The following is a 57,671-nucleotide window of genomic DNA, read 5'->3' on the forward strand; positions in this document are numbered from 1 at the left end:
AAGTGATCTTCAACTTAACAAAGGGGACATTTCTACTGAACGTAAAGGGGACATTATCGCAGAACTTTTACATGATTGGATCGCATAATATATATTATGGAAAATAAGATGGAGGGTGTAAGCGTCAATTCCAACCCAACACGGCTCTCTAAATTGGTTTAGATCGCTTCATGCACCTCTTAAGATGCCCATACAGCCCGTCTTAGAGCTGCGACACCCTTGATGCTACCAAATTTCTATCATGCGCATCCTTTCTATTCGTATAAACAGGCCTTAACTGACAAACGTGTTTCAACATGTCTCATGGCGCTCTCCCATCTATCATGCGTATCTTTTGCTATTAACAATACTAAACGGAGACATGTACATGAGCACAAAACCACAGGCTGGGGAATTTTGTTGGAACGAGTTGATGACGTCTGATACCGGTAAGGCAAAAGAATTCTATGGCCAATTGTTTGGCTGGACGCACCAGGATATGCCGATGAAGAACATGACGTACACAATGTTTAATAGCGGTGAAAAGATGGTGGGCGGTCTATTGCAAATCCCCCCACAAGAACAAGGAAAGGTCCCTCCTCACTGGATGAGCTATATTTTGGTAGCCAGTTTGGATGAAAGCCTGAATAAAGCCGAAACATTGGGTGCTAAGGTAAAAATGCCGCCAACAACCGTTGAGGGCATGGGACGGTTTGCCGTGATCCAAGACCCAACAGACGCCCACATCGCCCTCTGGGAATCGGCGATTCCATAAGAAGCCGAAATTTATTAAAGGAACATCTTATATCTTTTTCAAACATTACTGAAAAAGATGAAATTCTCATTGAAATCATGACTTAATGAAGTTATAAGATTTACACTAAATGTTGCTCAACCTTTTGAAGGAGTTCCTATTCATGAAAACCAAGATTATATTTATGTTTGTGATATTATGTTCAATTTCTTTTGCAATGGATGCAAAAAAACCAGAAGAACGAACTCATGGTTTAGAAGTAAAAATTCCAAGCATGGTCTTGTTTTGTCACGACAGTGATACTGCTGAGTATAAGGCATGGGCACAAAATATGACGAAAGGAGAGGCTGTAAAACCGCATGACGTGGATTGGTATAACAAGAATATTTTAGCGCCACTCGTTGGGTTTACACAAAAAAAAGAATCAGGTGCTTTACTGACACTCGCCTTATTTTATCGAAAAGAAATCGGATTGGATAAATTGCCTGTTTTGGTTAGCTATTTTCTAAAGGAGCCAAGATTTGAGAACAACGTTTATGTACTATCGGCTGCTGGAATTGCTGATCTGGCATCAGGAAAGATCGATCCAGCGTTAACCTTCTATGATAGAGCGAAAAGGCATGGAGATATTTTCTCAACAGTTCAAGCCATCTACATTACAGCATTACTCAGTTCGCCTAAAAAGGAAATTCGTTACGTCGAAAAAGCTTGCGAAATCATCAGGGACTGGCAAGCTCTATATGCTGGAGAAACGGATACGAAAGTTATAGGAGCTGACCTTCTGGGTCATATGCAAAAGAAGGGTGGGTCAAAGTATGGATCCCTTTTTGACATATATGATGCTCTTTTTTCGACCATTAAGAAATGGGGATTTGAAAAGATCTTGTTAGCGAAACTTATTGCGGAATGTGAACGCATCAATAACATTCCAGCAAGACTTGCTTTTATTGGGTGCTTTGGAAATTATTTTATGGGCACCCCTTATGAAACCTTATTGAAAGAATCGAAGATTGTAGCAGCTAAGTAATCTTAAGACATCTCCCCTGAAATCTTAGTAAGGGGTGAATCTATTGAGAGGCGAGCGGAAAAAGATCCTGTGGCTTCAAGCCAAGGGCACGTTTCTTTTTAGTGGCTTCTTTCCTTCGTTCCTTCATCAATCCTTCTTGGGTGCCTTGAGGGGAATTTGGATCATATTGGTGAATGCACATTTTGTGATTGCAGTGGTCAATTTCATGCTGAAGAAGCCGCGCAAGGAAACCGTAAGCTTCCGCAGTTACGTCCCTTCCCTCTTCATCCTTGCCTTTGTACCGAATGGCCTTATAGCGCCAGATTTTCCCATAATGCTGCTTGGCTGAACAGCATCCTTCCCAATCAAGGACCTTACCCTTGCTCTCAATGCCTTCATAGGAGGGATTAATCAAAACAGTGAGGGGCAGAAGCTCTATGACATCGTCGCGCCACTTTAGGGCTTCTTCAGGTACAAGAAATACGGTGATTGGTTTAGCCACACCCACTTGAGTTGCCGCAAGGCCAGCGGCTCCCTCCTTTATAACTCTCTTCTTGAGGGCTGCAATAAAGTTCTTATCCTCTCGTGAAAGAGGAAACTTAACAGGATCCATGGGAGTCGTTAAGACACTATTTTGAGAAGGATCATCAATGTCAACAATATCGAGAGAGGCTGATTCATATTGAGGGTCCATTTTGTTTATCTCCATACTTGAGGCACAAGGCATGCACAATAATAACGTGCAAGTTATTACTTTAATTACTATATTTTTATGTATAATAAACCCCTCCCTTAATGAGATCTTAATAAAAAGATGTTTTAATTATTGAGTTACGCATACCACAATGAAAGGGATATTAAAATGAAGAATTTTAACACAATTAGAAATTTATCTATGGGGATTCTTGCGACCTTAGTATTGCAAGGGGCATCCTTCGCCGCTTCTATGCTTCCTAGCGACAATCCAGAGACAGCCCCAAAAGATGGTGAGAAAATGATGATGGGTTCTCATGAAGGTATGGGAATGGACATGATGAGCCCCGGAGACATGAAGGACCACCACAAAATGATGAAAGAGCATCATGAACAAATGATGAAAGATACCCCGGAGGACATGAAAGAACATCATAAAGTGATGATGGAACATCATGAGAAGATGATGAATATGTCACCTGAAGAAATGAAAGCTCAACATGAGAAAATGATGAATATGAGCCCTGAAGAGAGAATGGATCATCGCAAGATGATCATGGGTGAAAAAAGTGCCAGCGCAGCGCCAGCAGATACGAAAGCTTCTGTAGAGCCAAAACCAGCTGAAGAACCAACGGCAGTAGCAGAATCAATAAAGTAAGGATCATAAGGACTCGCCTGGCACCATAGCTAATAGATCAGGCGAGTTCCCCTCCCCTTTACGATATTTTAAGCATAACGCCTTATTCTAATTCTTATTAGGATAAGAGGTTGATATATTATGCTTTTCATAAGAGGGTTACTTTTAGTTCTAACAATTGCCTTTGCCGGCCATGCTGCTCCTCCAGCTCCTACCAAAACTGCATTAGCTCCAAGGCCACTGATTACTAAAGAAATAGGTGTTGATGACGAAGCTACAATCAGCCTGGTCAAGGAACTTGTTAAAAAGATGAAAGAAGATCCCACGAATGGTTCTTGGGATGATATGATTTCTGACACAGTGATGAAACAGCATACCTTAACCTTACATAAACCAAATAACCCCTACTTCTACAGCGATGACAAATATGTTATCACAGACATCATCGATTTAGTGCTTGATGATCCGGATGGAGTCTATGATGAAACCAAAACTTCCGGTACTTTGAAAATATATCGGGAATGTAATTATCCTGTTGAAATTGAAATGCTTTATGATCGTGAAAAAAGGGCGGAAAAGAAGTTTCAAAACCCAAAACTTAATTTTCAAAAGGGATATCTTGGTCAGGTTGTATACGGTCCCACAAACCGAGTGATGGTTGTTTTAAATATTAAGGGTGATGAACAATTAGCAAATACCTTGGAAGAACGGTTGGCATATTTCAGAAACAATATCCGTTTTGTTGATGCATATCCTGTAAAAGATGACCCATTAAAGCCTGACCCGGCTGATGCAAAGAAGGCGAAAGCAGGCGTTGGTTTGACAAACATACATTGTGAGTGCCCATCTTAAGTTTAGATGGAAAATGAATTTCCACAGCCACAAGAGGCCGTCGCATTAGGATTTTTAATGACGAATTGGGCGGATGTTAAATCTTGAGTGTAATCAATCACCGCATCCGACAATAGGCCGAGGGAGATTTCATCAATAATTACCTCAATACCGTCTTTCAAAAATAACTGGTCATCCATCGTTTGCGCATCATCCAAGGAAAAATGGTATTGAAAGCCAGAGCACCCTCCCCCGCTTACTGAAATACGCAATCGTAAAGGGCCTGAGGCTTCCTCTAGGGCTATAAGATGTGCAACCTGCTGAGCGGCACTTTCTGTAATAGTTATGTTTGGTGTAATCATAATTGATTTATAGCACGATTAAGGCATTTTGGGAAGGTTTCAGTCGTTGCTTCCCCCTTGTTATCTACTGTGGCAGTCGTATCAGAACCCGCAAGCCGCCATGGGGGGAATCTCCGAGGCGAATTTGACCGCCGTGATTTCGGATTACATCCCGCGCGATGCTCAAGCCAAGACCAACACCGCCCGTTTCCAGGTTCCGAGATACATCCAGACGGTAAAAGGGACGAAACACTTCATCCCGCTGAGACTCTGGTATCCCCGGACCATTATCATCTATCGTGATTTCAAGGAAGCGGCCACTTGCTTGCGCCCCGATCCACACATGATCAGCATAACGCTCTGAGTTCACCAATAAATTCATGAGGCATCGCTTTAACATCTGAGCCTTGACTTGTATCTTAAGTTCGACTGGGCAGTCGATTGTTATGTTAAGAGAGGTATTTCTAAACTGCGCTTTCAAATCATGAAATAAGTCACAAAGAATGATACTGATAGGCGATTCATCCCCTGCCCCTCTTGCAAAATCCAGATACCCTTCGAGCATCTTTTGCATTTGCTCGACATCCTCGGTCAAATTTACAACCTCAGGATCTCGAGGCATCATCGCAAGCTGAAGTTTCATTCTGGCCAGAGGCGTTCGTAAATCATGGGAAACGCCTGCGAGCATTTCGGTTCGTTCATTCAATTGTCGTCGGATTCGATCGCGCATAATATTAAAGGAAATACCTGCTTTACGGACTTCTGTTGCTCCTTCTGGACGATAATCCCCAACATCTTGCCCCTTACCAAAACGTTCTGCCGCATCTCCTAAGCGCCGTAGGGGGCGGATTTGGTTGCGCATAAAGAGGGAGGCAACAATAAACAGTAACAAAGCAGATGCGGTTGTCCAGATAAGCACTAGGGGCGTTGTTCGACTGAAGAGGCGCTTTCGGGGGGTTTCAAAATGTAAAACACCCTGACGAACTTCAACATCTAAGTAGATATTGTCTTGGCTCATGCGTAAGAAATAGGGTTGTTTAAGCTTGTCACGCAAGGCTTCTTCCATAAATCCGTAAAGCCATGTCGACTTATATATACCAGCTCGTGGCAACTTTTCCCCTTGCTTCAGCTTCAAATCAAGCATGAGGCTATGATGCGCCAACTCAGCGACACGAGAAAAGTCTTGCCCATCTTCAACCATTTCTACAACCATATGAATATCACCAGAAATGGTGTTCGACAGGAGTCTTAGAATTGTTTCCGTGTGCCGATCAAAGAAAATGTAGCCTAAGACAACCTGGACTAAAATAAGGGGCGTTACTAGAATAATAAGGGAACGCCCGAATAAACTTCGGGGCATAATAGACTTTATCAAACGAATTGGATTGCGCATTATGATCCCTTTTGTCCAATTTAGCCTATTTGTTCTCATGAAACCAACGGTTTTGTTGCCTAATAGAAAAAGGGGCAACGAATTGTTGCCCCTTCTAGATCCGTCATTTTAGCGGTCTATTAGTTTGCCCACGTTTTAATCACTGTAAGTCCGTTGTTTTCTTGAATTGAACCGCCCATCTTAATGATCGGAATGTTACTAAGTTTCACCATTTTTGGTCGGCCTTTGTGTTCGCCACCTGCCCTGTCTCCTTCATCTGTTGGCTCATCCTCAGGATCCGGAATGTTGGCTTTTCCCTGGTCACTTTTATCTTGATAATCTATGGGGGTGACAATTCCATTGAAATCGGCACTCACTTGTTTTGTCGTCGTGTCATTAACGTTCTGCGCAGCTTGCAACTGTTCCCTTGAATTTTGAAGATCTTCTGATTCCTGAGTCTGAGGCGTTACCAATTCAAGTTCGCCTGTTTGCATCGAGTCGGCTCTAATGCCCCCACGAGCTGAAAGAGCCATATCATCCTCTGTCCCTGCTCCGTCTTCAGATTCAATCTCTAAAAGATCGAGTCTATCTTTCACCCGAACCTGAGGAGTGTCGGTAGGAACTTTTTGTCCCTTTTCTTTTTCTGCTGAAGGGGGAGTAAGTTTATGATTTTCTTCAGATAATGTAACATTAGGTTTGCTGGTTTCCGTCTCCTGTTTTTGATTCTTGACTGTATTTCCAACACAAAGTGATGAGACGATTAAAGCGGCAATTGAAACACCTACCATATTCTTTAATATAGTGATCTGCATAGTGGACTCCTTATCTGGTTAATCTTGCTCTTTCCCATACCCTTCCGGGTTAACTTTAAGGTACATTTTCATAAGTTAATAAGAGGTTAACAAACAAGAAGCTTGAAATATAAAATTGGATGGATAGAATGGGGTCCATGGAAGCCATTAAATCTGCAAAATTCATCGTTATATGAACTTTTGTTTTTGACAAATGCCCATAAGTCATGGCAAATGGCTGTAAAGGTATTTATATTTGAAGGTATTAGACTTGAAGGAGATCAATCGTGATTAAGTTAGAATGGGGAACAAAACGGGCTTGTCAAAGCTGTACGGCTCGTTTTTATGATATGCGTCACAGCCCAATTGTTTGTCCAAAATGTGGAGAAACCTTTGAAATACAGACACCTGGTCGTCGGTCACGTAGTCGTAATGCCGTGGTCGATGATATCGTTGCAAAGCCAATAGAAGATGATATCCTCATCGAAGAATTGGATCTACCAGCCGACTTAGACGAAGATCTTGTCGAAGAGGATGATGATACTTTAATTGAAGACACATCAGACCTTGGAGAAGATTTAGACGATATGGCTGATGTCATCGACACAGTTGATGAGGGCGAAGAGCAATAATAATTTAAGAGAGTTATATTATGAGCCTTATGAGTAAAGCTTTCTGGATCTCTTTGTTATGTTTGTCTTTTTTGGGCATCATTGTATTGGGTGTTGTCGGAATTCCGGCCAAACCCGTAACGGTGATTAAGACAATTCCAAATGATCGACTGCCATAGTAGATCAGATGCTTGCACCTGAGGTTGATGCTTTTTTGGAAATGTTGGTGGCAGAAAGGGGATCTGCACCCAACACCATAGAAGCCTATCGACAGGATTTAAGTCATTTTGCTGCATTTATTAAAGAGACTTCATCCTTTGAAGTCTCTTTATCTCATGTAACAGCTGATCACATCAACAATTTCCTTATTCACCTTTCTAAAGAGGGGCGCGAAGCTTCAACGCTATCTCGTCGTTTGTCAGCTTTGCGTCAATTTTATCAGTTTTTGCTGTCTGAAGATTGGATTACCTCCAATCCCACAGCAACGATTGATGCTCCTCGCCCTCAAAGGTCCTTACCCAAAATATTGTCAGAGGAACATGTTGTTCGATTGCTGGAAACTGCCCGTCTCCAAATTGATCCAGAAGGGTATCGTCTATACGCCCTGCTAGAGACTCTTTATGCCAGTGGTTTGCGCGTCAGTGAACTCGTGACTCTCCCTTTCCTAGCATTTCACCCCAGTAAATCTTTTCTTCTGATTAAGGGAAAAGGGGGTAAGGAACGCCTGGTGCCACTAAGTGAGCCTGCTCTAGCGGCATTGAATACCTATTTGACCGTTTACCCCATATTTCTAAAGCGTGCAGGCCTCAAGGGTGAAAAATGGTTATTCCCCTCCCCTAGCAAAGAAGGATTTTTAACAAGACAACGATTCGGGCAGTTATTAAAAGCCCTTGCTCTGCAGGCCAACCTGGATCCGGATAGCATATCCCCCCATGTCATCCGTCATGCCTTTGCAACCCATCTTTTGACCCATGGGGCGGATCTCTTAGCGATTCAAAAATTATTAGGGCATGCTGACCTGTCAACCACCCAGATTTACACCCATGTGGTGACAAACCACCTAAAGGACTTGGTGAATCATCATCACCCATTGGCACAGTCAACGAAAAAAGGTACATTGCAAAAAACAAGGGAAAACTCATGACTGTATTTTTAGACTTTGAAAAGCCAATTGCAGAGCTTGAAGGCAAGATTGACGAATTGCGTCATCTAGATAGTGCTGGCAAGGTTAACATTGTGGCAGAGATTACCACTTTGCAAAAGAAAGCTGATAAGCTTTTGAACCAAACCTACAGTAATCTTTCACCTTGGCAAAAGGTAAAGGTTGCCCGCCATCCCGAACGCCCCCAGTTCTTCAATTATCAAGAAGCGTTGTTTGAGGAGTTTACGCCCCTTGCGGGAGATCGTTGTTTTGGTGAAGACCAAGCCATCGTTGGTGGTCTTGCCCGTTTTCGGGGCAAACCGGTGATGTTGATTGGGCAACAAAAGGGTCAAGATACAGAATCGCGTATTCGCCATAATTTCGGCATGGCAAGGCCTGAAGGATATCGCAAAGCGCGTCGACTTATGGAACTGGCTGACCAATTCCACCTCCCCCTGATCACTTTCATCGACACAAACGGTGCCTGGCCTGGAATTGATGCGGAAGAACGCGGCCAAGCAGAAGCGATTGCCCGCAGCATTGAGGCTTGCCTTAAGGTAGAGGTCCCTCTCATAAGCATAGTCATTGGTGAAGGTGGCTCTGGGGGGGCGATTGCCATTGGGGCTGCCAATACAGTCCTCATGATGGAACATGCGGTGTATTCTGTTATTTCCCCTGAAGGATGTGCCTCTATTCTTTGGCGCAGCGCCGATATGGCCTCTGACGCGGCTGAAGCCCAACGTATCACCGCCCAAGACCTTTATAAGCTAGGCATCATTGATCAAATCGTCCCCGAACCCATGGGCGGCGCACATCGCCATCCCGATGTGGCCATAAGATCCGTTGGGGAGGCCTTAGAGCATGCCCTCCTCACCTTATCTGCCCATGAGGGGCGCAAGCTTCTTCAAATGCGTCGAGACAAGTTCTTAGGGATGGGCAAGAAGGGTCTATAGAGTTCTTGAAAAAAAAGCCTTTGAGGATTTCTCCCTAAAGGCTTTTTTATTAACACTTAATATTTTATAGCTTTTTATATGCTAAAATACGTTGTTTTGGTGGATAGAATTTAACAAATTCAGGATTTTCGTCAAAATCGAATCCCACGGCCTTAAGATGAGGAATAAGAGGATCTGCCGGATCGTATAAGCCAATAACATATCCCGGAAGTGTTCCTTCCAAAGGTAACTTCACACCTCTTTCTTTTAGCTGTGCAAATACCTGTAGGCCAATTCGCAAAGCATCTCTTGTCCTTTCTTCACCAAGGGCCTTTGGCAATACGGGAACCATCATTCCAAGACCACAATTAGGAACTAGATCGTATTTCTCTTTTGAAAACTTCGCATCAACCGGAGCATCCTTTTTCAAGCTCAAAGCACCAAAGTGTACAAATTTTTCGACAATGGCTGAATGCTCTTTCAGATCATATCCATTTCCAATGCCAAGAGCTGGCATACGTCCCAAGCATAAAAATCCAGCAGCTTTTTCAGCGAAAAAAAGAATACCACTATAGGGGTTTGGATTGTCAGTTCCTTGTTGACGTGTAATCAAGTTCTCTGCCCAGCTATTCACACCTTCTGGTTTCTCTTCTGTATTTGTTGGGAGACCTTCTTTAAAAGTGCAACGAGATACCAGTGCTTCAATCACACTAGCATCACCCGCTGTTATGGAGCGATAGGTAAGGGCTCCACATGTGCCTGAAAGTCTCAGTTCCTCCTTCATTTTGATGGGATTAGGAGCCACAGCTGGAACAACATTATGCTCCTCCATTGCACTGACCTGTCCGCACAGCACGACTAATGCAAAAAGCATTTTCAAAGGTTTAATCATAATTATAATACTCCCAAATTAGATTTTCACATTAGAAACAATAGAGAAACTCATTTCTCTATAATCAGGTTTATATCCCTTTGCCTAATCCTATAGCAAGGGGAATATCGTAAATAATAGGGAGAGGTAAATTCTAACTTTATTGATATAGCAATCTCATGGTCTTATACTAGCCAAGACAACACACGAAAGGAACCCATGTACCTAACATCCCCCATCACAAGCCTTCAAGGCATTGGGACCAAACGAAAAGCTTTGTTTGAGCGTTTGCTCGGCACCCGAGTTATGGATGTGTTGATGCATCTGCCGTGCGACCTCATCAATCGCCGCTTTGTGTCTAGTGTGTTGGATGCTAAAGAAGGCGAGACAATCAGCGTCATTGGGGAGGTCATCAGCCATACGCCGCCAACCTTTCCCCGCAAAGTCTATGCCGTAACCTGTTTTGATGGAAAATACTTCTTTGACCTTGTTTATTTTCATGGGAAAGGCTCCTACCTTCAAACAAGTCTGCCGATTAATACGAAGCGCCTGATCAGCGGGAAACTTGAACGGTACCAAGACCGTTGGAAAATTACCCATCCGGATCATGTTGCCCCCGTTGAAGAACAGCAGATTTTAAATGGTCCTGAGCCTGTTTATCCCTTAACCACAGGCATTACCAACAAGTGTGTTAATCGCGTCATTAAATCCGCTCTTGTGCGGCTTCCAACTTTGCCCGAATGGTTGGATGAAACTCAAAGTAAACTCTGGCCCCGCTGGAATGAGGCTGTTCTTGAAGTTCATAATCCGAAAGAGGAGCAAGACCTCTCGGCGACCTCCCCTGCCCGCCTGCGCCTTGCTTATGATGAGCTTTTAGCCCATCAACTTTCGTTGAACCTCACCCGCCGCCGCCAATATGCAAAAATCGAAGGATCAGCGCTGAGAGGGGATGGGCACCTGACGACTCAGATTCGACAGTCTCTGCCCTTCACACTTACCCCCGGCCAGGAAAGTGCCATAGTGGATCTGTCCAAAGATATGGCCGCCCCCCAACAAATGCTGCGTCTTATTCAAGGGGATGTGGGCAGCGGCAAGACCATTGTGGCGATGCTGGCCATGGCCCAGGCTGTGGAAGCCGGTTTCCAGGCGGCCATCCTCGCGCCCACGGATATCCTTGCCCGCCAACATGCCGCAAAGTTGATGCCCCTGTGCGACGCATGTGGCATTCGCCTCGCCCTCCTCACCGGACGTGATCAGGGTAAGAAGCGGGAACAACTCCTAGAGGATTTAAAAGACCACAAAATTGATATTTTGGTTGGAACACACGCCATCATTCAAGAAGATGTTGCCTTTGCCAAGCTCGGCCTTGCTGTTGTTGATGAACAACACCGCTTCGGTGTCGACCAGCGGCTCGCCTTAACAGAAAAAGGAAAGAACCCAGATGTGCTCGCCATGACAGCGACACCCATTCCGCGCACCCTCATGCTGGCAAATTACGGTGATATGGATGTTTCCATCATTCGCGACAAACCTGCAGGGCGTCTGCCCATTGATACAAAAGTCATGCCCTTAAGTCGCATGACTGAAGTAGTTGAAGGGGTCGAGCGCGCCTTAAAGACGGGAACGAAGATCTATTGGGTTTGTCCCCTGATAGAAGAATCAGAAGCGTTAGATCTGGCTGCTGCCAAGGAGAGATATGACGAACTCACTCAACGATTTCCTGGAAAAGTGGGCCTGGTCCATGGAAGGCTCAAAGCCGATGAGAAAGATAGCGTCATGGCTCAGTTTATCAATGGTCCTCTTGATATTCTTATTGCCACCACTGTCATAGAAGTCGGTGTTGATGTGCCGGCGGCATCCATTATGGTCATTGAACACGCAGAGCGTTTTGGCCTTTCTCAACTTCATCAATTGCGGGGAAGAATTGGTCGAGGCAATCAGTCAGCCACCTGCGTCCTGCTTTATGGTCATGCTTTAACCGATGTGGGCCGAAAAAGACTCGAAATTATGCGCCAAACCAACGATGGCTTTTTAATCTCTGAGGAAGACCTCAAACTGAGAGGCAGTGGTGAATTGTTGGGTACCCGACAAAGTGGATTGCCGCGATTTCGGATAGCAGACTTCACTTCCAATCCCGACCTATACGGGGAACTGTTTGCGATGGCCAACAAGGATGCGCGCCGTATATGCCAAGATGATCCAACCCTTTCCACAACACGAGGGCAAGCCTTACAGCTTCTCCTATCCTTACATGGTCGTGCGGACGCAGCCAAATATAGCCGTTCAGGATAAGATAAGCTCATAGGTGGCTCCTTTCCATCATGGCCGCGACCGTACTATCCTTTTCTTTACTTCCCCGAGAGGACCCGAACTCAAAGGTATAAGCATCTTTCAAACATGCCCCAAATATCCCGGCAATTGTTGATATAATACCGACCGCTTCACCAGGCAATTTTTCTGAAAAATAGGCCAAGGAGCCCAAACATAAAATAAGACCACTAGCCGCTGCTAGGACCATGACATCCGCGCGCATGTTGGAACGCCCTGCATTCATCAGTGCCACATCCCGCAATCGGGCGTCTTGACGGTCCTTCATGGCAGCCAATTCTATTTCAGCTTCCGCTTGGATGATGGCCCTTTGAAAGTCACTGACCATCTCCGAATTGTTTTCAAGGCGATGTATGGCCTCAAGCGGATCCGTGGATCCGGTTACTTTTTCAGCTATATCAACAACTTTTAATGCAACCTCTTGGGCTTGCTCTCCTCCGAGCCAACGGGCAATGATGGGGGCAAAGCTTGCCAATCCAAGAGCCGCTGCAATTACAGGAAATGCCATTTTAATCTCCTTTCATTAATTGATAGAACACATGTTTGCCAATACAAACTTTAGGGGGTATTCCCTTTGACCACTTCGGGTACAGAGACATTGTGGTGGCATGATAATGGTCACTTCCCTTCGTCAGATCTGGCCATTCTTGCCGAAAAACCTTGTTTGCTACATCCCGACAAATGAAAAACACAGGATCAAGAATCTCCTTTTGCAAAAGAATCAACCTGTTTGGATCCTGTTCATTCCAACAAGAGAATTGCCAAGGTTTGTGACAAACTTCCTGAATTGTGTGACCGAACCAGCCTTTAAGCCTGACTCGATTCATCACCACGTTCCCAACGGCAATTAAGGATGCAAGCCCGGCCTTACCGTTAAATTCTCCTCGTGCCTCGCCGTAGATGGTGCGTGCGAGAAGATCTATGTCTTTATCGCTTTTCATCTCCCCCTCCCCTTACAGCTCAAACACCAGAACCCAAAACCCTTTATCAGATTCAAATTCTTTTGAGATATGGGCTTCCATACATGAATAGAGTCCTCGATTCATCTGAACCCAATCATGCACCCGATAAGATGTATGTTCTTGCCACTTTCCCTGATAACTTGGAAAAACCTTCGGGATAACCACTTTCCCCAAGACACTACCAAATGTGCCATGAAACGTTAACTGATCTCCCTCTTGGGCTATTTTTGAAATGCCTTCACCCAAAGCGGGGTTAGTTTCAAGCTCCCTAAGCCGTTGGTCTAGAAATGCAAAATTCCCATCCATTTCTGCAATCGTTAACGGATCTTTCTTTTCATGACGATAGACAATACCCATATCTTTCACCCCCTTCGTTTGTAAAACAATTGATTCCCCATTAGCCGGTAGGAATCATATGATGTTTTCATCAATTTTCCGGCTTCATTGATCCCCAGCTCCAGATTAATCTCTGACATTCCGGCCTCAATAGATTCCATAAACGTACGCGTTTGATCTTGGCTATATATATCTTCAAAACAAATGTCGTCATCTCCTTGTCTTTCCTTAGTGAATGCATGAACACCTCGATCGCGCCAGAAGGGAAGTGACGTTTGATGAATGATCGTTTCATCCTGTAACGACTCCAACGAACATACGAGCGGATAAAAGTCTTCATCTACTTGTGTAGCACCATAGGCCCACAAAGATTTTCTGCTGGAATCTCCCTGTATGAAGCGCCCTTGTGGTTGTGTAAGAAACTCTTTCTGATAGAGATAAGGTGTTGGTAAATGAAGAGTAAATTCTAATACTTTCCCCCCAACAAAAGGGGTCCTTCCTTCCCCAGATCCCTTTTGAAAATACCCATGCCCAGTTGATTCGATGCGCACGCTCGAAAATGTCGATTGGTTAGGATACAAAGAGCAAGGCGCATAATCATCTAGTTTTGCTTGGGCGGTCTCATTCACCACCCAAACAGGAATCACGCGAACTTGAATTTCAATAACGAACGGTAAATCTTCATCTGATAGCCAAACACCTTCATCCTTGACACCCCCAAGCTGACAGTACGGCGCTTCCTCGTTGAAAGTATCCGTTGGAACGGCTTTATATCCATCCGGATAGGGCTTCATTGCAACACTTCTCAAACCTCTGTCGAATCTCATAGTATGTCCCCCGATAAATTGACTTGCCGCGGCGCTGTCCACGAACCAATGGTTTGAAGGTGAATTACATGCTCTACTTCTTTATGCGTCTTCAAATTTAAGAGATTTAGAGAAATGGTGGTGGAGATCTCTTCCAATACCCCTTTCAAATGATGACGAACGGGATATTGTTGGCTTTGCAGGACGTGAATTTGGCGTTCTGAATCATTAACAATCAGAACTTCTTTCAAAACATCACCCCTATAGGAGGTTGGTAGTTCAATAAGACCAGCAGCGGGTCTTTGATGAGAATAGTCAGCATAAACAAGGCCTGTAGATGTTCGATAATGCCTCGGGTTCCCTGTATCTGCGTATATAGGTTCGACATAATAATCATATTCTGGCTCCGGAGGCACATCCGGCTCCCCACCAATTGATGCAACGATCCGAACCCATGAGTGTGATCGCATCCCATCTTGATGTAATTGATAGGCAATAACTTTTCCAAGAACTTCTCCCCCAGGCAAACGTGGGTCTGCGATTCGAACAGAGTGATCCATACTCAATGGATGACCGACATCATAAGGCATCATGAATTCAACCTCTAAACACCTTGCACTTGCAGCAAGATGCACCCTTGCAACCTCGAGGGCATGTTCAACAGCTTGTCTGCCTCTATGAGTTTGAAAGAAACTACTTTCTTCTCCCAAATTAAGCTCTTGCAATGATAAGTTTAGAGTACGCGTTAAGGGACGTATTGAACCGTCTAGTTGCGTTTTTTGAGCTAATGTAAAATAGACAACCTCTCGTCGTTTCTGACGATATTCCCATCCCAATACGAGCGTCCCTTTCATCCAAAATCGACGGGCTCGATTCAGCTTGGGTTTATGCTGGGATTCATCCCAAGTCATTAACTCTGGGGTGAACGTTGGATATAAGTTTAGCACTCCTGTTTTTGGGGGGGTGATATCTTTCAGCTGACTATGTAGAACATAAAACCCCGATTTGCCCAACTTTTGTCCCTCGACGGGCCATGTCGCACGTAGGGCATTGGGTGTTAGAGTGTTAATCATTCCTGCAGAAAATGCTGATGCTATCTTTTCCCCAACGGATGCTTCACCAGAACCATATTGAATCCATTCTGCAGTCAAGTTCACCGATACCCGAGATAATGGGGTTTCCGCTAAGGACACTATCAAACTATCTGCGAAAAACACACCCGTTAGATCAACAGACGAGTTGCCTTGAAACAAATCGGAAACGGAAAGTCTGCCTGTTAGGCGGTCCCAAGCAAATAAAGCACTACGAGCTTCAAGCCATTCTACTGGATTATTCTGTTCAGTTGAATTTAGGAACGCAGGGTCCCAAAAGGGGGACTCTTTTAGGCGCGTCCCCATTTGTTGCAGTTGCTCTTCTGCATCTAAAGGTTCTGCCGTCAATTCTAAACTTACCAAGTCGTTTGTAATTTTTACAGGTAGGCCAACGAGTCTACCGGAAAAGATTAGGTTGCCTCCATAAGAAATATAGACATGTCGTTGATTTTGGGGCGGCAACTTTACTTCCCCAACAGTGACCGTAGCAAGAGCGACCTCCCCCTCCCGATGATCAATTGTCAGTTCCAATATGTCTAAATCGCATCGACAATGGGTTATTGGATCAAACGGATCGTCTTTGCGACACCAGGTAAAATGGGTATTCATTAATGAACAATTCCTCCAAAATAATTAAATAATATGAATGAGATGGACAATATGTGGGCATTACTTCCTTTTTTCTCGACATTTTGACAAAACATCTGTAAAAACAACCTAAGATTCCGTTTCTAAACCAACTGTGAGTATCCATGACCGCTTTGCCAAACGCTTCTCTATCCCAAACTGAAGAAATTGTATTACAAGCGCCCATCCAAAAGATTTCAGGTAACCCCTTTTCTTGGTTTATGCGCAAAGGGTATCCTCAAGGCGCATTTTGGGCTGTTATGATTACTTTGGTCAGCGTGACCAATGATATTCTGATGCGACTTCTTGGAGCTGGTCTCGATATCATTCAAATCTCCTTTTTCCGTTTCTTCTTTGGCATGCTCGCTGTCGTTCCTCTCATGCTGTCCCATGGTACAACCTTATTCAAAACGTCCCGCCCCTGGATGCATTTCTGGCGAGCTATTTTAGGCGTTTGTGCTATTGGAGGTGCCTGTTATTCCGTCAACCTTATGCCCTTGTCAGACAACACAATTATAATGTCCTCTCAGCCTTTCTTCTTCCTCCCCATGGCGGTTCTGTTCTTGCATGAAAAGGTAGATCTATCCCGATGGATAGCGATTCTTATCGGATTTATAGGCCTTCTCATCATGTTTCAACCCGGTGCAGAAGCTTTACGTATCGTTGCTCTCGTTCCCATTGCAGCGGCTATATTCTTTGCCATGAGTGATGTCGTAGCCAAGAAAATGGTCACAACAGAGAACACGCACACGATGCTCTTTTACTTTGCGGTAGGTACAACGATCATTACCCTGATCCCTGCGATGCTCGTTTGGCAAACACCATCTTGGTATCAGCTTGGCATGCTCGCCTTGCTGGGTATTGGTGGAAACCTCATCCAGGTTTGTATGATCCGGGCTTTCTCAGCCACGGAAGCCTCCGCTTTAAGTCCTTTCCGATATGTCGAATTTATCTTTGCAGCGTTATTTGGATTTGTCTTTTTCCTCGAAATCCCAACGCTTGTTACACTTGCTGGCGCCTCCTTCATTATTGCTGGAACGGCCTACATCAGTTATTACGAAACACGCAAAGAAGCGAAGAAAAACAGCTAGAATCAGATTTCTTCCAATTCAAGACGCCACCCCGCTTTTAAACCCCATTCATTGGTGTTAAGTGAGAAGGTAACAACACGCATATCTAACCAAGGGCGGTAGCTGACATAAGTATCATCAGCCACATTGGAGGCAAACACAACGTTTCTGCCCATCACACTTTCGAGTCCCAATTCTTCTTGATTTGTGGCTATCAAGAACACCGATCCTTCAACCGGATCCCGCTCAAGAACTACTCCTGTCCCAAGTACCTTTTGCCATAACCGTTGAATACAACCGACCTTAAGCTCACTGCCTCTCCAGAATCCCTCCATAGCAAGAGAAGCTTTATCTTCACAGGAAATAATCGATCGGTATTTATGGGCTGGACCCTTTCCCGTATAGACTAAAGATCCATTAATCGTTCTTTTCAGGACACCTGATTCTATAGGCATCAAGCTCTGAATACATCCCCGGGCAGATAAGGGAGGAAATCCTCCCCTGTTTATGATCAGTTCTGATTCCATCATCTTTCCTCCTTACTGAGCCCATCGCGGTAAATCAACAATCCTCCCACGAGTGACGCGTCTAAAGTGAGCCGTCAACGCATCGATGGTCTCCTCCTCACCGACTGGTATATTTTCCTCTTCTGGATCCTTTGAATCATCCATGATTTACCCCCTCACAATCGCATCATAATAATGATAAATTACACGAAGCCGGGAGCCGCTTCCCCCTGCTCCTGCTGTTTGCGTAACACATGCCAGAAATCGAATCATTGCAGATTTATCTGCCTCCAATATGCCAGGCAGCCATAAAGTTTTTCCTTCCAGAACCCCCCGAAGCTTATTAGATAAAAGCACTGCCTCTTCCATACCCGGCCTTTCAGAATAAGCACTCACCTTAAATTTGATATGGGCAAGAATAGACTTTATCTTTTTATTCCCCTTAACGGGATAGGGTGATAAAATTTCCTCCAACTCAATTAAAATAAGCGGATAGCGTGCTTTAGGAGGAAGGGCCAAATGGACATGATCACTCACCCCCTCATTTAACAAATGTCCCCTCACAGCTGTAAGGACCTGAAAATCACTCATTTTCCTCTCCAATATCATACATAAAACATGTTATCCATTGACGTCGCTCGTCTATTAAGGGAGGGCTCAATAGACTTAAGGTCGTACCCTCCCATTTGACACGTGAAAACCGCCTCAAGCGAAACCTTAAGGTGACTTTATATTTACCTTGAGAAGGATTTAAGTTATTCCAACCCTCACCAATAGAATCACGTACAGAGCAAGGAAGGACTTGAGCCCATACAGCGTCCCCCTCTTCCCACTTTTCAGTGAATGAACCATCCTTCTCCTCAACAACCCGTCGCCTTAACAGCACAATACGACTCCGCAAAGAATTGAGGTGCGTCATGCCAACCTCATCACACGATACGTTTCCAATATTTCTCGCGCCAACGTGTTGCGTGGCATCGCGTCTGAATTTCGGTATTCATAAAAGTCTGCCACACTCAGGAGTATGGCTTGCCGTATCACCGGGGGAATGTCACTTGGTCGATCGCCATATCCAGCTTCATAGTCAATTTCAACGGCTTCTGGGATACTTGCAAAGACCAACCTTGGAACTTGATGATTCATTTCAAGGCGATGACGCCGTATAGATTGCCTATCCCCGGTGCTCATTAGCCGATTCACTGAAACAATGGCTCGCAATGGTGGATAGGGTAAGGAAACTGTGCACACATCTTCCTCCTGGGTTGATAAATGAGGTGGATAGGGTCTTTCCTTCTCCCAAACCAGGCGCCAAACTTGACTGAGAAGAGATCTCCCGAGGTACTCCTCCACAAATCCGACCGCTGCCTGAATAAGGGGCCTTAAATATTCATCCTCATGGGCATGGTCAAGGCGCAAATGCGCCTTGACTTCTGTTAACCCAACGGGAAGAATCTCTTGTGTCTTCAGTCGCGTCAGCATGGTTTTACGCCTTTGCGAATTGAACCAGTTTGAGAGCATCGAAGTTAATAACATCTCCGCCAACACGTTTTGTTGCATAAAATTCGACATAAGGCTTCGCACTGAAAGGATCCCGCAAGACGTGCAGTCCTGCCCGATCAACAATTTGATACGCTTCTCTGAAATTCCCGAAAGCAATCGCCACGGATGGCTTTTTGACATCAAGTGCAGGCATATCGTCCGCGATGACAACGGGACACCCCAACAATGTCGCAGGCGTTCCCTCAATCATGCTGGGCTGCCATAAATATTGTTTGTTATCCCCTTTCAACTTACGAATCGCTGCAAGGGCAGACCTAGCCATCATCCATGTGGCACCATTTAAATACTGAGCTTTTAATGAATGAAAGGCCTCGACCAAAACATCACCATCAGTCAGTGCATCATTGGCTTTTGATGAAACGGCTTCAAACTTTCCCCATTCTGGTTTCCCAACCTCAACCAGAGGATAAACAAGAAACCCCTTTGGTTTTCCATTTCCATCACCATTGATAAATGCTGAATTTTCACTCAAACTCATCTTTTCTGCTATTTTCTGGGCAAGCCATGATTCGATATCCACACTGGAGTCATCAAGAAGCTTCTGGCTTGCCCGTGGCTTGGCATAGATTTGATGAACGGGTATCCGAATCTTTTGGAGCTCTGGCGTCCCTGTCTCCGGCCGCTCAGCCGTTTCAGCGACCCAACCTACTTCAGCAGATCCCTTTTCTTGAAGGAGCTCCAAAGCATCTGTTGATATCCCCGTGACGCGAGATATAGACCTCATCGGAGAAGAAACCTGCATGCTTGAATGAATCTTGTCCAACATGCTGGGGGGAATCAGATAGCCTCCACTGGCGTCATTCAAACTGGTTAAAGACTTTTGTTCGAGCCCTTCCATGCCTTTGCGAACATAGGAAAAGAATTCTGCTTTCGCTCCAGTATCTTCATCTGCACCGAAGGCGAGATTGGGGCGTTGAGCAGCTGTTTCAAGACGCGTCAACCGATTTTGGGCCTGATCAATGGCAACATTTAGTTTTGTCACTTTTTCATCAACCAACGGATCGTTTATGCCCTTTGTTTCCAATAGGGCCAATCTCTCATCATTTGCTGCCTTAAATTCATAAAACGCTTGGTGAAGCCCATCAACAGCATCACGCACTATTTGTATTGTCATAAAATTTTCTCCCATCATTGTTTGTATCAACCTTATACAAAGTCCCTTATTTCATTCACCTTATGGGTGTTACTCGCCCCCCTCTCTTAAAAGCTTCCCCAATTGATCCAACCGATCCATCAGCGCTTCCACCTCAGGATCTTCCATCTTCACCCGTTCAACTTTGGCTTTTGGATTCGCAGCAAAGGTAACAAGGGATACTTCTTGCAAATTGACCTCTTCTAGGATCCGTACTTCTGATGTCCCTTGACCACCCTTCCCTCGTCTGGCACGAACGGTCACAAATCCAATGGACAATCCATCAACAACCCCATTTTTCATTAAACTATAAGCTTCGCGCCCTTGAGTAAGATCTAGGAGCAATTGACCCTTCACGTATAAGCCGTGAGTATCCTCACGAATTTCACACCAATACCCAATGGGATGGCGATAATCGTGTTGCCACAGCATCTTCGGCATCTTCCCATTTTTCTCCCATGCTTTGAGGGACAGGTCAAAGGCGCCAGTGGCGACCTCCTCTCCTTGAGAATCTGTTATACCAAATACAGAGGCATATCCGCTGAAACTGCCGTCGGCATCACAGTTTTTGACCGATAAAGAGCAATCAAGTATTTTTTTCATCATCGATTCCTGGTTTTAAGGGTGAAATATCCTGTCGCCATCTGGAATGGGTCCATACCCAACAGCCTGGCGCTTTTCGTTAATGGTGAGAAAGTTGGCCGACGCGATCTTGGACCAAACAGCTTCTCGGCGGGCGCTTAAGGCTGGAATTTCATCGGTGTTATAACTGAGGCTGAGCTTTTCATCAAAGGCAGGGGCCAACCAAAGGTTAAATTCAGCCACAAAGAACTCAAGAAGGGGAATAATTGTATCCTCCCACAAATGAAACCGCGCTTCCTTGTAGTTGGCAAAGGTCGCATCTCCTGCCACCCCCACAAGCATAGGAGGCACGCCGTAGGCCTGGGATATTTCTCGGGCTGTGAGCTTCTTCCCCTCAATAAAATCAAGATCCTTCGGGGACAGCCCCATCTCCTTCCACTCACAATCCCCTTCCAGAACCAAGATTTGACCCGCATTCTTGTGTCCTGCATAAACCTCTTTCAAATCTTGTCGAAGAGAATCACGCTGCTCATCACTCATCCCCCTGGAGTTGGGTGAGGGTCGAACAATCAAACCGCCACTGGGCCTACCCCCATTTTGAAGAAGAGCCAGATTGTGGCCGGCGACCGCATTGTGCTGATCAATGCTTCTGGCTGCTGCCTCAATGGGGCTCATGCCGTACCAATCATTTAAAGGGTGAAAGTTCTTTAAATGAAGAATTGACGAATGACCTGTAACCGGATCACAAGGCAGGATTTTGTGTTGTCCAGCGACACTGTACTCATAAGCAGAAGGAATGCCTCCTGATCCGGGAATAATTTTCATACGATCTGGGCGCAATGGATGAAGCTCAACAGGGCGACCCTCATGGTCATGAACCGCTTCAATATACGTATTACCGGAAAGAAGAAGAAAGCCCACCACGGATTCCATGAAGGCGGATCCAGCCTGGCGGGGGCTTGGGGCATTAAGGAGGGTCAGCAAGGGATGATGGGCGAGTTCCTCATCGTCCTTATACAATAACCAAGGAACGCTGCTAAGACCCCGCGCAATAAGATTGACACATCGGTAAACAATCACATTTTTCTGGTAACCCTCAGCCGCCAAGGAATCATACCGACGGGGCGTCCAAACAGGATTACCAACAGTCCCACAAGCGACAAGCGGACCGACACTGCTTGATTTTGTGGATTGTTTACGTCCTTTTGAAAAGAATGATTTTAAATAATCTGGCATTCGCTAGAAACCTTTCAAATATTTATGAAAGAATTTCTAACGATTGCCCTGATGAATTGTCAAATTTTGTGATTGCCCATTTGGCGCATCAATTCAATGCTCTTTTCATGGATGACCCAAGCTCAGATCTTCTTTGAGAACTACGCATACCAAGCACTGGCTTGCATTGCAAATCAGCTAAGGTAGGAGTTTCAGCCGCTGGAATATTTTCGGCTTGTTCCGGCGTCAAACCAGCAGCTTTAAACTTTTCTAAGAGCTTTTTCTGACTATCTTCTAATTTGTTAATCGATACCGACAAGTCTGTCTTTATCTGACCTATAGCTGTCTCACGTTTCGTTTTCCACTTTTGGAGAAAAACTTTGGTATTAGCATATTCTTTAACATCTTCACAAAACGCTTTAAGTTCAGCGTCTTGGCTTGCGTCACATGCTTTCAGCTTACTCAGATTTAATCCGCATGTTCTTTTGAGATCAATGATCCCAATTGTATCTTGGAAACGAGCATTGATTTTTCTTTTGTCTTCCACACTCCCCTTAAGGTCCAATTTTCCACTACATGTGAATTTTTCCATATCACCAAGGGGGTCTATATTTTTAAGCTTATCTTCGGTGAGCAACTCTTCTTTTTTCACAAAGCGCCATTCCAAGTCTTTCTGTGTTTCTAATACCCCTGCTAGCATTTGCTGTTTAAATTTGCCCTCAGGTAAATCTTTAAGCTCTAGAAGTTTGTACTTATTGCCTGCATATAGCTTAATGTCATTGCAAAAGCTTTCCCCTTGACCCTCTTGGCCCCGGTCATGTTCGATACATTCTTGTAGCTTTGCAAGATTTAAACCACAACTGCTTTTTGGATCAATAACGCCTTCTCTAATTTTAGTACCCAAATAGTGATTTCCTTTTGAATCTACAGCCGGGCATTGTATGAATAATTCCTTGTTAACGATAGATCTTGTTGGAATTTTGCCCAATTGTTGTGGGGTAATATTTGCCTTTAAAAGTTCATCCCGAAAGGGTTTGCGCGCTTCATCCAGTTTTTTTACATCACTTTTGATCTGTTCCAATTTCCTTGAGTCGATAGATTTAAGCTTCTGTATTGATTCATTTTTCTTCTTTATATTTTCCGTCTTTTCCGCGTAATTTTTAATCGCGTAACAAAACGCCCTTGCTTTTCTTTCGGCACTGACAGTTGTTTCTTCCTCAATCTTTAAGCATTCCTGATATTTCTCAAAATCAAGTCCACACTCGGTCGTGGGATCAAGAAGATCACCAACCTTAATAAGACAAGTAGCATCAGTTGAGAAGAGGGAAACCATAAAAAAACCGAAGAAAAACCGCTTCATGACAAACTCCATAATTGTCGAACAGAATACATGGGTTTTATCTTAAAGAAAGTTAGTTAAAATACGGTGAATGGAACTGATCTTAGCTCAACGCCCCCACCGCCTTTTTGATGCGCTGACAGGCGTCTTTGAGGAGAGATGTCTCGATTGCATAGGAAATTCGGAAATAAGGGGAGAGCCCAAAGGCATCGCCGCTGACGCTTGCAATCCCGACGCTATCGAGCAAATAAAGAGCAAACTCATTGTCCGTGCTGATGGTTTTGCCTTCGGGGGTTGATTTCCCAAGGACGCCAGCGCAGGAAATATAGAGATAAAAAGCGCCCTCCGGTTTGATACAGGACAAGCCTGGGGTTGCGTTAATGATCTCAAGGGCTATGTCTCGCCTGGCTTGGAAGGTGACCACCCAATCCTTCAAAAACTCTTGGGATGCGGTGAGCGCCGTGATCGCTGCACTTTGCGAGATGGTGCAGGCACTTGACGTGCTGTGGGATTGCAACATAGTGATCGCCTTAATCAAGGATTTCGGGCCTGCCCCATAGCCGATCCGCCACCCTGTCATGGCATGGGATTTGGACACCCCATTCACCGTTAGAATACGATCCTGCAGAGATGGCGCAACCATCGCTAATGTTGCAAAAGGGGTTTGATCATAGATCAAGTGCTCATAAATATCGTCACTAATAACATATACTTGGGGATGGCGCGCCAGCACTTCTGCCAGCCCTTTAAGCTCAGAAATTGTATATACCCGGCCCGTTGGATTACTAGGGGAATTCAGGATCAGCCACTTCGTCTTTCGCGTAATCGCAGCCTCGAGCGCTTTCGGGGTGAGTTTGAAATGATCCTCCTCCCCACAATGGACAATAGCACTCGTGCCTGAGCACAAATGAACCATGTCGGGGTAGGACACCCAATATGGTGCTGGAATAATGACCTCATCCCCCTCCTCTACGGTTGCCAAGAAGGCGTTAAAGATGATCTGCTTCGCGCCATTTCCGACCGTGATTTGATCTACGCCATAAGTTAGGTTATTCTCGCGGGCAAGCTTGTCCTGAATTGCCTTTCGTAATGGCAACAGCCCTTCCACCGCTGTGTACTTGGTCATTCCCTTTGCCATTGCTTCCCGGGCAGCTTGTTTAATATGCTCAGGCGTATCAAAATCCGGCTCCCCAGCACTCAACCCGATAATATCCTTTCCTTGGGCTTTCAGCTCAGCCGCCCTTGCGGTCATGGCAAGGGTGGGAGAAGGTTGAATGCGCGCAAGACGACCAGCCAAAAGACTCATGGTATATTTTCCTTAAATTGATTTGCGATCTCGTGGATTTATGGTCCCATCATACCCGAAATTCTGGAGAAGTGGCAGCAGGAAAATTGCTCTCACCATATGATTTTAACCATCAATTTTGCATATATCTCTATAGAGAGCCTCGAGATCTAGGCATTCTTTATCCGACAAAGCTTTAAATTCCTTTTCTCGAGCACCTTTCGACAATACACCTTTGTTCTGATGCAAAAATCGAATGAGTAAATCCATGGTCGAGTCAGGCATATCGAATAACTCGCTAATGGCCGCCTTTAAATGATCATACTGCTCAAGATAGTGAATTTCATCTGGCAAAGTCTTTTCAATGGTTTGTTGCACACATTCATAAAGAAATTCAGCCTGCCGGGTAGCGTCAAAATATTTATATAAATCAATTGTCTCATTGTTAACTTGAACGTTTCCCTCCCCTGTCGGCTGCCATTGAATCAAATCGAGTCGAGGACGTGAGTATGACTCTAAAACTTGTCTGTATTCATCAAGTCTTTCCAAAATGACAGCAGAGACAGGGAACACGATGCCTTTGGGACTAAATCCTAAGGTATCAAGAACATGATGGATTATATACCGATGAATGCGGCCGTTTCCATCTGCAAATGGGTGGATAAAGACAAACCCAAAAGCAAGGCAAGCTGCAAGCAAAATGGGGTCGAATCCTTGTTCTTTGGCGTAAGCGTATGTTTCTAACAAGCTTTCCATTAGGGAAGGTAAATCCTTCCAACGAGCCGAGATATGATCAGGAATTGGTGTACGGTTGAATCGGTCATGCTCTCCGACAAATCCCTCTTCTTGGCGCAACCCCAACTTGACGAATCGTTCATCTGCGATAACGATAGACTGGAGACGCAACAGCTCCTCAATGGTTAATTGGTATCTTCCCGCTTGGCTGATCGCGCGTCCCCAACGCTCAGTCCTGTCTTTTCCAGGACGTTCGCCTTCAATCGCAAAGGAGGCCCTTGAATCATTTAATAGCATAAAGGCAGAAGCCCGCGTTAAAAGGTCAGAATGGATGGCCCCCGCCTGCTTGCTTGCTAATCCAGCAAGATCAAGAGAAATAAGCTTTTCCAGTTTTTCTGTGCGTCGAATCAGGGGACAAAATCCACGTACCCCAGGCAAATTATTGTACACGCGCTGACGACGATAAGACACTGAGTTACTTGTTGCGTACTGTGATTTGGGATCTATAGCCTCTACAAAGTTTCCAGAGGTAGTATCTGGAACATCCAAAATATTTCCCGTCAACCATTCATAAAAGAACCATATTCGCCGACTGTAAATTCCTAAAGGTTCTGAACGAATCCAAATGGACAACTGTTGAGGGTTGATTTTAATAAAAAGTGAATTTAGAACACTCAAGTCCACGCCTTCATATTTCAAAGCAAAGGTTAGATAACCTGACAGAGAATGCGATGGCTGATGTCTTGGGGTAAAAGCGGCCCATTGATCTGTTTCATACCTCTGCTGCTTCTGACTTATAAAAGAAAGTTTTTCTGGGAGGGGAATTTGCAAATCATAGGCATCAATAAGAGCCGCGTAACCGGCTAGTGAAACAGCCTTTTCAGGCAATTCACGATCACGAAAGAAGTTATAAACTTTCAAGTCAGTCACGTGGAATTTTCCCTAATAATCCGTATATCTTATGTTAATATTTACATGAAAAACACTTACAAACTAGAGAAATTCATGAAAAACACTTACAAACTAGAGAAATTCATGAAAAACACTTACAAACTAGCGAAATTCATGAAAAACACTTACAATATACCAGAATATGAGAAAATTGACTATAATTATCCCCTTTTAATGAAAAATGCTTACACCCACGGAGATGAACTTGAAGAAGCCAAGAGGCAGAATAATGGGATATTTGCTATAGAAATCCTGTACTTTTCTTCAAGAAAAGCGTACATATAAAGGGATATAGGCCCTGGATATTGAGCAGATAATGAGTAAACAAAGCGTAAATGACATCTCTTTTGAACAAGCGTTGAGTGAACGTTACTTGGCGTATGCCTTGTCGACGATTACGTCGCGCTCTTTGCCAGACGTGCGGGATGGTCTAAAGCCTGTCCACCGCCGCCTCATTTATGCCATGCAACAGCTGCGCTTGAATCCCAACTCCAGCTTTAAAAAATCAGCCCGCGTCGTTGGTGATGTCATGGGTAAATTCCACCCCCACGGGGATCAGGCCATTTATGATGCGCTTGTGCGCCTTGCCCAAGACTTTTCCGTGCGCTATCCCCTCATTGACGGCCAAGGCAACTTTGGGAATATCGACGGCGATAATGCAGCCGCTATGAGGTATACGGAGGCACGCTTGACAGAAGTGGCCGCCCTTCTCATGGAAGGGATTGAAGAAAACGCCATTGATTTTCGCGCCACTTATGACGGTGAATCTGAGGAGCCGATCGTTTTTCCGGCTGCTTTCCCCAATCTTCTTGCCAATGGCTCCAACGGTATCGCGGTTGGTATGGCAACGTCCATTCCTCCCCATAATCTGGCTGAGCTCTGTCAAGGACTTGCCCTCCTCATTGAGAAACCCGATGTTTCTGTAGCCCAGCTTGTAGACCTGATTCCAGCCCCAGACTTCCCCACCGGCGGGGTCTTGGTTGAAGGAAAAGAGTCCATTCTGAAAAGCTACGAGACGGGTCGTGGTAGTTTCCGCCTTCGAGCCCGTTGGGAAACTGAGCAAGTCAAAGGCGGCACCTACCGCATTATCGTGACCGAAATTCCTTTCCAGGTGGGTAAATCGAAACTGATTGAAAAGATTGCCGAATTGTTGTCCGATAAGAAGCTTCCGCTTTTAGGAGACATTATCGATGAATCGACCGAAGATGTCCGCCTTGTGCTTGAGCCCAAAAGTCGGATGGTTGATGCTGAAGTTTTGATGGAGTCCCTGTTCCGCCATACGGACCTGGAGACCCGAATCTCTCTTAACATGAATGTCCTCGATGGGGGTAAAAACCCGAAGGTCATGAATTTGAAGGAAGTTTTGCAAGCATTTCTCAACCATCGGCAGGAAATCTTGACGCGACGCAGCCATCATCGCCTTAAACAAATTATCGATCGTCTCGAGGTCCTCGAAGGCTACTTGATAGCCTACCTCAACATCGATGAGGTCATCCGCATTATTCGGGAAGAAGATGAGCCCAAACCCATAATGATGGAACGCTTCAAGCTTACCGACACCCAAGCTGAGGCGATCCTGAACATGCGTTTGCGCAGCCTTCGCAAACTCCAAGAATTCGAAATTCGAAAAGAACATAAGGATTTGTCTGAAGAGCAAACAGAACTCAACGACCTACTCCAAAGCACAGCGAAGCAATGGAAGCGCATCAAAGCAGATCTGAAAGCTATTGAAAAGCAATTTGGTCAAAATACATCTTTGGGGGCGCGACGCACAACCTTGGCCGATGCGCCTCAAGTGGTGATGGTCCCGATTGAAGCCATCATTGAGCGTGAAGACGTCACCATCATATGTTCTGACAAGGGCTGGATTCGCACCGTCAAAGGACACCAGATCTCAGCCGATGATTTGAAATATAAAGACGGTGACGAAGGTCGCTATGTAATTCCCGCACAAACCACGGATAAGCTCGTAATCTTTGCCACCAATGGACGCTTTTACACCCTTATTGTGGATAAACTGCCCCGTGGTCGTGGTCATGGGGAACCGTTGCGTTTGATGATAGATCTGGATAACACAGAAGAAGTGGTTGATATGATGGTGATTCCATTTGAGCCCAAGCCAGATTCTAAAGACGCAACAACTCATTTCTTCCTGGCCAGTTCCGAAGGTCGCGGATTCCAAGTCTCTGCCAACGATATTTTATCTCAAACCCGTAATGGCCGTCAGGTGATGAACTTGAGCGGGGATGCGAAGGCAATTACTTGTCTTCCTATAACGCCCAGCCAATCTGGAAATCTGGTTGCAATCGTTGGTGAAAATCGTAAACTTGTCATCTTCCCCCTTTCTGAAGTGCCAACTCTGACCCGTGGCCGAGGCGTTACTTTACAAAAATACCGCCAAGGCACCGTCTCTGACTTAAAGATTTTCTCGGAAGATATAGGTCTGACGTGGCAACGCAATGGCAAAATGCTCAAAGAAACAGATTTGCGTCCCTGGCGTGCTCGCCGTGGCGCCATAGGCCGCCTCGCCCCCATCGGCTTTCCTCGGAACAACAAGTTCGAAGGGTAGAAGGGCACTCTTCACCTATTTTTAATATGTCCTTGGTATACTTTAATTCGTAAAAGAATGAGAGGAGCCAGGGCCTTATGAATTATCGTTTATTTCTTCTTCCCCTGATAACTTTGTTTCAGGCCCCCATCTACCAGGAAACACATGCATTTCCCATATCCACTGTATATGCGCAAGATAATCGCACAAAAGCTCTTCAAGAACAAAAAGCACGTCAAGACGCCAGCACGATTCAACGGATGGATGAAAGATCGAAAGGTCGGGTACTTCAGCAAATTGGGGGTACAATGGTCGATGTAACAAATGATATCAATGATGTTTTAACAAATGCACCTCTTATGATCCGCCAACAGCACGCAACATCAGCTGTGGCTATCTTAAATCGCCTCGTAACGGGTGTTGGTCTAGGAATTAGAGCCTATGGCCGACGGAAAGTCGCTTTGCAGGGTATCGTCAGTACCAATGAACAGATTTTGGAAGTCACGATACAATCATACGAGAAGCTTGAAGCCTTGAGTAAAGAATTAGAGAAACTCCTGGGGAATAAAACTTTGCAGCAAGCTGTGCAAGACGTAAAATCCCAAAATCTTACGACAACTCAAAAACTACAAATCCTCCTTTCCCCGAGTAACTACATCAACGCCCTGAATAATTTTATGGATGATAAGTATATTACGGATAATAAGGCTGTTCGCTGGGAAAAGATTCGCAATCTCAGCAAAGAGTTAAAAGAAGAACAAGCGAAATTTGATGACTATATGGCCCTTTTGCAGATTAAATTTCTTGAAAACATGATTATGTCATTGCACCTTGTGCAAAATAAAGATGCCTATATGAAAAAGCTATCTGAGTCCGTGACTGCGCTGAATGCCGCGATTAACCTTAACGATAAGAAAATTCAAGACTTAAATCTTCCAAACCAAGGAGGCGTTGTTAATAAGATAAAGAAGGTGATGGGTAAAGACGAAGAAACCAAGTACCTCAAGGAGAGACAAGCCCTTTATGCTGAACGACAAAATTACATCAATAAGAGAACCTCGATCTTCGAAGAAATGAAGGCCCTTCAATCCAATAAAACGGATGCAGGCACAATTCAGCAGGAACGAAATGAGTTAATAACGAAAATATCTCAAATAAAGGGTCGAAGACAAGCCACCACAAATTTGGATGATATACGCAATGAAATCAATAGCCTAAAGGCACAAATTCAAAATGTTCAAACAGATCTTGCCTCCCTAAAGGGTTCCGGGCCGATGATACAACAACCGTTGAGACCCTTACAAACTACGCGTTAAGAGCACGCCTCATTATCGTTTGGACTCATATCATGGAGAAACAAAAAAACCCGGGAAAATCCCGGGTTTTTTGCATAATAATGAATAATCAAATTAACGAGAGTAAAACTCGACAACCAGGTTTGGTTCCATGCTAACCGGATACGGAACATCCGCTAGCTTTGGCCCTCTGATAAACCGTCCCTTAAAATCCTTATGATCCGCTTCAATATATTCTGGAACATCCCGCTCATTGGATTGCATGGCCATAGCCACATTCACGTTGTCTTTCATACGACCGACAACGACGATCTCATCCCCATCCCGAAGTTGATAAGAAGGAATATTAACGCGCTTGCCATTAACCAACACATGACCATGGTTCACAAACTGACGAGCCGCAAACACAGTGGAAACGAATTTCATACGGTAAATAACCGCATCCAAACGGCGCTCGAGAAGTTCAATCAAATTCTCAGAAGTATCTCCACGACGACGAACAGCTTCTTCATACAAACGGCGGAACTGACGTTCATTAATATTCCCGTAGTACCCTTTGAGTTTCTGCTTTGCTCTCAACTGGATTCCATAATCCGAAGGTTTAGAACGTTGTTGGCCGTGTTGACCGGGTCCATAATTACGACGATTCACAGGGCTTTTAGGACGGCCCCACAGGTTTACCCCTAATCGACGATCAATTTTATGTTTTGCTGTCACGCGCTTTGTCATGAATATAGCCTATCTTTTCAAGATCAAATAATAATGTCTATCGTTTCAAATACGACGTTTTCACCCCATTTGTCAAACCGTTTATTGACAATAACACTCATTTTTCTCATTTTTTTTTAAATGGTTGCTCGATCCCCCCTCTAAAGGGATCATTCTCATGAGCATTTATAGCATGACTCTATCATAGAACAAAATCCTTTCACGCATTTTTAACGAAAATTAGTGTATATTCATGTATAGGCCTTTTCATTTATGGGAGTTATCGTGATCAACAAGAAGCCCGTTGTAATATTTATTACTGCCCTTTCCTTTGTGGTACTGCCTGCCATAAGCGAAAACCCCCCACCTATAAATGATTCACTTGAAAAAGCCCTAACTTTAACGGATGATACCTTTGTAGCCGCTCTTTCCAATACAACTAAGTCTTCTGAAGATACAATCGCGTTTTATGCAAAAATGGGGAACCAACCAGTCTGGTATTTCCAAGGGAACCTTACGAAATGTGGCCATATGGCCGTTGAGACCCTCCAAAACGCGTCACAAGAAGGCCTCAATCCCCATGATTATGAAGAGGCCACGAGCATAGCTGAAAACCCAAAAGATTGGATTCAGTCAGAGCTTCTCTTAACAAAGAATTTCCTTGAATATATAGATCACTTGCGTGTCGGTAGGGTTGATCCTATGCGCATCAGTCGCGATATCAAGTTTCATAGTCCCAAGACCCACCCCGTGGAACTTCTTCTTGATGCTGTTCAAGACAAAGAAAGTGGCTGCGAGAAGCTTCGTCAAATGGCACCAACCTTTCCCCAGTACCAAGAACTTCGCAAAACCCTTGCTAAGTACCGTGAAATGGCCATAAAGAAAGATACTTGGCCCCATATAGAGGAGACTAAACCCTTTAAATTAGGGGATAAAAACCCTGAAGTCCAGTCTCTGCGCCAACTATTGATCCTTCACGGTGACTTGGAGGAAGTTGACACCAACTCAACAATATTTGATGAGACATTGGACAAGGCCTTAAGACAATTCCAACGGCGCCATACTCTTGAAGCCGATGGGGTTGTTGGTGGTAAGACTAAGGAAGCCTTAAATACCTCTATAGAAGACCTTATACACAAAGTAATCCTGAATATGGAACGTTTAAGATGGCTTCCCGATGAGCTTGGTGAAAAAAATATTATTGTGAACGTGGCTGGTTACGAAGTACGTGCCTATGATAAAGATCAAGTGAAACTTGAGATTCCTGCCATTGTGGGACGCCCGAGCCGACGAACTCCTTTATTCTATGCTCAATTAAAGAATGTTGTTGTCAATCCGTCGTGGGGCGTTCCCTATAACATCCTGGTTCATGACAAATTACCAAAAATCATTAACGACCCGGACTATGTGCGTCGCTCAGGCTTTACGGTTACAGATGATAGTGGGTCTATCATTGACCCCGATCAAGCGGATTGGGAGAATGAAGGACGGCACTACCATCTTCGTCAAAGCCCAGGGCGTCATAATGCTTTAGGGCGCGTCAAGTTTAATATCGAGAACCCCTATACGATTTACCTGCATGGGACGCCAGACGAAAAGCTATTCAAAAAAACGGCACGCCCCTTTTCTTCAGGTTGTATCCGCCTCAAAGCGCCCATAGACCTTGCGGTCTGGGTTTTAAATGATGAAAGCAAGTGGTCCGCGGACGAGATTCAGAACTCCATTAATCAGGGAGGTACCAAAACCGTAAACCCCGCTGCTAATATTCCCGTATTCTTCACCTATCAAACGGTCTGGATAGGACAAGATGGTCTTATTCATATTAGTGATGATCCCTATAGACTCGATGCAAAAATGGAAAAGGTCCTGAAACCAGAATCTGAGTAAGATTGAATTATTGAGAATAAAAGGGCAATAAAGACATAGTGGGAGGGGGTCATCCCACCATCCCAACCAAACCTACTTTTATGGTAAATCCTGAGGTTTACATAATATAATATAGGATTTTTCCTTTCAATTTGAAGGGGTATCTATCATTTTTACGGTTTAGTATGTCAGAGCACATTAACAGTAACTAAGTGCTATATTAAAAGAGACAACTTTCTGATTGTTATTTTCATATTTAACACTTATATACTAACCATAGCCCAATGGGCATTTACCTATTACATTTTTTTTCGAGCCCATTAAGGATACGTAATAATTATGAATAAATATTTCATCCACTTATCAAGCCTCGTGCTTGCGCTTACTACTGTTATCAGCGTGAGCAATGCTGCAGAAAATATCAATCAAAGCATCGATGGAAGACCTTACGGTGACTATGGTGGGACAGAAGGGAATTGGACCTTTGAAAGAAAGTCTCTGGTTTTAATTGACGCTCGAGCACGTGTGATTATGATGAAGCGAAAAAACCCAAAAACATCAACCATTCCAGCCTTAATGGATTGGCATCAATCCTCAATACTATTTTTAGCACAGCAGCGTCAAGAAATTGCTCGAGTTACCGCCACCCCATCTTGGGAGAAATTTGGTCAAGTGAGGGATGATCTAGCTTTCTCAGTACCATCGACAACGAATGGATGGAGAGACTTTGCTATATTCCGCTGTCAGGAAATGCTTCGTCAAAACATCGCGCGCTTCATTTCACCTGATGATCTAGAGATTTCAACACCCGATGCGGATACATTTTGCAAGATTAACGTCTACAACTTAAGGGGACTTCTGAACGTGCAAGCTTCAGTACTTAAAACACTAGAAGAACAACTTTTAATGGACAAAGTCCAAAAGCTCTTTACGAGTTGTCCTACGACCGAAATAACCGAGAGACTTCAAGGCTTGATGGGAGAAGATAATGCCCTTAAGGTCGTGACATTCAGCTTTATGATGAAGACCGAAGAAGGTCCTGTATGCATAACCCAAATCATCACATGGGTAGAAAGGGATCCAGAGACTCAATCTGGGTTTAGCCCAACGGTTATTGATAAAATGGGGGAAACTTCTGCAATATATATCTTGCATACAGCCCCTAAACTCATTCCTTTACTAATGGCCAAGGCAGATAGAAGTGCAGCAGAAGCAATATTGACTGACCCCAAAGCCACGGAGCTCCTTACGCAGAAAATAGGCAACTATGTCTATTGGATGACTCACCCAATGAAATTTAATCGCGGAACGGCCTCCATCATGGAAATGTTTGCTAAAGGAATCTGCGTATCAGATGACCTTGTCTATACATATAATGGCAGAGCAGACATGGACGCCTATTTATTCTATGATCCTGCTGAGTTTGTAAACCATTTCAAGAAAAGAGCAGTCCTTAAAGCTAAAGAATAGACTTGATCTTTTGAGCCGCCATCAACGTATTTGATAAGAGATAAGCGATGGTCATGGGCCCCACGCCTCCGGGAACGGGGGTTATAAAGCCTGCAACTTGTGCGACCTCCTCAAAAGCAACGTCCCCTTGAATGGGGGCAGATTCGTCTGAAGTTGCCACACGGGTAATGCCAACATCGATCACAACACCTCCTGGTTTGACATGATCAGACGTAATCAACCCTGGCTTGCCAACAGCTGAAACCAATATATCCGCTCGTCGACATTCTTCCTTCAAATTCACAGTATGAGAATGGGCCTGCACCACGGTTGCGTTTTCATAACTCAACAATAGCGCTGTCGTGCGCCCCACCAATAAAGACCTTCCCACAACAACCACATGCTTACCATCTAAGTTGGGGACGACGGATTTTATGAGGTGAACACAGCCCAAGGGCGTGCATGGAACAAGATTTGGACGGCCCGAAAACAAAAGCCCAAGGTTGTGGGGGTGTAGTCCATCCACATCCTTATGAGGGGCAATGTGGGAAATCACGAGTGAAGTATCTATAGAATCTGGAAGGGGAAGCTGAATCAAGATCCCGTGGATACGAGGATCGGCGTTAAGATCCCTAATCTTGGCAAGAACTTGGTCTTGATTAGTCGAGGCTGGCATTAGGTGGGCTTGCAGGTCAATTCCCACTTGGGCACAAGCTTTAGTCTTGTTTTTGACATAAACATGGCTCGCTGGATTGTCACCGACCAAAATAACACCAAGTCCTGGCGGAGAACCCATCATGTTTCGAAGTTCAATGACGCCCTTGGCAATGTCTTGACGTAAAGTCGCGGCTAAAGAACGTCCATCAATGAGTTTGGCCACCATCGGAACCTCGCCTCATAAGGAATGGCCGCCGATTAGCTTTATGATCAGTTGCACAAGGATCATTTGCAACAAATAAATGAGTAATAACAAGGCGATTGGAGAGAGATCAATGCCACCGAAATTGGGAAGCAAACGGCGAATCGGCGTGAGTACTGGCTCGACTATTCGAAACAAAAACGTGTGGAGACCATAAACAAAATTGTTGTAGCGATTGATGACATTAAAATGTTCAAGCCAACCAAGAATCACATAAATAACAACAGCCCACCAGTATAGATTTAAAGCCATAATTGTGACACGAATGAGGGGAACAATAATAATATCCATAACAAATCTCCTTTACGATGCCAATCTGGCAATTTCATTCATTTCATTTCGAATACCCAAAGCATCTAGTGCTTGAGCAAGAATATGAATCGCCGTTAATCCTGCCTCTTCATATTGCCTTGCTGGCGTGTCGTGGTCAATAAGGCGATCTGGCAACATCATAGGGCGAATCTTGATGCCCTTATCTAATATACCAGCTGCTTCCAGCACGTGGAAGACCTGTGTGGCAAAACCACCCATAGCCCCCTCCTCAAGGGTAATAAGGACTTCGTGGTTACGTGCCAACTGACAAAGGAGGTCTTTGTCTATTGGTTTGGCAAAGCGAGCGTCCGCAACGGTTGTCGATAACCCATGAGCCATCAAGAGGTCGGCTGCTTTCAAAGCTTCAGCTAGACGGGTTCCCAAAGAAAGAATAGCGATCTTCGACCCCTCCCGAACAATACGCCCTTTCCCAATATCTAGAATTTGAGCAGGAACATTAAGATCCAGCCCGATCCCTTCTCCTCTCGGGTATCGGAATGCAGAGGGCCGGTCATCAATGGATGCTGCCGTTGCAACCATATGCTTCAGTTCCAACTCATCGGCAGCTGCCATAATCACCATATTGGGTAAGCACCCTAAATAGGCCAAATCATAACTGCCCGCATGGGTTGCGCCATCAGCGCCAACGAGCCCTGCCCGATCTAAAGCAAACCGTACCGGCAACTTTTGCAACATGACATCGTGTATGACTTGATCGTAAGATCTCTGCAAAAAAGTCGAATATATAGCAACAAAAGGCTTCAACCCCTCGCAGGCCATACCCGCAGCAAACGTTACGGCGTGCTGTTCAGCAATGCCCACATCAAAAAACCGTTCCGGAAAGCGTTTGGCAAAACAATCCAGCCCGGTGCCAGACGGCATAGCAGCCGTTACAGCAACGATACGATCATCCTTCTCAGCCTCCTCTGCTAAACTCTCGCCGAAGACCTTGGTATAACTTGGAACAACCGTCTTCGAGATATGCTGAATCCCTGTGACGACATCAAATTTGTTTACCCCATGGTACTTGTCCGCAGAAGCTTCCGCTGGCCCATAGCCACGTCCCTTTTGGGTAACAACATGGAGGAGGATCGGACCTGACTCTGCGCGATCTCGCACATTTTTCAGCACGGGAATCAGGTGGTCCAGGTCATGCCCATCAACAGGGCCCACATAAAAGAAACCCAGTTCTTCAAACAACGTCCCTCCGGTGACCATTCCTCGGGCAAATTCTTCAGCTCTTCGTGCCGCTGTTTCAAAGGACTTCGGGAGATGGCTTACCATGTCTTTTGCCATTTGACGCAAAGAATGATAAGACCGTGAGGAAAGAAGTCGTGACAAATAGCCACTCATCGCCCCAACTGGCGGCGCAATAGACATATCATTATCATTCAAAATGACGATCAGTCGACTGGCCATGGCTCCGGCATTATTGAGCGCCTCATAAGCCATACCTGCGCTCATGGCCCCATCACCAATGACCGCAACAATATTGTGTTTTTCAGCCTTTAAGTCTCTGGCCACCGCAAAACCAAGGGCTGCAGAAATGGATGTGGCCGCATGAGCCGCGCCAAAAGCGTCATATCGACTTTCACTTCGACGTGTAAACCCTGAAGGGCCTCCGACTTGGCGCAGATTCGCCATTTGCTCACGTCGCCCCGTTAATATTTTATGAGGATAGGCTTGGTGGCCCACGTCCCAAATAAGCTTATCTTCTGGCGTGTCAAAAACATGATGGAGCGCAATCGTTAACTCCACCACGCCGAGACTTGCACCTAAGTGACCACCTGTGCGTGATACGATATGAATCGTTTCCTGGCGAACTTCATCTGCCAAGAGACGCAACGCATCCATCGATAGCCCCTTCATGTCGGCAGGAATGTGAATCTTGTCAAGATACGGGGTCTTCTTCATTTTAGGGTCAATCACGCGATTTTGGTCTCCGACAAATAATGACTATTCTGAACTATAGCATCTTCCCCCAGAATTTAAGCAAGGCTCATCCTTAAAGCAAGAAATATATCCATTTTCATGCTTTTTTTTTGAAATATTTTCTGCAACCCATTTACAGTTTGTTTACAAATAGATCGGTATGCTAAAATATAAATTAGGTATAATACTGGGAGTTCGCAATGTATAAAATGGCTTTTTGGGTTTTAATCAGCCTAACACTGATTATGGGAGGGGTAACAAAGATATATGCGCCAACTCTCAACCAACCAATACCTAACCAAGTCACTCCTCCAAAACTGGCTCAACTTCCTTTCAATGGCTATGAAGTGAGCATCGGCCAAGAGCATGCGCCCCTTACAATAATAATGTATTATTCTCTGACTTGCCCCCATTGTCATGAGTATCAAGAGGTAGAATTACCCAAAATTCAAAAGGAATTTATCGATAAAGGCCTTGTGCGATTTATATTTCGGGATTTTCCAACAGATTTAATTGCCTTAAAGGCTGCAAAAATTGCCTGGTGCCATGGTAAGGAGCAATATCTAACATTTGCTCGAAAGCTTTTGGCAACACAAGAAAAATGGGTTTTGGATCCTTCTGAAAAGAAACTCCATAAAATTGGATTAGACCTTGGAATTACCCCAACTGACTTAGAAAAATGTACTTGTCAAGACACGGATACGGAAAAGACAATAATGAAGACATGTTTTGAGGCTCAAAGGACTCATGAAATTATGGCCGCCCCAGCGTTTATAATTAATGGAAAGGTCTACGATGGCATCCCGGATGCAGCAATCATCGGGAAGATGTTGTTGAAGATGGGAATTCACGGTTAAAAGACGATCGCCCCGTTATGCAACCACCTTCTGACGGTGATGATGGTGCGTTTCCTTGACAAAATAGAGAATCAAGAAACTAACAACAAAACCAACGGGGAGAGCAATCATCGCTGTTTGATAAGCAGTCTCGCTATAAATACGAACACCATCAGCAGCAAGCGTCCCATCCCAACACAAATCGAGCAGTTCCCCAAGAAGCGGTTGGAAGATAACACCACTCATCATGACAACAGCGTTGGTAAATCCAAGGGCCGTCCCACTAATACGGCGAGGAAGAATTTCCTTAACGCACGCAAAAACCAAGACCTGCCCCCCATTGCACACACCACCGACAAATAAGAGAGCAAACATGAGCGGCAAAGGAATGGCAGGACCAAATACAATTGCAGAAAAAATAAGTGTTAAGAAAACTGAAGATATCTTCATGGTTCGAATCCGGCTTTTAAGCTTTTCGGAAACCCAAGCGGCCAAAGCGCCGCCAATTGCAAAGCCAACAAAGATCATCACTGTGGCAAAAGAGGCGTATTCATTATCGATGCTATAGGTATGCATCAGGTAAGGCACACCCCACAATTCGGCAAAAGCTGCAATGGGCAACCACATTAAGGAACCAAATACTGCAATCAACCATACTTGGGGATTTTTAAGAAGCAGAGCCAATGATTTACGAAGGGGGATTTCGTGACCTTGGTGGGGCATGTGAGATCTTGGGTGGTCTCTCACCATTACCCAGGAGAAAAGAGTCATAACAACCCCCGCATAAGCCAGAATCATCGTTGCCTGACGCCAGCCGCCCATATGATTGACCATCCAAGCTAAAGGAGGGCCCCCGAAAGTACCGCCCAGGGTACCCATCATATTTGTCATTCCCAACATGAGAGCAAACCTTACTGGTGAAAACCACTCAGCAACCACCTTCAAACAACTGATGAAAGCACATGCTGATCCAGCGCCAATCAAGAAACGACCAATTTGTGCCCAGATGAGACTATCCCCGGTCGCAAACATAAAGGCTCCCGTCGTGCATAGAGCCGCGGATGTGGTAATGATTCTGCGAGCCCCAAGAGCGTCAACCATCACACCACAAGGAACTTGTAACACAACATAGGCATACAGATAACAAGAAACTAAAACGCCAAGGGCTGTTGAGGTTAGAGAAAAATCATGCATGAGACCTTCGGTCATAACGCTTGGGGAGACCCGCAATATACATTCATACAAATAGAATGCAGCAGCACATACCCAAACAATCCAAGCTTGAGCGGAATCTAAATGAGCTCTGTCATTGGCACGATTTACCATGCCTATATTTTCCTGTGGGTTTAGGAGTGCAGCTGTTGATTCCATGTCAATCATCTCTCTTCAAAATGAAAAATATCAAAGTGTATTCATGTTCTAATAAATGACGAAACCCTTTCAAGCAGATATTTGAAAGGGAATCCTCAGCATATATATAATCACTTTTGCGAAAACCGCAACCTATTTTGACTGATAATCGGGGTGTGTTTCGCGAACGAATCTCAAAATCACCCAAGCTAGGAGCAAGCTCAACGGGATCGCAACCAAAGCATAATGATAAGCATCTACGCTATATAATTTTACGCCATCAAGACCGACTTCGCCTTCTTCAAACAAGTCAATCAACCACCCGAGAAGGGGTTGGAAAACAAGTGCACTCGCCATGGTCAAACAATTCATAAAGCCCATTGTTGTGCCGTTAAATTCAGGGGGATTAATTTCTTTTGCAGCAGCAAAGTTCAGAATCTGCCAACCACAGAAAAATCCTGCACAAAACAACAAGCCAAAAACACTGTAAAGAGGCAGGCTATTGATATAAACCGCCGGCATAAAGGTTGCAAGGGCACCAAGTGCGCCAATAGACATAACCTTCTTATGGCTACATAAATAATTTGCCAAAATCGGGCTCACTAAGCATCCCAGAGCCATTCCCATAAAGACCAGCATGCTGCCATAAGCTGCGGTCTCATTGTTGATTTCATAGGCAACCATGAGATAAGGCGTTCCCCACATTTCCGCAAAGGCAGAAAGAATTGTATACATAAGGGACGCATAGAGTCCAATAAGCCATGTTTGAGGACTGGAAGTAATAATCCTCAAACCTTCCCAGAGATGGGTTGTTGTCATCGGAACATCTTGATTTTTGTTTTGGGTACCGCGCGTTGGGTGGTCCCGAATAATCATCCAAGCGGCAGCTGCAACAGCAACCCCAACGCTGCCAGCAATCGTCATGGCAATTCGCCAATCTGTTGCGTTGACGAGCATCGCAAGCGGTTTACCCCCAAAGAATCCACCGAATGTACCCATCATCATGGTAATACCGGCAATAACAGCAAATCGTTGAGCCGGAAACCACTCAGAAGCAATTTTCAAACAACTCAAATAAGCACAAGCAGAACCAGCTCCCATAAGGAAACGAGCCGCAGAGGCGGTAAATAAGCTTTCGCTTTCCGCAAAGACAAAGCTTCCCAAAGCACACATCACCGCTGAAATGGTGACCACTCTGCGGGTCCCCAACCAGTCAACGATCATGCCACACGGCACCTGCAAGGGCACATAGGAAAAGTAATAGGCGGATGTAAATATACCGAGCGCGGTTGAGGTAACCCCAAAATCCCGCATCAATTCATTTGTCATGACGCCAGGAGAAGCGCGCAATACATATTCATAGAGGTAAAAAAGAGCAGCGGCTCCCCAAATAATCCATGCATACGTCGCAGATTTTTCCTTGAAAGAGCTTGAATTCATATCAACATCCTCAAGAGTTAGTTGATCAACAGTGGTATCTGCTGCAAGTTTCACGTCAATCCCTTTCGTTAACTTTCTATGGAGTTTTCTTTTCTAACAGAACTAATGAAAAAAAGCCATAACTAGCTCACTTCATTCAGTTGGCCTAAAAATTTAAACTCTACTTCATATCTTGATACTATCTATTTAATTACTCTTAGCACAAAGATCAAGGGTATTTAAGATAGAAAATACCACCAGAAAGGTAATAAAATTACCTTTGTGAGTCTAAACACATAATTTTTTGGATTAATTTCAATTTTATTAAGAGCAAAATAAAATTCCGAAAAGAAGAGAGTCTTTAAGGGAATCATATCAAACGCAATGAATAGTATGGAAACCCGGTATGCAAACCTGCCACCAGCGAAAATATCCCCAGAATAGTAATTATGATGCGTAGTAGAGACTACATTGTGTGCCAGACTAAGTCAAGAAAACAGGGAAGTTAAACTAAGTGATTTCCGTTTAGTTCGTCGTCTCTACCTTCTTGATGGTTACTCCCACGACTAAAGGTGTATAGTCAAAAAGTGAGAAGTTCCACATTGTCATGCCAGTTTCCTCCACCGTCTTTGTCCGTTTCTTTTGCTTTGTATGATGATAAGCGTTAAACTGAATTTTAGCCTCGGTTTCTTTAAAGCGATATTCTTCATATTTCCTTGTGCAATCTTGAATAAAATTATCCAAATCTTGGGGTTCAAGTGAAGATAATTCTAGAGAATATAGGATTCTAGCGTATGTAAATTTCTGAGGGGACTGTAAAGTTTTTAGGGTCATGAGTGATAGATATGGTGGTTTCTGAGGTTTCCTAGAAGCAGAAGATAATAATTTAACATGTTTACCAATTGCCTCAATTTCTAACTGTTCTTCAGATTTTTCAGCTGGGATAGCTAAGTTTGAACACAGAAGCACCGTCGCGGTTATCATTATACTTTTGTAAAATTTCATCATTTGATTTTCCTTATTTTATGAATTTCACTTACCCTCTTAATCTAATTAATTCTATAAAGCAAGTTGGTCGTCATAATGTTGCCATCTCCATTATTGCTCCGCTCACAAATTAGGTGTAACTTGTCCTTATGACCCATTCATATCTCATGATTGCCCTTTTATGCGCCCTTGGAGCCACGGTTGGTGCCTTGGGATTTGGATTATTTGCCCTCTTCAAAGGCGGTGAATTTAATGAAAAATATGGGAATCGTGCCATGCGCTGGCGGATTCTCCTTCAGGCTCTTACTCTTATTCTTTTTACGTTGATGTTAATTTTTGGAAGGTAACAGGAGAAAACCATGGTTCATCTGACACGCATCTATACACGCGGTGGAGATAAAGGGAAGACATCCCTCGGTTCTGGCGAACGAGTCTCAAAATCTGACGCCCGCATCAATGCGATTGGAGATGTGGACGAAGCCAATGCAGCGATCGGGTGGGTTCGAGAATATACACCCAAGACAATTGATCCTTTATTGATGCGTATTCAAAACGACCTGTTTGATTTGGGCGCCGATCTTTGTGTACCAAAAGGAAAACCGGACTCGCTCCGCATCGTGGACTGCCAAGTTGATTATCTTGAAAAGAAAATTGATGACCTCAATCAACATCTCGAACCTTTAACATCCTTTATCTTACCCGGGGGCTCCAAATCCAGTGCCGCCCTTCATTTGGCTCGAACTATTGTTCGTAGGGCTGAACGCTCTCTTATTCACTTGCATCAAATCCAACCGATTAATTTCGAGGCTATTAAGTATTTAAACAGACTTTCTGATTTATTATTTGTCTTATGTCGTCATGTAAACGGCAATGGGAAAGAGGACGTTTTGTGGGTTCCTGGCAAATCCCGGACGGAATAAAAAGGGAGATAAGGCTTAAGTGAAGGTATTGGTCGGTATCAAAAGGGTTATTGACTATAACGTCAAGATACGCGTCAAGAGCGATGGATCTGGCGTTGAGACCAACAATGTCAAAATGTCCATCAATCCCTTTGATGAAATTGCCGTTGAAGAAGCTTTACGCCTAAAAGAAAAAGGTATTGCTACAGAAATCGTTGTCGTCTCCATAGGTCCTGATGCTGTCGTTGATACCATTCGCCATGCCCTTGCGCTCGGCGCGGATCGCGGCATCCATGTCGACATGCCCGAATTCCCTGAACCTTTATGGGTTGCTAAAGCCTTAAAAGCAATTGCTGCAACTGAACAACCCCAGCTGATTTTGCTGGGTAAACAAGCCATTGATGATGACTGCAATCAGGTTGCCCAAATGCTCAGCGCCCTTCTCGACTGGCCTCAAAGCACCTTTGTTTCTGCTCTCTCAATCCAAGATGGCAAATGTCAGGCTGTCCGCGAAGTTGATGGAGGCCTTGAAACCCTGATATTACCACTTCCTGCCATCATCAGCACGGATTTGCGCCTCAACACACCGCGTTATGCCACCTTACCCAACATCATGAAAGCCAAGCAAAAACCTATTCAACAGCTGACAGCTGCAGATTTGCATCTTTCTTCCGAAAACCACACCAGAATTTTAAAGGTGACAGAACCCCCAACTCGTAAAGGAGGTGTTGTTGTGTCTTCCGTAGCAGAACTGGTCGCCCACATCAACAAGCTCCCTCTCGAAAGGTCAGAATCATGAAAGTCCTTATCATTGCGGAACATGATGAAACTTCTTTGAAACAGTCAACCTTAAATGCCATTACGGCTGGCCTTGCTTTGGCGCCAAAAATTAGTGTACTCGTTGGGGGAGCCAACATCAACACTGTGGCTCAAAGTGTCTCTAAAATTGCAGGTGTGGAGCGCGTTATCACTGCAACAGCTCCTGAACTTGCCCATCAACTTGCCGAACCGATGACCCAACTCCTGGAATCTATTGCCCCCCAGTTCACCCATATCTTGGTTCCTGCCACGACTTTTGGAAAGAACTTGGCCCCACGGCTCGCTGCAAAGCTTGACGTGATGCAAATATCTGATCTGACAAGAATCCTGTCACCAGATACCTTCGAACGTCCCATATATGCCGGCAATGCAATTCAAATCATCCAAAGCTTGGATACGACCAAAATTCTAACAATCCGTCCAACAGCCTTCAACAAAGCCACGCCTAGTGACAAGGCAGCCCCCATCGACGTATTAACCGTACCTCCGTTAACATCCCGGGTAACCTATGGTGGCTTAGAGACTACCCCCTCTTCACGTCCGGAGCTTACAAACGCGCGCGTAGTTGTTTCAGGGGGTCGCGGCTTGCAAAATAAGGATAACTTTCGTCTTATTGAAGAACTCGCGGATTGTTTGAATGGCGCTATTGGGGCGTCACGCGCGGCCGTTGATGCGGGCTTTGTTCCCAACGACTATCAGGTTGGGCAAACCGGCAAAGTTGTCGCCCCGGACTTGTATATTGCCGTTGGAATCTCCGGTGCCATCCAACATATTGCCGGCATGAAAGACAGCAAAATTATTATTGCCATCAATAAGGACCCGGATGCCCCCATTTTTCAAGTAGCAGACTTTGGCATTGTGGGAGATTTATTTGAGATCCTCCCTGAACTCACCAAATCATTGAAAGAGTCAACTCATGCTTGAGAATATTGCCGTTATAGGCGCAGGTCAAATGGGCTCCGGCATCGCTCAAGTTTTTGCCCTTGCCAACAAAGAAGTACAACTCATTGATATATCTGAAGACCAATTGGCACACGCGCGTGCGTATATTGAAAAGAACTTGGACAAACAAGTCACCAAGGGAAGCATAACAACCTTAGAGAAAGACAGTGCCCTTAAGCAGTTGCGTTTTTCAAATGTCATCCAAAATCCTGAAAGCCTCGATCTTGCTGTGGAAGCGATTGTTGAGAATTTCGACCTCAAGGCGCACATTTTCAAAAGTTTGGACAGCTCCCTTAACGACGCTGCCATCATCGCCAGCAATACCTCTTCCCTCTCTATTACTGAGCTTGGCAAGATAACGTCACGTCCGGATCGGGTTATTGGGATGCATTTCATGAACCCCGCGCCAATCATGCCGCTGATTGAGATCATCCAGGGACAAAATACGTCGCAACAAACATATAACACCATAGTGACGATGGTTCACGAGCTCAAAAAGACGCCCGTCACTTCCAAGGATTCTCCCGGTTTCATCGTCAATCGCATCCTTATGCCCATGATTAATGAAGCAATTTTTGCCCTTAATGATGAAGTGGCAAGTGCTCAAGACATTGACACAGCGATGAAACTTGGCACGAATCAGCCTATGGGCCCTTTAGAACTTGCGGATTTCATCGGTCTTGATACCTGTTTATGGATAATGCAAGTTCTCCATGAAGGATTTGCCGATGATAAATATCGCCCCTGCCCTTTGTTGCAAGAATATGTTACACAAGGAAGACTCGGCCGCAAATCCGGTCACGGTTTTTATGAGTATCCGAAAAAATAAATGAGATAAGAATGGCAGAAAACATACAACCCCAAGACGACATCAAGGACATGTCCTTTGAAAAAGCGATGACGGAGCTCGAAACCCTCGTTCGTCGATTGGAAGAAGGCCGTCTCACCCTTGAAGAAGCGATTTCTTCTTATGAACGAGGGACTGCTTTGCGTACCCATTGTGAAGCAAAACTACGCGCAGCAAAGCTGAAAGTTGAGCAAGTGTTAGGCGAGCAAGAGAAAAATCAAGTTGATAATGCCTGAAACCTCCAGCATGAGCCCAGACCTTGCCCGTTTATTTGATGAAACGAGGGATGCGGTTGAAGGTGTCCTCGCTCATTATCTTAGCCTACCGAACGTCCCTGCGCCCTTAGCTCAAGCCATGTCTGCGAGTGTTAAAAATGGGGGAAAGCGCTTGCGCCCTATGCTGAGCCTTGCCTGTGCGACTCTGTTTAACGTCCCCAAGGCTCAAGCGGCCCGCGTTGGTGCCGCCATAGAGATGGTTCACTGTTATTCTCTCATTCATGACGATTTACCGGCCATGGATAATGCGGATTTGCGAAGAGGACATCCAACATGCTGGCGCCAATTTGGGGAAGCCACGGCGATTCTAGCGGGTGACTCCCTATTGCCCCTTGCCTTTGAGGTTCTCACAGATGAGGCCACTCACCCTTCACCTTCCGTCCGGCTTTCGCTAATCCAAGCCTTGGCAACAAGCTCTGGTGCCGCTGGAATGGCCGGGGGACAAATGCTGGATCTATCACCCCATCTGATTGATTCGGTTGAGGACTCCATAACCATGCAAAATCTGAAAACAGGCTGCTTGATTTCATTTTCTTGTGAGTCAGGGCCAATTCTAGCTGAAGCTTCCCCTGAGAATCGCGCCCTATTAAGTCAATTTGGGTTTCTTTTGGGCCTGGCCTATCAGATTCAAGACGACCTTCTCGACATTGAGGGAAATGAAAAGGATCTTGGAAAACCTGTTGGAATGGATCAAGACAAGCGGTCGCTTGTGGCTCTTTTAGGAACGGACGCCAGCAAAACTTACCTTGCCTCTCTTCAAGAAAAAATGTCCCACCTTATTCGCCCTTTTCAACAACCCCTATTTGAGGAAATTATGACCTGGGCAACCACGCGTCAGATATAAATAATTCTCATAAATTTTATATAATATTTATGTATATAGTTTCAATAATTCTACTTGACTCATGAAAAGGATCAGCATAAATCATAACTAAACCTAAATAGTTTCTTGGCCTTTGCTCGTAACTTACAGCAGAGCTTATCGAAATTATAAACAATAAAATTAATAAGTTAGGAATGCCTCATGAAAAAACTTATCATCAAAACAATTACTCTTACATTTTTTACAGCAACTTTACTCAACCCTTCTTTCGCAATGGATAATGATGATCTCAAGAAGGGTCTAGGATATGGCATCGCGGCATGCGGCGTCATTTATACAACCCTCAGGATAGGGGGTTATCTTTTTGCCGACAAACCTCCAATTCCTTCTTCTACAAATGAAGAACTTACCAGCGTTAAACAAGAGCTTGCGGGTCTTAAAGAAAAAGTTGATAGCTTATCTTCTAAGGAAAATCCTGTCCGTGAGAGTTCTACTCAAGCCACATCTCCCTCTCTAAGCCAGAGGGACTTTGCTTCTGAACAAGCAGAAGGAACGACAACTTCTCCCGCTCAGCTCATGGCATTGGTCTGCAAGCTCCAAAGTGAAATTGAGCAATTGAAGGGCACATCCTTAAAACAACAAGAAACGATTCAAGCACAAGGTTCTGAGGTCCAAATACTGAAGGCCTTTTGCGAACGGCTTCAAAAGCAAAGCATGCCCACAACGGGAGTTATCCAAGAAGCACCAAGTACTGTCACGCCCTTTGAAACGCCAGCAGGCGGTCAAAGACACAGTGCACGTGAAGAAGACCCAGGAATCCCTGGATCGGAAAGCAGAAACATAAATTACCTGGAAGGAATACCGGAAAATCAATTGGAAAAAGTGGTCCTCGAGATATTACAAAAGGGCGGCAAAAGGGCAGAGTTGACTCAAAAAGCGATCCGTAAGCATTTAGCAACTTATCCAGGTGTAACCATTAGATTCCACAAAGAAATTGAGGGTCAGTCCCTTCTTCTCAAAGATGATAAGAGTAAATTCTTAGAAGCGATTACCTATGGGAAAAAAAGCACCACCGTTAAGAAGTAATAAATAATTCATCGATATAAGAAGGATTAAATCCATGACCAAGATCACCGTTCGAATGCTCTTAACAGCAACTTCATTAACATGGCTTATGGGAAGCGTTTCTCCTTCTCTGGCTTGTTGTTGCGGCGGAGGAGACAATCCTGAAAGCGACCCTCTTTTAGGGGCACCAGGAAGCGCAACACCAGGAAGCGCAACAGCAGGAAGCGCAACAGCAGGAAGCGCAACAGTAGGAATGGCTACTTCGGATCACCCTCCCCTCTCCTTAACAATGTCTGATGGCGCTCCACCGGCCGGAGGACAAGCACCAACGGGATCCCCATTATACCAACAATCCTTAAACCAAAGTCCCCCCATAGGGGACTCAGAAGCAGCCAGTACTGCAGCAGAAGCGGCGGAACTACAAAGAACTCTTGAAGAAGTCGAACGTTTAAAAAAGGAAGACGAAGAAAAAGAAAAGAGAGCAGCGATTCGAAGGCAACTTGAGGAAGCCAACAAAGCAAGAGATGAACAACTGGAACGCATGAAGCAAAAGGCGCTTGAGGATAAAAATTACTCCCCGGTTGCTGTTGCATCGGCACCCCTTTCAACGGGTAATGTCCCACCACGAACCCTTTTTTCTAATGAACAAACCCCGGCCCCCACTCCCCTTTCTCGCGGGCCTTCTGATGCTCGCGATCTTGAGACCCCTCACACATCTGTTTCTGGGACTGTCCTCCCAGGATCAGAGAAAGGCCGCGACCATTACCTAGAAGGAATTCCTCAAGACCAAGTGGAAGAGAAGGTTCTCGATATCCTTAGAACAAGCGATGTACGCGCAAGAAAAACTCATGCCGCGATCCTGAAACATTTGAAAACACATCCACAAGCAATCATTAAATTCCACAAAGAAAATGAGGGGCAGTCCCTCCTCCTCAAGGATGACAAGTCCGTGTTTATTGCAATACCCTACGGGGGCGGTAAAAGCACAACAAAGAAGAGCACAACTAAGAAATCTAATGAGTAAGATATTCTTATAATATTTATTAACCCACAAAGCGAAGTCTTTAGGACACGATTCTCTGTCGTCATTGCGAGGAGCGTTAGCACGTAAGTGCTGAAATGACGCGGCAATCCATGTATTCTAAACTAATATCAACATAAGAACTTTGTGAAAAATCACATACATGGATTGCCACGTCGTTCGCCTCCGCTAGAAGCTACGTCTTAACTCCTCGCAATGAAATAAGATTTCTGAACGCTAACATCTAATGGAGGAGAAATTGTCCTACGCATTTAAACAGTCTCATATAGGTGGTCACGAATAATCCATTTCACTTGCCAAAACATGATACCTCCCTTGATGGCCTCCCTAAGCAGAAATGAAATCAAAGATTCATCAATACTTCACAAAAAAGGGGCCCAATGCTGGGCCCCTTTTGATAAGGGTGTCTAAAAGCAGACACACCCTTGGTTTAAGATATTATCCTATTAGTTGTTCACCAAACCATATCGAAGTAATACTGCCTTCTTTCCTTCCGGAGTTGTTTCAGCATTCCACTCTTGGCTAATTTGTTGTTGTTTGCCTGCGTCCAATCTGTCCCATACTTTTTTGACAGCACCAGTAGGTTTTTTGGTGCTAGCAGGTGATGAGGAATCAGCTACATCGAGTGCAGGCGCCAAGTTTCTTTTAGTCGAACTCGTTGATGCAGGAGGTGGCGCGTTACTCCTTGCAGGGGCTTCCCCCGCAGCAGAACCGGTTAAAGGCGTATCTGATGTTAAAGTGTTTTGCGCTTCCATCAATTGATCCGAAAGGCTGCTATTTTCAGTATTTAAGGTTAAGATTTCGGCTTGAAGCTTACCAACAGTATCTTCCAGGACTCTAAGCTTAGCAACATAGGTCTGCTCAAGTTCCTTCGCCTTAGCTTCATTACCTTTCGCTGCTTCTCTTCTAAGAGCCTCTTCATGCTCTCGTTCCAACACTATTTCACGAGCTTCAACAGCGGCCTTTACTCTTTGCGCAATTTCAGCCTTAAACGCGTTATCGAAATCTGCTCTGAGAGTCTCTTCACGCCTCTGAGCAGCGGCCCGCTCAAGAACTTCGACCTCATCCTTAAATACTGCCTTTACATCTTTTTTGATCTCAACTACACGGACAGCAACAGCTGCCTTCTCGTGAGCTTCAACCTCATCCTTAAATACTGCCTTCACATCTGCTTTGATCTCCTTTTCGCGGGCAGCAACAGCGTCCCTCTCAAGAGTCTCAACTGCATCCTTAAAATTTGCCTTCAAGTTTTTTGGTTTTACAGACGCTTTAAACGCTATAATAGCAGCCTGTTCTTTTGCTTGAATCTGTGGCGCAAATTCTCTATCAAAATTCTGTCTGAGCTCCGCATCCTTTTCTCGCGCTCCTTCACTTTTTGCTGTTTGCAGCTGAACAGGGTCCAGTTGTGGTTGAGGATTGTTTGCAAGGAGCCTTATAGGTTGGGGTGCAACGCGAGCAACAGGGACAACAGGGGCATTTTCTTCAATCGCAGGTATATCAATAGCAAACACACTAGTTTCAAACGCTACGGCCGATAGAAAAGCTAATGAAATTGTCTTTATTTTCATGATATTTACTCCATTTCTTTATTGTTATTACTGTAGTGATCTAAAGATATAATGTCGCTTCTCGCCTTGCCAAAGTTAAGAGATAAGCGCACTACATATCATTTATTAATAATTTTTTAAAGCATTCCACAGATCGTGTAAAGGTGTTTTTAGGTAATATGATAAAATAAATTATAATTTCTATATTTCATTATAATACATAAGGGTATTTTAAATTCATCATTGACAAGGAAAAAGGTATAAAAATTCCCGCAATTAAGTTATTATCTAACAATTTATTTGCGGGAATATAGGGTAAAAATAGAACAATATAATTAATTTGTTATTTTCGTTGGTGTCGCTTTTAAATTTTGGCACCAAGTTGGAAAATACGTAATATTAGTAACCAAATGCCAAACAGGGCGCAGCGCATAATCTACAGCAGGAGTCGCAACCCATTCTTTTCCAAAAACAAGTACTGGTATAATTTTTTGTCCCGCGCGAGTCGCCTCAAATCCCGACCAACATGCTTTCGCCTTTTTGGCATAAACAGATTCTACAATGAGCTTGGTATCATCATTTGTATTAGTTTTTCGAGCATTTTGAACTTCATCCGGGAAAAATTGTAACGACCTAGAACGAAGCTGAGCTTGAGAACCTGTAGCACCATTATTCCTTGATTTTGTTGGTGTAAAACTAAGTGCTCTTACCGGTGTTGTTGGTTTGTCATCAGGTTGTTCAGTCTTTGTAGGCGCTCCTAATATTTCGTCATCGTGACGTGGGGCGGGTGAAAGATTTGAGAAATCTACAGATAGAGCACAATCAGATAAAATAGCCGCAGTTAGTAGGGGCAATACGAGTTTTGTCAATTTCATTTTTTACTCTCCATATAAGTTTAAATAGCAACTTTTATAAAATTGCGATTGCGAAAATAGTATCTACGAATTACATAAATACAGATTTTTTCGTGAGTTTGCTAAACAGCAAATTCAGTTTATACAATCATATACTGTATTTGTAAAGCAATATTTTATTTTAAATAGTTTTTTTCATTCCTAGAAGCGTAGTTGTGATCTATTTGCACTATTCAAATACAAAATGAGCGTATTTTTAAAATTCAATACAAATAGAATAGAGTAATAAAAACATAAAACGATACTGAGAAGTTGATGCTAATATTTAACAATATAACAATAAAGTTATAATAATATATTAAGGTATATAAGTATTTTCACCAACCGTAAGTCAGACACTTTATATCCTAAGAAAATAGAAATTCAAAAAAAGCACTTAACCATATATTCACATACTGACGCAAACCGCGTGCATCTGTGATAAACAAGAAAGTGGCAACAAGAATGATGGTAATAGACAATTAGAGGAAATAAGATGGGATAATAAGAGTGTCACTATTTTAAACATTTAATGGTCAAGGAAGGATAAACAAGAAAATCTCGGGCAGATCTAGAGGTAAATGTCTGTTTTGAATCATATGTAGAGCACACAAGTTCGTAAGAATTATAAATATATTGTAGCGCTTCTACAGCCATAAGCGTTATGTCATTCCAGAATATTTAAGGACAAAAGACTACCCGAAAGAACAGTCAGCCTATCGAGATCCAGAGGCAGTGTCAGAGTCAGAGCCTAATATCCTTAACAACACCAAGAGAGTCAGAGTCTCATATGCTTAAGAACACCAAGAGAGTCATTCAAGACCTCAAATAGAAACGAGACATTAGCACGAACACAATTGAAGAAAACGTAAGGACACAGCCAGATGCACACCGAAATCCAAAGTCGCAGGGCTACACAGCAAAAGGCATAATCTCAGCTACAGCAAATGTAATAACCACTATCATTTCAGTATACATGACTGCATCCTTATGAATTTAATGGGATAAGGGATAAGGGATAAGGGGAGTAAAAAGGGGGCAAGTTGGGAGTTTTTTTATCTAATATATTATATTCACAGGTGAAAACATCATCCTCTTGATCCTAGGGTATTGATATATCATATAGGGTCACTAAAGTGAATAAATATACTTAAGAGAATAGATTCGTATCTTAGAAGACATAAAAAAACCGGGTCAATAATTTAAAGTTCAATAGTAACTTTAAACTACGACCCGGTTATAACTACCTAATTTGCATTAGGGAATTTACAGTAACACTATTTAGTATCAATCTTATCTAAATCAACACCATTTCTTATTTGCAATGCTACTTTGATTATTGCAGCTGGGTTAAGTTTACCTGCAACTGTAGTTTTTGCGATATGAGCAGCTAAGAACTTGATTGTATCAAGATCTTCATTTTGTGGATTCAATGGATCAACTACTGCATTCTTATTCGCAGCATCTTTCAACTCAACATAATATGTAAAGAAGATTGATAAAAGATTTGGATTATTAAGTTCCAATTCTCTTGCAGATGTAAATCCAATGAGATCATAGGCAGCTGAGAATGACTGATTCTTAGCTTGCTGTGATTTCTTGACATCAAGTGTGTGTCCAAACCTATAAAGTGCTTGAACTGCCTTATTTGCCCTCTCCATTTCTGCAGGATTTGGCATAGCACCAGTTGCTTGATTAAACAATGCTACAGCAACGATCAAAGATGCTGATTCTTGTATATCAACAAACTTGGATTCTGCTCTAATATGTTGCAATGCATTAACAAGACCTGCTGTTACTTGATCTTCACTAGTACGCGCATCTTCGTATGCTCGCTCAATGGCACGTTCTACTCTCTCATCAGCAGATTTCAATAAATCTTCTGCTTCAAGCCCTGATAGTTTAGCAGCTTGTTTTTGAACTGTGTCAAGAGTAGCTGCTGTTATATCTGCTTCAGAAACAATAGTATGAGGACAAATCTTAGCAATTTGTGCTTCAAGATCACCGCTTCTGATTTCTTGTATCAATTTAAATGTATTAATAGCATCTGCATCAGGTAGTTTAGGGAATTGCGATGCAAGTGTTCTATAATCATCTGCATCATTTTGAGTAGGCACAGCGTCTTTATCACCACGAACTGTTCTTACGAATTCGATCATGGCTTCTTTTTCAGCGCGTGCTTTTTTCGCAGCAGCAAAATCATCAGCTGACTCAATATGTTTCCCTTTGTCATTTGCGAAATCAATGGCAGCATCAAAATCACTTTGATCTAAGAGGATTCCAGCTTGTTGCTTTTTTCCACCTTGACCGTTTAAAGCAACAATCCGTGCTGCTAATCTTACATTATCTAAGTTAATTGGTTGCTTAATTGCACTTAGTTTATTTGCAAGTTCAACGGCAAATCTTGATGGATTAATACCAATGTTATTCCAAATTGAATACAAATTATTAACATAAGTTAATAAATGTGCATCATTTGTCTGAATTGGGTTTTGCATAACTTCCTTCAAATAATACGCTCCAACAACAAATTCAGCCACATCTTTAGCATTGTCTTTAAGTTTTTTTGCTTCCAGTGCACCTTTAACAACAGGTTGCATTTGTTCTAAAAATGCAATCACTTCAGGTGTAGCTTTTTTAGGAGCTTTGTCTTGCAAAAACTTAGCAGCAAATGTAAATGCACTTTTTGCATCTGCTTGATTAAAAAATTCAAATACTTGGAGTTGTGTTAAGTTTCTTGGGCTAGCTTCTAGAACACTCACATAATGTGCAACTATGTTCAAATTTTCTAAGTTAGCTTTAAAACCTTGATTATTGACAGCCAAAATACGTACTGCTTTCAATGCATCAAAATGATGCTTTGACAAATTTTGTACTTTCAAATGGGTCAAAGTTGTCAAGTCAATAATTTCTTGCTGTGTTCCTTCTAATCCTAAAGCTTGAACATCAACAATACCTTCAAAATTGGGGTCTTGAATATCATTTTGTAAGATAAAAGCAGTCGCCTTTACATTGGCTTTAGTTATTTCATTTGGAATTTTAAGGTCAGCTTTTTGCTTCTCAAACCCTTTGTCTCCACGAATAACTTGCAAGGCTCTAAAATCATATTCTGTTGGTTCCGTGATACCAAGGCTACCAATCAAAACTTTTGCTTCTGCTATATTATCATCATTCTCATCTATATGAGCACTTCTGAGGGCTTTTAAGGCATAACAGTCAAGAGCTGTCACATTACCTTTGCTTTTTTCGCCGGCTTTACGTTCTAACTCTGCTTTAATAGCTTTCAAATCATCTGTTGGCTTATCAAAAAGAGAGGATAATACAAGATAGTCCTTAAAAGTCATTTTAGGCGCGTTTTTTGTACCCATGTCTTTAAGGTATTGGTTTGTTACCTTAAGGTAAGTATTAAATTTTGGATGGTTAAAATAACCTGCGTCATAAAGATGCAATCCTGCAGGTGCGTATTCTACAATAGCTTCACTGTCAAGTCCCATTCCAACTAATTTTTCGTTTACTAGACTTTCTTCAATTTCTCTTCCTGAATTCTTTGCTGGAGGTATCGGGTCAACAAGAGTTGCATCAATATCATTCTTCTGAGAGTCAAAACGTTCAACAGTTTTGATATTTGCAGGAGCGTTTTCATCTGCAACAACTGCTTCTTCACCAGCAACTGCTTCTTCAACAGCAACTGGTTCTTGACCTGCTGCAAGAGCTTCTCTTAATACTCTAGCTTCTTCAGCTTTCCTTGCTCTCTCTAGTCTTTGCAACTCATAATAAGGCGCTGCGACATCAGACAATTTCGAAGTTGTATCTGCAACAAATCGACTTGTTACAGCAGCTTTGTGCTCTACTGGTAGAGATGCAAATGATGTCTGGTTTGAAATTGATGAAGCAACTTGAGCAACAAGCTCCTTTGGCATTTCTTTAACGACATGTGCTGGGGTTCCTTGAGCTTGAAGAACAGATCTATTAAAGGCATCTGCTGATATAGCCGCAGGTATTGCCAATGTTGTTGCCAACAAACCCATAACTATTTTTTGCGTTTTCTTTAAATTCATAATATTACCTCATTTATAATAATGTTAGTTGATAGATTCCCAAATTCATTTTGGTAATCATCATTTTCATAACTCTTATATACTAAACTCTATTTTACTACAACATAAAATTTCTTATTAACATAATTAAGAAAATTACTTAACAATTAAAACCTATACGCTGCGCCAATTTTTACTGTCCAATAGTTTTGCTTTACTGATTGGGCATAACCTGATCCTGCAGCGAAAGGAGGATTCGGTAAATTGAAAGCTTTCTTTGAGTTTCCATAAATTTCATAGCCTACATTTGCGAGCAACGATACATTTTGTGTTGCTGCATACTCAAAACCTACAGAAGGAACAAATCCAACTCTGGTTTTGCTTGCACTAACAGAAAACGGTGTATTTGGAACGCTTGCTTTTGTCTTGATATTTGAAATCCCAAGCCCTAGGCCCAAATATACATGGTAGCGAGAACAAAAGATTTTACCAATCTGAATGTTAGGAATGAAGCTATAATTACGATGCGCATTGTTTACAAAGTCTGTGTTAAACAAACGCACAGTAGCATTTGCGTTATTTGTTGTGTAAAGATTTCCCTCTAGAATTGCTGCCAATGTAATCCCATCGTTAAAAATTTGGCGATATCCACCAAAAAGCCCAAGTACTGCAGCAGTTTTGTTTGCTGACTTTTTACCTGTCTGACTTACACCAGGCGCAGATGCTGTCCCAGTAAAATCATGCTTCCCAAAAGATGCACCAACATGGGCACCGACTAGCCATCCTGACTTGTAATGGCAACCTGTGTTTGCTTCTGTTACACCACAAAGTGCTGTTACGATTGATCCTAGAGCTACTGTTTTCTTTAGCATTTCTTGACTCCTTAAAGGTTTGACAATTCTATTAGTTCGATTTTATTGAACGTTCTTGCGTCCATTACTGGTTAAGTTACTCTAATATTATTTCTCTAGGCAAGAGGGAAAATTAACCAAAAATTAATTTAGATTCATTAATGGGGAACTGTGATATATTTGTTTCATTTTTTAAGTCGCGGCAACGGGCTGGGAGCCACAAACTTTGTTCAAAGCATCCTCAAGAGACAGTTCTTCCCTTTGTCCAGTTTTGCGACACTTTACCTCAACCATCCCTGAATCCAGGGTTCGCGCTCCCACAATGATTTGCCAAGGCAGGCCGATCAGGTCCATGTCCGCAAATTTCGTGCCTGCCCGCTCATCCCGGTCGTCATAGAGCACTTCTACGCCTTTTTTGCACATTGTGTGATAGAGGGTTTCCGCAATCGTTTCCACGCGTTTGTCATCCATCTTAAGATTCAGCAGACCCACCTTAAATGGCGCCACGGCCTCGGGCCATTTAATGCCTTGATCGTCATGATTTGCCTCAATGATAGCCGCAACGAGCCGTGACACCCCAATGCCATAGGACCCCATCTCTAGGGTAATCATTTGCCCATCAGGCCCCGCAACTTTTGCTCCAAGGGGTTCTGAGTACTTCGTCCCGAAGTAGAAAATATGCCCTATCTCTATGCCCCGTGCCGTTTTGATCCGATCCGCAGGGATTGGGCAATTTGCAGGATCATGCTTTTCATCCGCAGCTGCATACAAACCAGACACATTATCTAATGTCATTTGCTCTAAAGTCAGATTATCAAAAGTTGCATCGTAATATATGGCGCTTTCCCCAGTTGGGGCAACAATTTGGAACTCATGACTCATGTCTCCACCAATGGCCCCGCTATCAGCCTTAACGGGAATCGCAGTCAAATCCATTCGTGCAAAAATACGCAAATAGGATTCAAAGATTCGTTCATAGGTCTTTTTCGCACTTTCAAAATCAAGATCAAATGAATAACCATCTTTCATCAAAAATTCACGACCCCTCATCACCCCAAAGCGTGGTCGAATTTCATCTCTAAATTTCCATTGAATTTGATACAACACTTGCGGAACCTGACGATAACTCTTCACGTATTGGTGAATGATGTCGGTTATAACCTCTTCATTTGTTGGACCGTATAGCATTTCCCGGTCATGACGATCTGTAATGCGAAGCATTTCCTTGCCATAATCGTCATATCGACCACTGGCACGCCACAGCTCAGCAGGTTGAATCGTCGACATCAAAACTTTATGACACCCAATGCGATCTTGCTCTTCACATATGATTTTTTCAATCTTCTCCATAACCCGCAACCCCAGCGGCAACCATGTATATATCCCAGAAGTGGTTTGGTTCACCATCCCAGCTCTGAGCATAAGCCGATGAGAAGCAATCTGTGCCTCGGCTGGAACTTCTTTCAAGGTTGGCAAAAAGTATTTTGATAAACGCATGGAGTATTTTTCCTGTTATATATAAATTT

The 57,671-nt window shown here is 43.8% G+C and carries 57 protein-coding genes; 25 read left to right on the forward strand and 32 right to left on the reverse strand.

The annotated features are described in order from the left end of the window. Positions 1-367 precede the first annotated feature (367 nt). Positions 368-754: a VOC family protein gene (locus K2Y18_07505; GenBank protein MBX9805579.1), complete on the forward strand. Its 387-nt coding sequence runs from the start codon at positions 368-370 to the stop codon at positions 752-754. Between the two features lie 142 nt (positions 755-896). Then, complete coding sequence (locus K2Y18_07510; GenBank protein MBX9805580.1) at positions 897-1,760, forward strand: hypothetical protein; 864 nt, start codon at positions 897-899, stop codon at positions 1,758-1,760. Positions 1,761-1,800: 40 nt separating this feature from the next. Here K2Y18_07510 and K2Y18_07515 read toward each other — a convergent pair whose 3' ends face one another. Next, a complete protein-coding gene (locus K2Y18_07515) occupies positions 1,801-2,433 on the reverse strand; it encodes a peptide deformylase (protein MBX9805581.1) in 633 nt (210 codons plus the stop codon). A 168-nt stretch (positions 2,434-2,601) separates the two neighbouring features. Here K2Y18_07515 and K2Y18_07520 point away from each other — a divergent pair, with 168 nt between their 5' ends. Both K2Y18_07520 and K2Y18_07525 read left to right on the forward strand, forming a co-directional pair. After that, on the forward strand, positions 2,602-3,090 hold the full coding sequence (locus K2Y18_07520) for a hypothetical protein (GenBank protein MBX9805582.1): 489 nt from the start codon (positions 2,602-2,604) through the stop codon (positions 3,088-3,090). Positions 3,091-3,210: 120 nt separating this feature from the next. After that, positions 3,211-3,921 carry a hypothetical protein gene (locus K2Y18_07525; protein MBX9805583.1) on the forward strand — a complete coding sequence of 237 codons (711 nt, stop codon included), beginning with the start codon at positions 3,211-3,213 and terminating at the stop codon, positions 3,919-3,921. A gap of 2 nt (positions 3,922-3,923) precedes the next feature. Here K2Y18_07525 and erpA read toward each other — a convergent pair whose 3' ends face one another. From erpA to K2Y18_07540, 3 genes are all read right to left on the reverse strand, one after another. After that, positions 3,924-4,262 (reverse strand): iron-sulfur cluster insertion protein ErpA, encoded by a 339-nt coding sequence (gene erpA, locus K2Y18_07530; protein ID MBX9805584.1) that lies wholly within the window; start codon positions 4,260-4,262, stop codon positions 3,924-3,926. Positions 4,263-4,326: 64 nt separating this feature from the next. After that, the gene (locus K2Y18_07535) at positions 4,327-5,634 is read right to left on the reverse strand and encodes a HAMP domain-containing protein (protein ID MBX9805585.1); all 1,308 of its coding nucleotides are present in this window, start codon (positions 5,632-5,634) and stop codon (positions 4,327-4,329) included. A gap of 119 nt (positions 5,635-5,753) precedes the next feature. Next, positions 5,754-6,425 (reverse strand): hypothetical protein, encoded by a 672-nt coding sequence (locus tag K2Y18_07540; protein MBX9805586.1) that lies wholly within the window; start codon positions 6,423-6,425, stop codon positions 5,754-5,756. A 266-nt stretch (positions 6,426-6,691) separates the two neighbouring features. Between K2Y18_07540 and K2Y18_07545 the strand changes: the two genes are divergently transcribed. The 4 genes from K2Y18_07545 to K2Y18_07560 are packed head-to-tail and all read left to right on the forward strand — an operon-like array spanning position 6,692 to position 9,109. Beyond that, positions 6,692-7,036 carry a TIGR02300 family protein gene (locus K2Y18_07545; protein ID MBX9805587.1) on the forward strand — a complete coding sequence of 115 codons (345 nt, stop codon included), beginning with the start codon at positions 6,692-6,694 and terminating at the stop codon, positions 7,034-7,036. Between the two features lie 20 nt (positions 7,037-7,056). Continuing rightward, positions 7,057-7,194: a hypothetical protein gene (locus tag K2Y18_07550; protein MBX9805588.1), complete on the forward strand. Its 138-nt coding sequence runs from the start codon at positions 7,057-7,059 to the stop codon at positions 7,192-7,194. Positions 7,195-7,202: 8 nt separating this feature from the next. Then, complete coding sequence (locus K2Y18_07555) at positions 7,203-8,159, forward strand: site-specific tyrosine recombinase XerD (GenBank protein MBX9805589.1); 957 nt, start codon at positions 7,203-7,205, stop codon at positions 8,157-8,159. Next, positions 8,156-9,109 (forward strand): acetyl-CoA carboxylase carboxyltransferase subunit alpha, encoded by a 954-nt coding sequence (locus K2Y18_07560; protein ID MBX9805590.1) that lies wholly within the window; start codon positions 8,156-8,158, stop codon positions 9,107-9,109. Before K2Y18_07555 ends, K2Y18_07560 begins: the two co-directional genes overlap by 4 nt. 64 nt (positions 9,110-9,173) lie before the next feature. Here K2Y18_07560 and K2Y18_07565 read toward each other — a convergent pair whose 3' ends face one another. Beyond that, positions 9,174-9,980 carry a hypothetical protein gene (locus K2Y18_07565; protein MBX9805591.1) on the reverse strand — a complete coding sequence of 269 codons (807 nt, stop codon included), beginning with the start codon at positions 9,978-9,980 and terminating at the stop codon, positions 9,174-9,176. A gap of 198 nt (positions 9,981-10,178) precedes the next feature. Here K2Y18_07565 and recG point away from each other — a divergent pair, with 198 nt between their 5' ends. Then, the gene (gene recG, locus K2Y18_07570) at positions 10,179-12,251 is read left to right on the forward strand and encodes an ATP-dependent DNA helicase RecG (protein MBX9805592.1); all 2,073 of its coding nucleotides are present in this window, start codon (positions 10,179-10,181) and stop codon (positions 12,249-12,251) included. A gap of 7 nt (positions 12,252-12,258) precedes the next feature. On the opposite strand, the gene K2Y18_07575 is transcribed toward recG, so the two are convergent. The 5 genes from K2Y18_07575 to K2Y18_07595 are packed head-to-tail and all read right to left on the reverse strand — an operon-like array spanning position 12,259 to position 16,091. Further along, positions 12,259-12,795: a hypothetical protein gene (locus K2Y18_07575; protein MBX9805593.1), complete on the reverse strand. Its 537-nt coding sequence runs from the start codon at positions 12,793-12,795 to the stop codon at positions 12,259-12,261. A gap of 1 nt (position 12,796) precedes the next feature. Beyond that, positions 12,797-13,228, reverse strand: a complete 432-nt coding sequence (locus K2Y18_07580) for a cell wall hydrolase (GenBank protein ID MBX9805594.1) — start codon at positions 13,226-13,228, stop codon at positions 12,797-12,799. Positions 13,229-13,240: 12 nt separating this feature from the next. Then, positions 13,241-13,606 (reverse strand): hypothetical protein, encoded by a 366-nt coding sequence (locus K2Y18_07585; protein ID MBX9805595.1) that lies wholly within the window; start codon positions 13,604-13,606, stop codon positions 13,241-13,243. Positions 13,607-13,611: 5 nt separating this feature from the next. Further along, entirely contained in the window at positions 13,612-14,412 is an 801-nt protein-coding gene (locus K2Y18_07590) for a hypothetical protein (GenBank protein ID MBX9805596.1), read from the reverse strand. After that, complete coding sequence (locus K2Y18_07595) at positions 14,409-16,091, reverse strand: hypothetical protein (GenBank protein MBX9805597.1); 1,683 nt, start codon at positions 16,089-16,091, stop codon at positions 14,409-14,411. The genes K2Y18_07590 and K2Y18_07595 overlap by 4 nt, the downstream gene beginning before the upstream one ends. Positions 16,092-16,234: 143 nt before the next feature. Here K2Y18_07595 and K2Y18_07600 point away from each other — a divergent pair, with 143 nt between their 5' ends. Beyond that, positions 16,235-17,200: a DMT family transporter gene (locus K2Y18_07600; protein ID MBX9805598.1), complete on the forward strand. Its 966-nt coding sequence runs from the start codon at positions 16,235-16,237 to the stop codon at positions 17,198-17,200. Between the two features lie 2 nt (positions 17,201-17,202). On the opposite strand, the gene K2Y18_07605 is transcribed toward K2Y18_07600, so the two are convergent. The 10 genes from K2Y18_07605 to K2Y18_07650 form a co-directional block, all read right to left on the reverse strand. Then, entirely contained in the window at positions 17,203-17,709 is a 507-nt protein-coding gene (locus K2Y18_07605; GenBank protein ID MBX9805599.1) for a hypothetical protein, read from the reverse strand. A gap of 144 nt (positions 17,710-17,853) precedes the next feature. Beyond that, positions 17,854-18,276: a hypothetical protein gene (locus K2Y18_07610; protein MBX9805600.1), complete on the reverse strand. Its 423-nt coding sequence runs from the start codon at positions 18,274-18,276 to the stop codon at positions 17,854-17,856. Then, a complete protein-coding gene (locus tag K2Y18_07615) occupies positions 18,269-18,604 on the reverse strand; it encodes a head-tail adaptor protein (GenBank protein ID MBX9805601.1) in 336 nt (111 codons plus the stop codon). Before K2Y18_07615 ends, K2Y18_07610 begins: the two co-directional genes overlap by 8 nt. After that, positions 18,601-19,164 (reverse strand): head-tail connector protein, encoded by a 564-nt coding sequence (locus K2Y18_07620; GenBank protein MBX9805602.1) that lies wholly within the window; start codon positions 19,162-19,164, stop codon positions 18,601-18,603. Before K2Y18_07620 ends, K2Y18_07615 begins: the two co-directional genes overlap by 4 nt. 4 nt (positions 19,165-19,168) lie before the next feature. Next, entirely contained in the window at positions 19,169-20,359 is a 1,191-nt protein-coding gene (locus K2Y18_07625) for a phage major capsid protein (protein ID MBX9805603.1), read from the reverse strand. Positions 20,360-20,428: 69 nt separating this feature from the next. After that, the gene (locus tag K2Y18_07630; protein ID MBX9805604.1) at positions 20,429-20,983 is read right to left on the reverse strand and encodes an HK97 family phage prohead protease; all 555 of its coding nucleotides are present in this window, start codon (positions 20,981-20,983) and stop codon (positions 20,429-20,431) included. Between the two features lie 12 nt (positions 20,984-20,995). Then, positions 20,996-22,195 carry a phage portal protein gene (locus K2Y18_07635; protein ID MBX9805605.1) on the reverse strand — a complete coding sequence of 400 codons (1,200 nt, stop codon included), beginning with the start codon at positions 22,193-22,195 and terminating at the stop codon, positions 20,996-20,998. An 88-nt stretch (positions 22,196-22,283) separates the two neighbouring features. After that, positions 22,284-23,534, reverse strand: a complete 1,251-nt coding sequence (locus tag K2Y18_07640) for a hypothetical protein (GenBank protein ID MBX9805606.1) — start codon at positions 23,532-23,534, stop codon at positions 22,284-22,286. Positions 23,535-23,616: 82 nt separating this feature from the next. Beyond that, entirely contained in the window at positions 23,617-24,819 is a 1,203-nt protein-coding gene (locus K2Y18_07645) for an aminotransferase class I/II-fold pyridoxal phosphate-dependent enzyme (GenBank protein ID MBX9805607.1), read from the reverse strand. Positions 24,820-24,924: 105 nt separating this feature from the next. Then, a complete protein-coding gene (locus K2Y18_07650; GenBank protein MBX9805608.1) occupies positions 24,925-26,463 on the reverse strand; it encodes a Fic family protein in 1,539 nt (512 codons plus the stop codon). A gap of 75 nt (positions 26,464-26,538) precedes the next feature. Here K2Y18_07650 and K2Y18_07655 point away from each other — a divergent pair, with 75 nt between their 5' ends. The 3 genes from K2Y18_07655 to K2Y18_07665 all read left to right on the forward strand — a co-directional run bounded on the left by K2Y18_07655 (position 26,539) and on the right by K2Y18_07665 (position 30,348). Next, positions 26,539-26,769, forward strand: coding sequence for a hypothetical protein (locus K2Y18_07655; protein ID MBX9805609.1), 231 nt, complete (start codon positions 26,539-26,541; stop codon positions 26,767-26,769). Between the two features lie 31 nt (positions 26,770-26,800). After that, the gene (gene parC, locus K2Y18_07660) at positions 26,801-29,053 is read left to right on the forward strand and encodes a DNA topoisomerase IV subunit A (protein ID MBX9805610.1); all 2,253 of its coding nucleotides are present in this window, start codon (positions 26,801-26,803) and stop codon (positions 29,051-29,053) included. A 77-nt stretch (positions 29,054-29,130) separates the two neighbouring features. Beyond that, positions 29,131-30,348, forward strand: a complete 1,218-nt coding sequence (locus K2Y18_07665) for a hypothetical protein (GenBank protein ID MBX9805611.1) — start codon at positions 29,131-29,133, stop codon at positions 30,346-30,348. Positions 30,349-30,441: 93 nt separating this feature from the next. On the opposite strand, the gene rpsD is transcribed toward K2Y18_07665, so the two are convergent. After that, positions 30,442-31,056: a 30S ribosomal protein S4 gene (gene rpsD / locus K2Y18_07670; GenBank protein ID MBX9805612.1), complete on the reverse strand. Its 615-nt coding sequence runs from the start codon at positions 31,054-31,056 to the stop codon at positions 30,442-30,444. Between the two features lie 264 nt (positions 31,057-31,320). Here rpsD and K2Y18_07675 point away from each other — a divergent pair, with 264 nt between their 5' ends. Both K2Y18_07675 and K2Y18_07680 read left to right on the forward strand, forming a co-directional pair. Next, complete coding sequence (locus K2Y18_07675; GenBank protein ID MBX9805613.1) at positions 31,321-32,922, forward strand: L,D-transpeptidase family protein; 1,602 nt, start codon at positions 31,321-31,323, stop codon at positions 32,920-32,922. 318 nt (positions 32,923-33,240) lie between these two features. Further along, the gene (locus K2Y18_07680) at positions 33,241-34,371 is read left to right on the forward strand and encodes a hypothetical protein (protein MBX9805614.1); all 1,131 of its coding nucleotides are present in this window, start codon (positions 33,241-33,243) and stop codon (positions 34,369-34,371) included. Here the strand turns inward: K2Y18_07680 and folD are convergent. Genes folD through dxs form a run of 3 tightly spaced genes read right to left on the reverse strand, consistent with a single transcriptional unit; the run spans position 34,361 to position 37,495 of the window. Next, positions 34,361-35,233, reverse strand: a complete 873-nt coding sequence (gene folD / locus K2Y18_07685; protein ID MBX9805615.1) for a bifunctional methylenetetrahydrofolate dehydrogenase/methenyltetrahydrofolate cyclohydrolase FolD — start codon at positions 35,231-35,233, stop codon at positions 34,361-34,363. The two genes, K2Y18_07680 and folD, sit on opposite strands and share 11 nt — an antisense overlap. A gap of 12 nt (positions 35,234-35,245) precedes the next feature. Beyond that, complete coding sequence (locus tag K2Y18_07690; GenBank protein MBX9805616.1) at positions 35,246-35,560, reverse strand: YggT family protein; 315 nt, start codon at positions 35,558-35,560, stop codon at positions 35,246-35,248. Between the two features lie 12 nt (positions 35,561-35,572). Further along, positions 35,573-37,495 carry a 1-deoxy-D-xylulose-5-phosphate synthase gene (gene dxs / locus K2Y18_07695; GenBank protein ID MBX9805617.1) on the reverse strand — a complete coding sequence of 641 codons (1,923 nt, stop codon included), beginning with the start codon at positions 37,493-37,495 and terminating at the stop codon, positions 35,573-35,575. A gap of 218 nt (positions 37,496-37,713) precedes the next feature. On the opposite strand from dxs, the gene K2Y18_07700 reads away from it, so the two are divergent. Continuing rightward, positions 37,714-38,370, forward strand: coding sequence for a DsbA family protein (locus K2Y18_07700; protein ID MBX9805618.1), 657 nt, complete (start codon positions 37,714-37,716; stop codon positions 38,368-38,370). Positions 38,371-38,385: 15 nt separating this feature from the next. On the opposite strand, the gene K2Y18_07705 is transcribed toward K2Y18_07700, so the two are convergent. The 3 genes from K2Y18_07705 to K2Y18_07715 all read right to left on the reverse strand — a co-directional run bounded on the left by K2Y18_07705 (position 38,386) and on the right by K2Y18_07715 (position 42,126). After that, positions 38,386-39,675: an MFS transporter gene (locus K2Y18_07705; protein ID MBX9805619.1), complete on the reverse strand. Its 1,290-nt coding sequence runs from the start codon at positions 39,673-39,675 to the stop codon at positions 38,386-38,388. A gap of 177 nt (positions 39,676-39,852) precedes the next feature. After that, positions 39,853-41,139 carry an MFS transporter gene (locus K2Y18_07710; GenBank protein MBX9805620.1) on the reverse strand — a complete coding sequence of 429 codons (1,287 nt, stop codon included), beginning with the start codon at positions 41,137-41,139 and terminating at the stop codon, positions 39,853-39,855. A 504-nt stretch (positions 41,140-41,643) separates the two neighbouring features. Beyond that, entirely contained in the window at positions 41,644-42,126 is a 483-nt protein-coding gene (locus K2Y18_07715; protein ID MBX9805621.1) for a hypothetical protein, read from the reverse strand. Between the two features lie 128 nt (positions 42,127-42,254). Here K2Y18_07715 and K2Y18_07720 point away from each other — a divergent pair, with 128 nt between their 5' ends. From K2Y18_07720 to K2Y18_07760, 9 genes are all read left to right on the forward strand, one after another. Continuing rightward, a complete protein-coding gene (locus K2Y18_07720; GenBank protein MBX9805622.1) occupies positions 42,255-42,452 on the forward strand; it encodes a twin transmembrane helix small protein in 198 nt (65 codons plus the stop codon). Positions 42,453-42,464: 12 nt separating this feature from the next. After that, the gene (locus K2Y18_07725) at positions 42,465-43,025 is read left to right on the forward strand and encodes a cob(I)yrinic acid a,c-diamide adenosyltransferase (GenBank protein ID MBX9805623.1); all 561 of its coding nucleotides are present in this window, start codon (positions 42,465-42,467) and stop codon (positions 43,023-43,025) included. 19 nt (positions 43,026-43,044) lie between these two features. Next, positions 43,045-43,803 carry an electron transfer flavoprotein subunit beta/FixA family protein gene (locus K2Y18_07730; GenBank protein MBX9805624.1) on the forward strand — a complete coding sequence of 253 codons (759 nt, stop codon included), beginning with the start codon at positions 43,045-43,047 and terminating at the stop codon, positions 43,801-43,803. Further along, positions 43,800-44,747 (forward strand): FAD-binding protein, encoded by a 948-nt coding sequence (locus K2Y18_07735; GenBank protein ID MBX9805625.1) that lies wholly within the window; start codon positions 43,800-43,802, stop codon positions 44,745-44,747. Before K2Y18_07730 ends, K2Y18_07735 begins: the two co-directional genes overlap by 4 nt. Further along, positions 44,740-45,594, forward strand: coding sequence for a 3-hydroxybutyryl-CoA dehydrogenase (locus K2Y18_07740; protein ID MBX9805626.1), 855 nt, complete (start codon positions 44,740-44,742; stop codon positions 45,592-45,594). The genes K2Y18_07735 and K2Y18_07740 overlap by 8 nt, the downstream gene beginning before the upstream one ends. A gap of 11 nt (positions 45,595-45,605) precedes the next feature. Beyond that, positions 45,606-45,848: an exodeoxyribonuclease VII small subunit gene (locus K2Y18_07745; GenBank protein MBX9805627.1), complete on the forward strand. Its 243-nt coding sequence runs from the start codon at positions 45,606-45,608 to the stop codon at positions 45,846-45,848. After that, the gene (locus K2Y18_07750) at positions 45,835-46,731 is read left to right on the forward strand and encodes a polyprenyl synthetase family protein (GenBank protein MBX9805628.1); all 897 of its coding nucleotides are present in this window, start codon (positions 45,835-45,837) and stop codon (positions 46,729-46,731) included. Before K2Y18_07745 ends, K2Y18_07750 begins: the two co-directional genes overlap by 14 nt. Before the next feature lie 180 nt (positions 46,732-46,911). Continuing rightward, a complete protein-coding gene (locus K2Y18_07755; GenBank protein ID MBX9805629.1) occupies positions 46,912-47,796 on the forward strand; it encodes a hypothetical protein in 885 nt (294 codons plus the stop codon). Between the two features lie 34 nt (positions 47,797-47,830). After that, entirely contained in the window at positions 47,831-48,799 is a 969-nt protein-coding gene (locus K2Y18_07760; protein ID MBX9805630.1) for a hypothetical protein, read from the forward strand. Positions 48,800-49,263: 464 nt separating this feature from the next. On the opposite strand, the gene K2Y18_07765 is transcribed toward K2Y18_07760, so the two are convergent. The 5 genes from K2Y18_07765 to K2Y18_07785 form a co-directional block, all read right to left on the reverse strand. After that, positions 49,264-50,385, reverse strand: coding sequence for a hypothetical protein (locus tag K2Y18_07765; GenBank protein ID MBX9805631.1), 1,122 nt, complete (start codon positions 50,383-50,385; stop codon positions 49,264-49,266). Between the two features lie 314 nt (positions 50,386-50,699). Then, on the reverse strand, positions 50,700-51,239 hold the full coding sequence (locus tag K2Y18_07770; GenBank protein MBX9805632.1) for a hypothetical protein: 540 nt from the start codon (positions 51,237-51,239) through the stop codon (positions 50,700-50,702). Between the two features lie 1,295 nt (positions 51,240-52,534). Further along, a complete protein-coding gene (locus K2Y18_07775) occupies positions 52,535-55,315 on the reverse strand; it encodes a hypothetical protein (GenBank protein ID MBX9805633.1) in 2,781 nt (926 codons plus the stop codon). 146 nt (positions 55,316-55,461) lie between these two features. Then, positions 55,462-56,166, reverse strand: coding sequence for an outer membrane beta-barrel protein (locus K2Y18_07780; GenBank protein MBX9805634.1), 705 nt, complete (start codon positions 56,164-56,166; stop codon positions 55,462-55,464). Between the two features lie 171 nt (positions 56,167-56,337). Then, positions 56,338-57,642 (reverse strand): proline--tRNA ligase, encoded by a 1,305-nt coding sequence (locus K2Y18_07785; GenBank protein ID MBX9805635.1) that lies wholly within the window; start codon positions 57,640-57,642, stop codon positions 56,338-56,340. Positions 57,643-57,671: the final 29 nt, after the last annotated feature.

The sequence above is a fragment of the Alphaproteobacteria bacterium genome (assembly GCA_019746225.1).
Lineage (GTDB): Bacteria > Pseudomonadota > Alphaproteobacteria > Paracaedibacterales > VGCI01 > VGCI01.

What these genes read in the sequence shown, in the direction of transcription:
- K2Y18_07505 (MBX9805579.1), top strand. Translation starts at nt 368, where the DNA reads ATGAGCACAAAACCACAGGCTGGGGAATTTTGTTGGAACGAGTTGATG.
- K2Y18_07510 (MBX9805580.1), top strand. Translation starts at nt 897, where the DNA reads ATGAAAACCAAGATTATATTTATGTTTGTGATATTATGTTCAATTTCT.
- K2Y18_07515 (MBX9805581.1), bottom strand. Translation starts at nt 2,433, where the DNA reads ATGGACCCTCAATATGAATCAGCCTCTCTCGATATTGTTGACATTGAT.
- K2Y18_07520 (MBX9805582.1), top strand. Translation starts at nt 2,602, where the DNA reads ATGAAGAATTTTAACACAATTAGAAATTTATCTATGGGGATTCTTGCG.
- K2Y18_07525 (MBX9805583.1), top strand. Translation starts at nt 3,211, where the DNA reads ATGCTTTTCATAAGAGGGTTACTTTTAGTTCTAACAATTGCCTTTGCC.
- erpA (MBX9805584.1), bottom strand. Translation starts at nt 4,262, where the DNA reads ATGATTACACCAAACATAACTATTACAGAAAGTGCCGCTCAGCAGGTT.
- K2Y18_07535 (MBX9805585.1), bottom strand. Translation starts at nt 5,634, where the DNA reads ATGCGCAATCCAATTCGTTTGATAAAGTCTATTATGCCCCGAAGTTTA.
- K2Y18_07540 (MBX9805586.1), bottom strand. Translation starts at nt 6,425, where the DNA reads ATGCAGATCACTATATTAAAGAATATGGTAGGTGTTTCAATTGCCGCT.
- K2Y18_07550 (MBX9805588.1), top strand. Translation starts at nt 7,057, where the DNA reads ATGAGCCTTATGAGTAAAGCTTTCTGGATCTCTTTGTTATGTTTGTCT.
- K2Y18_07555 (MBX9805589.1), top strand. Translation starts at nt 7,203, where the DNA reads ATGCTTGCACCTGAGGTTGATGCTTTTTTGGAAATGTTGGTGGCAGAA.
- K2Y18_07560 (MBX9805590.1), top strand. Translation starts at nt 8,156, where the DNA reads ATGACTGTATTTTTAGACTTTGAAAAGCCAATTGCAGAGCTTGAAGGC.
- K2Y18_07565 (MBX9805591.1), bottom strand. Translation starts at nt 9,980, where the DNA reads ATGATTAAACCTTTGAAAATGCTTTTTGCATTAGTCGTGCTGTGCGGA.
- recG (MBX9805592.1), top strand. Translation starts at nt 10,179, where the DNA reads ATGTACCTAACATCCCCCATCACAAGCCTTCAAGGCATTGGGACCAAA.
- K2Y18_07575 (MBX9805593.1), bottom strand. Translation starts at nt 12,795, where the DNA reads ATGGCATTTCCTGTAATTGCAGCGGCTCTTGGATTGGCAAGCTTTGCC.
- K2Y18_07580 (MBX9805594.1), bottom strand. Translation starts at nt 13,228, where the DNA reads ATGAAAAGCGATAAAGACATAGATCTTCTCGCACGCACCATCTACGGC.
- K2Y18_07585 (MBX9805595.1), bottom strand. Translation starts at nt 13,606, where the DNA reads ATGGGTATTGTCTATCGTCATGAAAAGAAAGATCCGTTAACGATTGCA.
- K2Y18_07590 (MBX9805596.1), bottom strand. Translation starts at nt 14,412, where the DNA reads ATGAGATTCGACAGAGGTTTGAGAAGTGTTGCAATGAAGCCCTATCCG.
- K2Y18_07595 (MBX9805597.1), bottom strand. Translation starts at nt 16,091, where the DNA reads ATGAATACCCATTTTACCTGGTGTCGCAAAGACGATCCGTTTGATCCA.
- K2Y18_07600 (MBX9805598.1), top strand. Translation starts at nt 16,235, where the DNA reads ATGACCGCTTTGCCAAACGCTTCTCTATCCCAAACTGAAGAAATTGTA.
- K2Y18_07605 (MBX9805599.1), bottom strand. Translation starts at nt 17,709, where the DNA reads ATGATGGAATCAGAACTGATCATAAACAGGGGAGGATTTCCTCCCTTA.
- K2Y18_07610 (MBX9805600.1), bottom strand. Translation starts at nt 18,276, where the DNA reads ATGAGTGATTTTCAGGTCCTTACAGCTGTGAGGGGACATTTGTTAAAT.
- K2Y18_07615 (MBX9805601.1), bottom strand. Translation starts at nt 18,604, where the DNA reads ATGACGCACCTCAATTCTTTGCGGAGTCGTATTGTGCTGTTAAGGCGA.
- K2Y18_07620 (MBX9805602.1), bottom strand. Translation starts at nt 19,164, where the DNA reads ATGCTGACGCGACTGAAGACACAAGAGATTCTTCCCGTTGGGTTAACA.
- K2Y18_07625 (MBX9805603.1), bottom strand. Translation starts at nt 20,359, where the DNA reads ATGACAATACAAATAGTGCGTGATGCTGTTGATGGGCTTCACCAAGCG.
- K2Y18_07630 (MBX9805604.1), bottom strand. Translation starts at nt 20,983, where the DNA reads ATGATGAAAAAAATACTTGATTGCTCTTTATCGGTCAAAAACTGTGAT.
- K2Y18_07635 (MBX9805605.1), bottom strand. Translation starts at nt 22,195, where the DNA reads ATGCCAGATTATTTAAAATCATTCTTTTCAAAAGGACGTAAACAATCC.
- K2Y18_07640 (MBX9805606.1), bottom strand. Translation starts at nt 23,534, where the DNA reads ATGAAGCGGTTTTTCTTCGGTTTTTTTATGGTTTCCCTCTTCTCAACT.
- K2Y18_07645 (MBX9805607.1), bottom strand. Translation starts at nt 24,819, where the DNA reads ATGAGTCTTTTGGCTGGTCGTCTTGCGCGCATTCAACCTTCTCCCACC.
- K2Y18_07655 (MBX9805609.1), top strand. Translation starts at nt 26,539, where the DNA reads ATGAAAAACACTTACAAACTAGAGAAATTCATGAAAAACACTTACAAA.
- parC (MBX9805610.1), top strand. Translation starts at nt 26,801, where the DNA reads ATGAGTAAACAAAGCGTAAATGACATCTCTTTTGAACAAGCGTTGAGT.
- K2Y18_07665 (MBX9805611.1), top strand. Translation starts at nt 29,131, where the DNA reads ATGAATTATCGTTTATTTCTTCTTCCCCTGATAACTTTGTTTCAGGCC.
- rpsD (MBX9805612.1), bottom strand. Translation starts at nt 31,056, where the DNA reads ATGACAAAGCGCGTGACAGCAAAACATAAAATTGATCGTCGATTAGGG.
- K2Y18_07680 (MBX9805614.1), top strand. Translation starts at nt 33,241, where the DNA reads ATGAATAAATATTTCATCCACTTATCAAGCCTCGTGCTTGCGCTTACT.
- folD (MBX9805615.1), bottom strand. Translation starts at nt 35,233, where the DNA reads ATGGTGGCCAAACTCATTGATGGACGTTCTTTAGCCGCGACTTTACGT.
- K2Y18_07690 (MBX9805616.1), bottom strand. Translation starts at nt 35,560, where the DNA reads ATGGATATTATTATTGTTCCCCTCATTCGTGTCACAATTATGGCTTTA.
- dxs (MBX9805617.1), bottom strand. Translation starts at nt 37,495, where the DNA reads ATGAAGAAGACCCCGTATCTTGACAAGATTCACATTCCTGCCGACATG.
- K2Y18_07700 (MBX9805618.1), top strand. Translation starts at nt 37,714, where the DNA reads ATGTATAAAATGGCTTTTTGGGTTTTAATCAGCCTAACACTGATTATG.
- K2Y18_07705 (MBX9805619.1), bottom strand. Translation starts at nt 39,675, where the DNA reads ATGGTAAATCGTGCCAATGACAGAGCTCATTTAGATTCCGCTCAAGCT.
- K2Y18_07710 (MBX9805620.1), bottom strand. Translation starts at nt 41,139, where the DNA reads ATGAATTCAAGCTCTTTCAAGGAAAAATCTGCGACGTATGCATGGATT.
- K2Y18_07715 (MBX9805621.1), bottom strand. Translation starts at nt 42,126, where the DNA reads ATGATGAAATTTTACAAAAGTATAATGATAACCGCGACGGTGCTTCTG.
- K2Y18_07720 (MBX9805622.1), top strand. Translation starts at nt 42,255, where the DNA reads ATGACCCATTCATATCTCATGATTGCCCTTTTATGCGCCCTTGGAGCC.
- K2Y18_07725 (MBX9805623.1), top strand. Translation starts at nt 42,465, where the DNA reads ATGGTTCATCTGACACGCATCTATACACGCGGTGGAGATAAAGGGAAG.
- K2Y18_07735 (MBX9805625.1), top strand. Translation starts at nt 43,800, where the DNA reads ATGAAAGTCCTTATCATTGCGGAACATGATGAAACTTCTTTGAAACAG.
- K2Y18_07740 (MBX9805626.1), top strand. Translation starts at nt 44,740, where the DNA reads ATGCTTGAGAATATTGCCGTTATAGGCGCAGGTCAAATGGGCTCCGGC.
- K2Y18_07745 (MBX9805627.1), top strand. Translation starts at nt 45,606, where the DNA reads ATGGCAGAAAACATACAACCCCAAGACGACATCAAGGACATGTCCTTT.
- K2Y18_07755 (MBX9805629.1), top strand. Translation starts at nt 46,912, where the DNA reads ATGAAAAAACTTATCATCAAAACAATTACTCTTACATTTTTTACAGCA.
- K2Y18_07760 (MBX9805630.1), top strand. Translation starts at nt 47,831, where the DNA reads ATGACCAAGATCACCGTTCGAATGCTCTTAACAGCAACTTCATTAACA.
- K2Y18_07765 (MBX9805631.1), bottom strand. Translation starts at nt 50,385, where the DNA reads ATGAAAATAAAGACAATTTCATTAGCTTTTCTATCGGCCGTAGCGTTT.
- K2Y18_07770 (MBX9805632.1), bottom strand. Translation starts at nt 51,239, where the DNA reads ATGAAATTGACAAAACTCGTATTGCCCCTACTAACTGCGGCTATTTTA.
- K2Y18_07775 (MBX9805633.1), bottom strand. Translation starts at nt 55,315, where the DNA reads ATGAATTTAAAGAAAACGCAAAAAATAGTTATGGGTTTGTTGGCAACA.
- K2Y18_07780 (MBX9805634.1), bottom strand. Translation starts at nt 56,166, where the DNA reads ATGCTAAAGAAAACAGTAGCTCTAGGATCAATCGTAACAGCACTTTGT.
- K2Y18_07785 (MBX9805635.1), bottom strand. Translation starts at nt 57,642, where the DNA reads ATGCGTTTATCAAAATACTTTTTGCCAACCTTGAAAGAAGTTCCAGCC.